The organism is Streptantibioticus silvisoli (assembly GCF_027947535.2).
GTDB classification, from domain to species: domain Bacteria; phylum Actinomycetota; class Actinomycetes; order Streptomycetales; family Streptomycetaceae; genus Streptantibioticus_C; species Streptantibioticus_C silvisoli.
This window is the reverse complement of record NZ_JAAGKO020000020.1, coordinates 55,785-113,455: the sequence shown is the minus strand read 5'-3', so window position 1 is coordinate 113,455 and position 57,671 is coordinate 55,785. Positions and strand designations below refer to the sequence as shown.

At 69.9% G+C, this 57,671-nt stretch carries 37 protein-coding genes (2 of these 37 cut by a window edge); 18 read left to right on the top strand and 19 right to left on the bottom strand.

Annotation, left to right across the window (positions count from 1 at the left end):
* Positions 1-366: the 5' portion of an RNase A-like domain-containing protein gene (locus tag POF43_RS34885; protein ID WP_271323244.1), read on the bottom strand. 1,278 nt of this gene lie to the left of the window's left edge; 366 of the gene's 1,644 nt are visible here — the first part of the coding sequence; its start codon is at positions 364-366; the stop codon falls past the left edge of the window.
* 5 nt (positions 367-371) lie between these two features.
* Complete coding sequence (locus POF43_RS15635) at positions 372-674, bottom strand: WXG100 family type VII secretion target (RefSeq protein WP_271323245.1); 303 nt, start codon at positions 672-674, stop codon at positions 372-374.
* Between the two features lie 121 nt (positions 675-795).
* On the opposite strand from POF43_RS15635, the gene POF43_RS15630 reads away from it, so the two are divergent.
* From POF43_RS15630 to POF43_RS15625, 3 genes are all read left to right on the top strand, one after another.
* Entirely contained in the window at positions 796-1,215 is a 420-nt protein-coding gene (locus POF43_RS15630; protein ID WP_271323246.1) for a WXG100 family type VII secretion target, read from the top strand.
* Between the two features lie 110 nt (positions 1,216-1,325).
* Positions 1,326-1,658, top strand: a complete 333-nt coding sequence (locus POF43_RS35320) for a DUF7919 family protein (RefSeq protein WP_443732102.1) — start codon at positions 1,326-1,328, stop codon at positions 1,656-1,658.
* Between the two features lie 221 nt (positions 1,659-1,879).
* Positions 1,880-3,841 (top strand): S53 family peptidase, encoded by a 1,962-nt coding sequence (locus tag POF43_RS15625; RefSeq protein ID WP_282704604.1) that lies wholly within the window; start codon positions 1,880-1,882, stop codon positions 3,839-3,841.
* Between the two features lie 1,118 nt (positions 3,842-4,959).
* Here POF43_RS15625 and POF43_RS15620 read toward each other — a convergent pair.
* The 4 genes from POF43_RS15620 to POF43_RS35315 form a co-directional block, all read right to left on the bottom strand.
* Entirely contained in the window at positions 4,960-5,316 is a 357-nt protein-coding gene (locus tag POF43_RS15620; RefSeq protein ID WP_271323248.1) for a hypothetical protein, read from the bottom strand.
* Positions 5,317-5,618: 302 nt separating this feature from the next.
* A complete protein-coding gene (locus tag POF43_RS15615) occupies positions 5,619-5,873 on the bottom strand; it encodes a hypothetical protein (RefSeq protein ID WP_271314088.1) in 255 nt (84 codons plus the stop codon).
* 143 nt (positions 5,874-6,016) lie between these two features.
* On the bottom strand, positions 6,017-8,023 hold the full coding sequence (locus POF43_RS15610; protein ID WP_271323249.1) for an RHS repeat-associated core domain-containing protein: 2,007 nt from the start codon (positions 8,021-8,023) through the stop codon (positions 6,017-6,019).
* A 251-nt stretch (positions 8,024-8,274) separates the two neighbouring features.
* Entirely contained in the window at positions 8,275-8,928 is a 654-nt protein-coding gene (locus POF43_RS35315; RefSeq protein ID WP_271323250.1) for a hypothetical protein, read from the bottom strand.
* Between the two features lie 1,183 nt (positions 8,929-10,111).
* Here POF43_RS35315 and POF43_RS15600 point away from each other — a divergent pair.
* The 6 genes from POF43_RS15600 to POF43_RS15575 all read left to right on the top strand — a co-directional run bounded on the left by POF43_RS15600 (position 10,112) and on the right by POF43_RS15575 (position 20,624).
* Entirely contained in the window at positions 10,112-11,263 is a 1,152-nt protein-coding gene (locus POF43_RS15600; RefSeq protein ID WP_271315276.1) for an SLC13 family permease, read from the top strand.
* Between the two features lie 21 nt (positions 11,264-11,284).
* Positions 11,285-11,974, top strand: a complete 690-nt coding sequence (locus tag POF43_RS15595; RefSeq protein WP_271322792.1) for a hypothetical protein — start codon at positions 11,285-11,287, stop codon at positions 11,972-11,974.
* Between the two features lie 30 nt (positions 11,975-12,004).
* Complete coding sequence (locus tag POF43_RS15590; protein WP_271315278.1) at positions 12,005-13,051, top strand: hypothetical protein; 1,047 nt, start codon at positions 12,005-12,007, stop codon at positions 13,049-13,051.
* Positions 13,051-13,713 (top strand): hypothetical protein, encoded by a 663-nt coding sequence (locus POF43_RS15585; RefSeq protein ID WP_271315279.1) that lies wholly within the window; start codon positions 13,051-13,053, stop codon positions 13,711-13,713. The genes POF43_RS15590 and POF43_RS15585 overlap by 1 nt, the downstream gene beginning before the upstream one ends.
* Positions 13,714-13,909: 196 nt before the next feature.
* Positions 13,910-19,498 (top strand): WD40 domain-containing protein, encoded by a 5,589-nt coding sequence (locus POF43_RS15580; protein WP_271322791.1) that lies wholly within the window; start codon positions 13,910-13,912, stop codon positions 19,496-19,498.
* Between the two features lie 256 nt (positions 19,499-19,754).
* Positions 19,755-20,624 (top strand): GNAT family N-acetyltransferase, encoded by an 870-nt coding sequence (locus tag POF43_RS15575; protein ID WP_271322790.1) that lies wholly within the window; start codon positions 19,755-19,757, stop codon positions 20,622-20,624.
* A gap of 54 nt (positions 20,625-20,678) precedes the next feature.
* Here POF43_RS15575 and POF43_RS15570 read toward each other — a convergent pair whose 3' ends face one another.
* The gene (locus POF43_RS15570; protein ID WP_271322789.1) at positions 20,679-21,227 is read right to left on the bottom strand and encodes a TetR/AcrR family transcriptional regulator; all 549 of its coding nucleotides are present in this window, start codon (positions 21,225-21,227) and stop codon (positions 20,679-20,681) included.
* Positions 21,228-21,408: 181 nt separating this feature from the next.
* On the opposite strand from POF43_RS15570, the gene POF43_RS15565 reads away from it, so the two are divergent.
* Positions 21,409-21,822, top strand: a complete 414-nt coding sequence (locus POF43_RS15565) for a hypothetical protein (protein WP_271322788.1) — start codon at positions 21,409-21,411, stop codon at positions 21,820-21,822.
* A gap of 218 nt (positions 21,823-22,040) precedes the next feature.
* On the opposite strand, the gene POF43_RS15560 is transcribed toward POF43_RS15565, so the two are convergent.
* Complete coding sequence (locus POF43_RS15560; protein ID WP_271322787.1) at positions 22,041-23,012, bottom strand: serine/threonine-protein kinase; 972 nt, start codon at positions 23,010-23,012, stop codon at positions 22,041-22,043.
* Between the two features lie 244 nt (positions 23,013-23,256).
* Between POF43_RS15560 and POF43_RS15555 the strand changes: the two genes are divergently transcribed.
* The 3 genes from POF43_RS15555 (at position 23,257) to POF43_RS15545 (ending at position 35,785) form a co-directional block, all read left to right on the top strand.
* Positions 23,257-28,530 carry a DEAD/DEAH box helicase gene (locus POF43_RS15555; protein WP_271322786.1) on the top strand — a complete coding sequence of 1,758 codons (5,274 nt, stop codon included), beginning with the start codon at positions 23,257-23,259 and terminating at the stop codon, positions 28,528-28,530.
* 119 nt (positions 28,531-28,649) lie between these two features.
* A complete protein-coding gene (locus tag POF43_RS15550; RefSeq protein ID WP_271323131.1) occupies positions 28,650-31,634 on the top strand; it encodes a DUF8741 domain-containing protein in 2,985 nt (994 codons plus the stop codon).
* Positions 31,631-35,785 (top strand): Eco57I restriction-modification methylase domain-containing protein, encoded by a 4,155-nt coding sequence (locus POF43_RS15545; RefSeq protein ID WP_271323130.1) that lies wholly within the window; start codon positions 31,631-31,633, stop codon positions 35,783-35,785. Before POF43_RS15550 ends, POF43_RS15545 begins: the two co-directional genes overlap by 4 nt.
* Positions 35,786-35,967: 182 nt before the next feature.
* Here the strand turns inward: POF43_RS15545 and POF43_RS15540 are convergent, their stop codons facing one another.
* The gene (locus tag POF43_RS15540; RefSeq protein WP_271323129.1) at positions 35,968-36,351 is read right to left on the bottom strand and encodes a DUF4357 domain-containing protein; all 384 of its coding nucleotides are present in this window, start codon (positions 36,349-36,351) and stop codon (positions 35,968-35,970) included.
* A gap of 373 nt (positions 36,352-36,724) precedes the next feature.
* On the opposite strand from POF43_RS15540, the gene POF43_RS15535 reads away from it, so the two are divergent.
* Positions 36,725-38,740 carry an N-6 DNA methylase gene (locus POF43_RS15535; protein WP_271323128.1) on the top strand — a complete coding sequence of 672 codons (2,016 nt, stop codon included), beginning with the start codon at positions 36,725-36,727 and terminating at the stop codon, positions 38,738-38,740.
* Positions 38,741-38,831: 91 nt separating this feature from the next.
* Here POF43_RS15535 and POF43_RS15530 read toward each other — a convergent pair whose 3' ends face one another.
* Entirely contained in the window at positions 38,832-40,340 is a 1,509-nt protein-coding gene (locus POF43_RS15530) for a serine/threonine-protein kinase (protein WP_271323127.1), read from the bottom strand.
* 112 nt (positions 40,341-40,452) lie between these two features.
* Between POF43_RS15530 and POF43_RS15525 the strand changes: the two genes are divergently transcribed.
* From POF43_RS15525 to POF43_RS15510, 4 genes are all read left to right on the top strand, one after another.
* Positions 40,453-42,333, top strand: coding sequence for a PD-(D/E)XK nuclease family protein (locus tag POF43_RS15525; protein WP_271323126.1), 1,881 nt, complete (start codon positions 40,453-40,455; stop codon positions 42,331-42,333).
* Positions 42,326-43,594: a pPIWI_RE_Y domain-containing protein gene (locus POF43_RS15520; RefSeq protein WP_271323125.1), complete on the top strand. Its 1,269-nt coding sequence runs from the start codon at positions 42,326-42,328 to the stop codon at positions 43,592-43,594. Before POF43_RS15525 ends, POF43_RS15520 begins: the two co-directional genes overlap by 8 nt.
* Positions 43,587-47,345, top strand: coding sequence for a pPIWI_RE_Z domain-containing protein (locus POF43_RS15515; RefSeq protein ID WP_282704603.1), 3,759 nt, complete (start codon positions 43,587-43,589; stop codon positions 47,343-47,345). The genes POF43_RS15520 and POF43_RS15515 overlap by 8 nt, the downstream gene beginning before the upstream one ends.
* Positions 47,346-47,426: 81 nt before the next feature.
* Positions 47,427-50,495 (top strand): pPIWI_RE module domain-containing protein, encoded by a 3,069-nt coding sequence (locus POF43_RS15510; RefSeq protein WP_271321933.1) that lies wholly within the window; start codon positions 47,427-47,429, stop codon positions 50,493-50,495.
* A gap of 264 nt (positions 50,496-50,759) precedes the next feature.
* On the opposite strand, the gene POF43_RS15505 is transcribed toward POF43_RS15510, so the two are convergent.
* The 9 genes from POF43_RS15505 to POF43_RS15465 all read right to left on the bottom strand — a co-directional run.
* Entirely contained in the window at positions 50,760-51,524 is a 765-nt protein-coding gene (locus POF43_RS15505; RefSeq protein WP_271321937.1) for a 3-deoxy-manno-octulosonate cytidylyltransferase, read from the bottom strand.
* 87 nt (positions 51,525-51,611) lie between these two features.
* Positions 51,612-52,610 (bottom strand): NAD-dependent epimerase/dehydratase family protein, encoded by a 999-nt coding sequence (locus tag POF43_RS15500; RefSeq protein WP_271321932.1) that lies wholly within the window; start codon positions 52,608-52,610, stop codon positions 51,612-51,614.
* Positions 52,611-52,638: 28 nt separating this feature from the next.
* Positions 52,639-53,475: a phosphotransferase gene (locus POF43_RS15495; RefSeq protein WP_271321931.1), complete on the bottom strand. Its 837-nt coding sequence runs from the start codon at positions 53,473-53,475 to the stop codon at positions 52,639-52,641.
* Entirely contained in the window at positions 53,472-54,146 is a 675-nt protein-coding gene (locus POF43_RS15490) for a histidine phosphatase family protein (RefSeq protein WP_271321930.1), read from the bottom strand. Before POF43_RS15490 ends, POF43_RS15495 begins: the two co-directional genes overlap by 4 nt.
* Positions 54,128-54,898, bottom strand: a complete 771-nt coding sequence (locus POF43_RS15485) for a phosphotransferase (RefSeq protein WP_271321929.1) — start codon at positions 54,896-54,898, stop codon at positions 54,128-54,130. The genes POF43_RS15490 and POF43_RS15485 overlap by 19 nt, the downstream gene beginning before the upstream one ends.
* On the bottom strand, positions 54,895-55,740 hold the full coding sequence (locus POF43_RS15480) for a class I SAM-dependent methyltransferase (protein WP_271321928.1): 846 nt from the start codon (positions 55,738-55,740) through the stop codon (positions 54,895-54,897). Before POF43_RS15480 ends, POF43_RS15485 begins: the two co-directional genes overlap by 4 nt.
* A gap of 43 nt (positions 55,741-55,783) precedes the next feature.
* A complete protein-coding gene (locus tag POF43_RS15475) occupies positions 55,784-56,299 on the bottom strand; it encodes a P-loop NTPase family protein (RefSeq protein WP_271321927.1) in 516 nt (171 codons plus the stop codon).
* 45 nt (positions 56,300-56,344) lie between these two features.
* Positions 56,345-57,394, bottom strand: coding sequence for a glycosyltransferase family protein (locus tag POF43_RS15470; protein ID WP_271321926.1), 1,050 nt, complete (start codon positions 57,392-57,394; stop codon positions 56,345-56,347).
* A protein-coding gene (locus tag POF43_RS15465; RefSeq protein WP_271321925.1) for a carbamoyltransferase family protein crosses the window boundary here: on the bottom strand, positions 57,391-57,671 show its final stretch. The gene runs 1,444 nt beyond the window's last position; only the last 281 of its 1,725 coding nucleotides appear in the window; its start codon lies beyond the right edge, outside the window — the gene reads right to left on this strand; the stop codon is at positions 57,391-57,393. Before POF43_RS15465 ends, POF43_RS15470 begins: the two co-directional genes overlap by 4 nt.

Genomic DNA, 57,671 nt, shown 5'->3' with positions numbered 1-57,671 from the left:
GGGAACCGACCCGTAGTGCGGTGGAGTACGGATGACGTGCGGCAGTGGCCTGGGGGTGGCCGACGCCCCCGGGGTCGGGTCGGTCGCGGCGTCCGCCGCGCGGAAGTGGTTGGCGGTCGTGGTGAAACCCACCGCCGCGCCCCCGACACCGACGACGCTGCGCTCCCACACCCGGAAGTAGAGGTCGCCCATCTCGGTGTAGCGCTGGGAAAAGGCCTCGGCGGCGCTGCCGTAGCCGCCGCAGTTGGGGTAGGCCCGGAGCTTGCCGATCAGATCCTTCGCCCCGGAGTCCAAGGTCTGCTGCTGATCGGCGACGCCGTCCGAGACGGTGTACAGCTGGGAGGGGGTGACGTCGAACCCCGACACCGGTCCTACTCACCGCCCCAACCGCGAACCAGGGCAGAGCTGGCGGCTCGGTAGTTGGCGTGCCCGGTGACCACGACGTCGCGCAGGTGTCCCTGAGCCGACTTCAGTTCACCGACCGACGCGTTCCACCGGTCGAGCGCCGTCTTGCAGGCATCTCGCGCCTCGCCGTGCCAGGTGTTGACCACGCGTTCCGCCTCGTAGTGCAGCGTGTCCAGATGAGTGGTCAGTTCCTTGAGCATGTCGCTGATCTCACCGGACACTGTCTCCAACGTCGCGAAGTCCGCGCCTATCGAGTCGTCACCGGTCATTCGTCCCCCCGTCGAACTCCCCATCCCTCTATCCTAGTTCGGGCCAAGAGTCGAGCGGGCGCCAGCGTGCCCCGGCTGAGGGCCTGGTTCCGGATCAGGGTGTCCGGGAAAGGGGGGAGGGGTGGCCGACCAGAACCTGGTCGTGTCCGAGGGCGACCTCGCGGACCTCGCCGCCGCGCTGCACGGCATGCGTGACCACCTCGACAAGCAGGTCGGACGGCTGAACTCCATGGTGGAGTCGATCGGGGACGGCTGGCACGGGCCGGCCGCCGCCGCCTACAAGGCACTGCAACGCCGGCTCAACGACGACATGGCGCGGATCCGCGACGAGATCGACGTCATCGCCGAAGCCGTCAGGTTGAGCAGGGGCGGCTTCAGCGCCGAGGACCTCCACCAAATGGAGACCTTCAAGGGTTTGGACAGCGGTGACGCCTTGCCGCTCCAGGCTCCGGGCTCCAACGCCGACGACGAGATCCTCCGGCGGTTGACCGCACCGGACCGCGCCCCGTCAACGCATCAGCCACCGTCCGGCGGATCTTGACCACTTGTAGGGCCGGCCCGGCGGACGTGCCGACGGCAACGTGTCATCGCCGGGCCCGCTACGTGGGGTATCGGTGACACCCCTGCAATCGACGTCCCTTCCGGTACCTGGTGCGTCTTCTACTGAGCGGACGACGCCCAATCTTTCGACGGGGCCGGACTCGCACGCGAACAGGGCCTCGTTGTGAATCCCTACGAGGTGATGGCTCCACGTACAGCGGTCAGGGGCCTCACCGTTTCTCTCCCGCATTTCGCGGAAATGAGGAACCGGATGATCGTGATATTCTCGGTATGGCGGAAATTCACGTCGAACAAAAAGATGGACAGGCCTTCGCTTCCCCTTCGCTGATCTTGCACTACGTTCTGGAGCATCATTACTTGCCACCTGCGGCGTTCTGTGAGGCTGTTTTGGAGACTGCCAGGTTCTACGGATTTCCTGCTTGATCCGATGGCGTCGAAGGCGATCGCGGAATGGTCAAGTAGCAGACCCGTGATGTCTTCGATGCCTGGTTCAACCAGCCCTTCGGAACTTGACCACGGCCCACGCGCTCCGCCGAACGGGTGGGGTGTGCGTCCGGGCGCAACCGGAGGGTGCGCGGACGGCGTGATACGTGGTGGGAGCGCGGTCGCAGGGGCCGTTGCGCAGGCAGGCGGACGGGCGGGTCATGGGAGGGTTTTTCCACGCGGGGCTCGCGATGACGGTCTGTGCGGCGGTGGCGGTGGCTGCCGGCGGGGTCGCGGGAGCGCCGGGTTCCGCGCGGGCGGCGTCGGTCGTCGCGGTGCCCGGATCGGTCCCCGCGACGGTGGGCAGCGCCGTGCGGGTGGGGGCCGCGTCCGCGTCGCAGCGACTGACGGTCCAGGTGTGGCTCAAGCCGGACGCGGCGCGCGCCGCCGCGTTCGCGGACGCGGTGGCCACGCCGGGCAGTCCCCGGTTCCACCACTACCTGAGCCCGGACGCCTACACGGCCAGGTTCGGCCCCTCCGCCGCGCAGGCCGGGGCGGTGGCCGCGTGGCTCACGGGCGTAGGGCTGACGGGAGTTCAGGTCGACGGTGACCGCGACCGCGTGTCGGCGACCGGGCCTGTCCCAGCGGTCGAGTCGGCCTTCCAGGTGCGGATCGGCCGGTATCGGGCCGTCGATGCCGCGAGCGGGGCCGAGGGCCGGTCGTCGGTGTTCACGTCGAACGACCGCGAGGTGTCGGTGCCCGCCTCACTGGCCTCCGACGTGCTGGGCGTGACGGGCCTGAGCGATGCGCCCGCCGCGTCGCGGAGCACGGCCGCGTCGGCCCCGCCGAGCCACGCGGCGGCGAAGGCGGCGACCTGCTCCCGGTACTGGGCGCAGCACGCGCATGCCCTGCACCCCGCCTACCAGGGGCTTGCCCGGGCCTCGCTGCCGGTGTGCGGGTACTCCGCCGCGCAGCTGCGCGCCGGCTACGGGGCGACGTCGCGGGACACCGGCGGGGGCCAGACGGTGGCGCTGACCGAGGACGAGCCGCCGACCGCGATGTTCCGGACGCTGACGGCGTACGCCCGGAGCAACCACTTGCCGTTGCCGAAGCAGTCCCAGTTCCGGCAGGTCCAGGCCGGGAACGCCTGCCAAGCGCCTTCGGCGGCGGACCGTGCGGCGCAGTCGCCTCGCGTCGACGTCGAGGCGGAGATGGACTCCGAGGCCGTCTACGCGATGGCGCCGGGCGCGGACCAGGTGATGGTGGTGGGCACCGGCTGCGACGAGGACCAGGCGCTGCTGGACGCGGCTTCGGCCGTCCTGGCCGGGGACGGCCACCACCCCCTGGCCTCCATCGTGTCGAACTCGTGGCAGATCCCGCTGGGCGAGGTCTCGCCGCAGACCGTGCACGCCATCGACGTGCGGGCCGCGGCCGAGGGCGTCGGCATGTACTTCGCCTCCGGCGACACCCCCGGCCTGACCGTCACCGACTCCGACCCGTACGCGGTGGCGGTCGGCGGTACGACCCTCGGTGTCGGGGCCGCGGGCAACCGGGTGTTCGAGACCGGCTGGTCCGACGACTTCGGCTCGCTGAGCAGCGGCAAGTGGACCGACCTCGGCGTCAGCGGGGGCGGCGGGGGCGTCAGCGACGTCTACCGGCAACCGTCGTACCAGAAGGGCGTCGTCCCGGCGTCGATGGCGCGGGTCCGGGTGGCGCAGAAGACGGTGCTCGGCCGGACCGTGCCCGACATCGCCGCCGCCGCCGACCCCGACACCGGCATGCTGACCGGCTACACCGCCACCGACGGCCCCGGGAAGTCCGGACGCTACCGCACCGTGTCGAGCGCCGGCACCAGCCTGTCCACCCCGCTGGTCGCGGGCCTGGTCGCCGATGCCCAGCAGGGCCGCACGTCGCCCTACGGCTTCATCAACCCGCTGCTCTACCGCCTGGCCCGCACTCGGGCGTTCCACGACGCCCTGCCGATCAGCACGTCCGCCCCGCAGCAGAACCGAGCCGCGTACGTCGCACCCGACGACACCTTCACCAGCGTGGGCGTTGATGTCTTCGATGCCCAGAAGCACCCCGACACCCAGCAGGTGACCGCCAAGGGCTACGACACCATGACCGGCCTCGGCACCCCGAACGGCGCTGACTTCATCAACGCCTTGCGCCGCGGGCGGTGATGAGCGGGGGGATCTTTCACCGATGTCGTGCCGGTCGGGCGCCGGGGGAGGCAGGACGGGTTCCCTTCCGCCGCTGGGCGCGCAGCGGCAGTGGTCCGCCAGATGCCAGATGCCAGACGCCAGGCGCCAGAGCCGGCCCTGCCCATACAGCGGGCCGCGGAACTTGAACACTACGCCTACGCGTTGGGGCGGCGGACGGTGCCGGCGATGGCATAGCGACGTGCGTCCGCCGCGCTCCTGGTCCGTGCCCAGGTGCTCGTGACCACTCGCCGATGCCGCCCTCATGTGCCGGAGTATTCCGCCGCAGAAGACCCCCGGGTCCTAGCCGCCCGGAACCGCTCGGTTGCCAGGAACTCCGGCCGCTATTGGTCGCGTTGCGCGGGTCCGGGCGTGACGTGGACGACGTCGTGCGATCCGTCCGACATGAAGCAGAGGTCGATCGCGGCCGACGTCAAAGGCGTCGCAGATACGCTGACGCCGACGAGCCCGCGCGTCCTGGGGATGCTCCCAACTTGCCCGCGGACTCGTCGTTTTCGGTGAACGGGTCGCCGTCAGACTTGAGTTGCGGTCTTCGTGCTGCGACTCGCCCGGTGAAGTCGTGCACCGCGCGCTTGCCGAGGAGGCATCGCAGGTAGAGATCCCTGTCCGAACAATCCGCCAGCTCGTTGTGCGTGATGTCCGTTGCCCCAGCCGGAGGTGGCACCCCGAAGGTGCATGAGGTGGACTTCGCCAGCCAGCCGTGATGAAGTGCGGCCGACAACGTGCGCGCGGCCCAGTTCGCGCAGGGAGGACCACAGCGCGATCGCGAGTGAGCGGACGTCGAACCCGCACGCCGCTCGCGGCATCGACCGAGCGGTCATGGCTTCCGGTCCTCCGCCCACGCGTCACTGTTGGCGGACAGCCAACGCTCGTGACAACTGATCACCTCCGACCTCGCCCAGCACACTCCCGCCGGCGTACCGGGCGACGTACTCACAGCCGAGCGCGTACGAGGAGCCTGAGGCGACGGGCGCGGAGAACTCCGCTCGCCGGACGGACCGGAGACCGTGGAGAAACTCGGGAGCCCGCCTCCCTCACCGCCGGGCCGGGTGTCGCCCTGTCGGATCCCGGGACCCGGCTCACCTGCGCAACTCCGGTTCTACCCTGCCACAGCCCCCGTACGGCGGAAGCGCACTCCCACAGACATGGGGGTCGGGGTCGTCGATGACGCACAGGATGACCCGGCCTGCGTCACGACGAGCATCGACGTTGACGGTGACGCAGTCGGGTCCGGCCAAGCGTGAGAAGGCCAGCCCGACCGTTGACCCCGTGCGCGCCGCGTCGGACACCTCGGATTTCGCGAAGAAGCCCATTGTTTCGACGGTACGGCCCGTGGGGCAGCCGCTGATGAGGGCACTTTTGATCCGCGGACGGTCGGAGAGGAGCGAATGGTCGGCGCGAAAGGTGACGACGCCGTCGCCGTTCTGGCCTTCCATGCAGTCGCAGATGTTGGACAGGTGGTAGCAAGGCGGAGTCTGTCGACCGAGAAAACCTGAGCTCTTCCTGGGAAGGAGCCGAGGAACGCGACCGCGCCGTTCTTGGTTCCCATCGCGCCGTCCGTGATCGACCCCAGAGCGTCGTCCACTGCACCGCGAGTAGTGTCCAACAACGTTCCCGGCGCAGGACCATTGTCCCTGTATGCGAAGGAACGGGGCGCCGCTCGGGCGGGCGGTACGGATCGGCCCGAGGCCGACCAGCGTGTTCGCGGACCACGTTCTGACGTCCTCCGCAGGCACGGTCACCGTGCGAGCGAAACGATCAACTCGACGAGAACGACGACTCCGAGCGTGATGAAGACGACCGGTACGACCACGGCGATCAGATTCTTCTGGCGCTGCGATCCCGCGATCCGGCTCGCTCGGCCCCGCGTTATTCCGCCGGTCATGCGCTCCAGGAAAGCGTTGTACCGGTCCGCGGTGACACGGGCGATGCAGCCGACGGAAATCAGCAAAAAGGCGGAAATAATCTGAGCTGCAACATCAAAAGTGCTCATCTGGCCCCCTCGGCAGTGACAAGTCAATTAATGATCCTACCGGCATGCAGGCGGAGCGTTCCGGTCCGTGGATCCCGCAGCGACAGCGTCGCTGCGGGATCCACGGACCATGACGGTATCGGAGCATCATTCGCCAGCGGCCATCAGTAGCCCCAGCTCTTGGAGTAGGGGATGATCTGGTGGCTGTAGTTTATCCCGACAGATGCCCCAAGTCCCGGTGCGAGGGAAATTCCGAACCAGAATTTGGGGCGCATCTCTCCGGAGTGCCCGACTTCCCCTCCCGTCACACAGAGGCCCAGCCCCAGGGCGGCACAAGCATTGTAAGAGGTCGCGGCCTGCCGCTGCGGAGAGACCGATGTCCAGCCCGCGAACCTCCCGAACCCGCCAAAGCCGATCCCGCCGACGGACTGCCATATCGCGTGCTGCGCATACGTGGTGCCCTCGCACAGCACCATGCAATAGGAGATTCCGGTATTGAGATGCTGATCGACGTAGGAGCTGCCGTCCTTCGCTTGTCGGGCGGCAAACGAGTTCGCTTCCCCGCCGAAGGACTGCTCGTAGTTCGTGGAACTCTCGTCGACGCGTTTGCGGACTATTGCCTTGACGACCGGCCTCTGCACACAGGCGCGCATTCCATAGCACTCCGAACCGTCGTTGTAGAACGACCCGGTGGCGTAGCTGTAGGTGTAGCCGAGGGACTTGTAGTGTGCCACCTCGTGATGCCACGTCCTGGCGTTGCGCGCCGCTTGGGCGTCGGTCGTCTCCACTGCGGCGACCGACCCGGTCGCTCCGCCGTCGTAGACCATTTTGCCGGTCGGGTCCGACGCGTTGATCGGGTCGTCGTCGCTGTACGCGTATCCGTTCCACTGCTGGGGGTCCGCCGGGTCCATCAGGGGGTCCGGGTTGAGGAGCCTGCCGAGGGCCGGGTCGTACTCGCGGGCGCCGAGGTTCGTCAGGCCCGTCGTGTCGTCCACCGTGCCGCCGATGAAGCCCTCGTCGCCGGGCCAGACGGCAGGGGTGCCGCCGCGGGTCTCGCCGAAGGGGGTGTACTCGCGGTGGGTGACGGTGAGGTCATCGGCGGAGATGTCGGTGGTGGCGGTGCCGTGCGGGTCGGCGGACTGGTAGTCGAGCGTGGTGCCGCTCTGGCCTGCGTAGGCCGATCGCAGCACGGTGGGCGCGCCCGGCAGGCTGTAGGTGCGGACGGCCGAGGTCGCCGTCCCGGTGGAATCCAGGGTGATCTGGTCGCCGCCGAGGAGCAGCGTGGTGGTGCCGTCACCGGTGCGGGCGACCAGGTTGCCGTCCGGGTCGTAGCCGTAGCCCGTGGTCCGGGAGCCGACGGCCAGAGTGCTCAGCTGTCCGGTTGCCGTCCAGGTCAGCATCTGGTCCTGGGCGGGCTGGTCGGTTCCGTTCTGGTCGGCGGTGACGGACTTCGGATTGCCGTCGCCGTCGTAGGTGTAGGTCTGGGTGGTGTCGCCGGTGGTGACGGTGTGGACGGCGTGGGTGTGGCCGGTGGTGTCGTAGACCTCGTCGGTCTCCACGTTGGGCGTGACGCCTGGCATGAGGCTGTTGTCGGTCTTCGACAGGCGGTTGCCGGTCAGGTCGTAGCCGTAGGACTGCCAGTACGGTTGCGGGCCGGCGCCGTTGATGTTCGACGGGTCGGGGGCGGAGTTCGTGCAGGTGCCGAGGCCGCTGACGGAGGGCGCCGGCTGCGTGGTGGTGCCGCCCTTGTCCGTCCAGGCGTCGGTGAGGCGGCTGAGGTAGTCGTAGCGGTAGCACTGGAGGTCGGTGGCCGAGGTTCCGCCCGTGTCCTGTGTGTCGTCGGTCGAGGTCAGCCGGCCGGACTGGTCGTAGGTGTAGTCGACGGAGTCGACCGCGGTGGTGCCGTCCTCCTTGTCGAGGCTGTAGTTGAGCAGCCGTCCGGTGGCCGGCTCCCAGCTGTCGGTGGCGACCACCTGGTGGGGTACGTCGCCCATGGTGGCGCGCTCGGTCTGTCCGAGCGGGGTGTACTCGATCAGGGCGGCGTAGGTGTCGGTGCCGCCGAGTGTGGAGGGCAGCCCTTGCGTGTCGTAGCCGTAGGTGAGGGTCTCGTCCGGCATGAGGGCGCCGGTGCCTGTGGTGGTGATGCTGGACGTCAGCAGCTGGTCCAGCACCGGCGTGTAGGTGTTGGCGGTGCTGTAGGTGATGTCGGAGGCGTTGGCGTAGGTGCCGGACGGTATGAGGACCGTCGTGTTGGTGGGCTGGTAGTCCGTGCTGTAACCGCTGATCGTGCTGCGGTAGGTCTCGGCACCGGTCGCCGGGTCGAAGGTGGAGGCCTTCGTGGGGTAGCCCTTGGCACCGGATACCTGGTCGTACCCCCAGGAGGCGATCTCGGCGCCGCCGGTGACGCTCCCCTTGTACTCGGTCAGCTTGCGGCCGAGGTCGTCGTAGGTGTGGCTGACGACCTGGCCGTTCTGGTCGGTGGTGCTGGTGAGGTCGCTGTCGTCGTCGTACGCCGAGGTGGTCGTGAGGTGAGCTGGCGGTTATCGGTACGGTCGGTGTCGGTCATCCGCGCGGTCAGCGCGGGCAGGGGTGGGACCTCCGCCGGCGTGGGCGCGGCCTGGGTGGCCGTGGTGGCCGACAGCCAGGGGTGGTTGACGGTCTCGGCCTGCGGTGTGCCGCCGTCGTGGTCGTAGGTGATCGTCTGGTAGGCGTAGCCGGACAGGGCGTTGTCATCGGTGAGGGTGTCGCCCGTCGCGTCCTGGACGCTGACGGACCTGGTGGTGCTGCTGCCGGCCTCGGCGTCGCCGTCCATGCCCTGCAGGTAGTCGGTCTCGGACTCGGTGATCGGGTCCGGGGCGGCACCGGTGCGGGTGATGACCTTGGCATAGCCGCGGAACTGGCTCCAGGTGCGGTCCTTCTGGAGGTTGGTGAAGTCGTCGTCGTAGTGCCAGGCCGGCCCCTGGTAGGTGTACGTGGTGACCTGGGCGGCGGACTGGGTGGTGGAGTTGTCGGTGACGTCCACCTCCTCGACCGGGTAGGTATGGAACCACGCCGGAGCGGCCGACCCCATGATCACCCGGAAGCCGTGCCTGCCTTCGTTCCGGCCCGATCCGCGGACGCCACAGCCACTCCACCCAGATGAGTCGCCAGCAAGTCGGTCAGAGCGGCTGAACGACGCCACCCTGGGGCGCAGGGCGCGGGGGCGCTGCCGCGGGGGTGCGGTGGGGAGGGGCGGCGTCCCGCCTCGGGCGACGGGGCCGGGTCGTGCGCGCCACGGAGGCGGCGCGGTCCTTTCTTCAGAGCAGCCTGTGGGCGGCTGTACCACGACATCGCGTAGCAACTGCTGCCGTCCGAGCCGGTATTCGGCTCCGGTCTGTGACGAGATCGAAAGGATGACGTCGAATAGCAATCAGCTGATTTGACGGTAGAAGCTTGTCGGTGCATTGAGCGTTTTCAGCATTGCCTCTCCAGGGTGAGGACGGCATTGGCGATGACGCCATGCGGGGGGATTTGATGCGGGATCTGTGGGAGGTCTGCCGGGAATTCAATGGTGGCTTGCCGCATTCGAGGGTGCCCGGACCACGGACAGGGCCCGGTTTTCCAATTCCCCCGGCGGGCGTGTGCATCTGGTGGTGACCCGGTCGTCGGCACCGGTACGGGCCGTGCCAGCGAGGAACGGGATGCCCTGGCGGTTGCGCATCCCAAGGCCCCGGTGGGTGCGGGCGGCCGTCGGATCGCGGGCGCGGCCCGGTGGCGCGGGCGACAGCCGCCGATCCTTCAGTCCGGGCCGGTGGCGACTGTACGGTGGCGCCGGGGGCGGGCGCCGCCGACGGACATCCCGAAGCCCGCGGCGATACGGGCGGGCGTGCCGTGGCGCCGCCGGGGCCCGAGTACGCCCGGCGCACGCCGGTGCGGCGGCGCCTCCCGGCGGTGGACGCGCCGCCGTGGTGCTTTCGTCGTCCGGTCCGGATCGGCGGTGCAACTGCTTTTCGCCGTTGCAGGGGAGCGCGCGAGCAGTTCGCATCGGTTTCCTGCCAGCTTTCTCGCCGTGCAGGTGACACGAAAAAGGATTATGTGCAAGATAGGCGGGATCAGGGGCGGCCGCCTTGTACCACCCTGCGGGTGGTTTAATACGCCCCATTGGCGACTATGCTCCGATTGCCGCAGTAACGAAGCGCGACCAGTCGTGACGAATCGCTCCGGAGGTCGGAATGTTGGATGAAACCGCCCCAGCGCAGCCGGGTCGGCGTTTTGATCCGATGGATTGGATTGCCGTCGGCCTGCTGATCTGCGGTGTGTCGGCCGTGGCCAGTGGTCTGCTTCCGGCCTCGGACGCGCGGGCGACCGTGTCCCGCATCCTTCCGTTGCTCATCTTCCTCGGCTCCGTCATCGTTCTGGCCGAACTCGCCGCCAAGGCCGAACTGTTCGACGTGGTCGCCATCCTGGTCACCGCCCTCGGCCGGGGCCGCAACGTCGCGCTGTTCCTGTTGGCGGTCTGCTTCGCGGCGCTCACGACGATGTTCCTCAATCTGGACACCACCGCAGTACTGCTCACGCCTGTCCTGATCGCGACCGCCCGGCGCGCGAGCGTGCCCGTGCTTCCTCTGGCCATGACCGCGGTGTGGCTGGCCAATACGGCCAGCCTGCTGCTGCCGGTGTCCAACCTGACCAATCTGCTGGCCGCCAACCGGATCGGTTTGCAGCCCACTGCCTTCGCCGCCCGGATGGCGCTGCCGCAACTGGCGGTGCTCATCGCCGTCGGCGCCTGTCTGTGGGTCTTCTACTGGCGGCGCAACCCCGCGACGTACGAGGTTCCGCCGCGACACGAACCGCACGACCGGCGGCTGTTCTGGACCGCGGCGGTCTGTGTGCTCGGGTTCGTCGGCTGCATCGTCATCGGGATCAGTATCGCCGTCGCGTCGGTGACGACCGCAGCCGTGCTCGCCGTTGCCGTGGCCGTCCGCGACCGTCGGCAGCTGACGTGGAGCCTCCTGCCGTGGCGGCTGCTCGTCTTCGTGACCGGTCTCTTCCTGGTCGTGGACACCGCCGACCGGCACGGGCTGTCGCATCTCATGGCACGGCTCATCGGCGGCGACGGCGGTGCGTCCGGTGTGGTGCGCGCGGCCGCGGTCGGCGCGGCGTCCTCCAACGCCCTGAACAACCTGCCGAGTTACGTCGCCGGTGAGGCGGTCATTCCGGTCGGCAACCACGAACAGCTGATCGGGTTGCTGATCGGCACCAACGTGGGTCCGCTGGTCGTCCCGTGGGCGTCCCTCGCGACGATGCTGTGGGCCGAGCGGTGCCGCATCGCCGGCGTCTCGTTCGGGTGGGGCCGGTTCCTGGCGACCAGCGCCCTCACCGCGCTGGCCGCGCTGTCCGCGAGCGTCGGCGCCCTCTTGGTGCACGGCTGACGCCGAATCCTAGGATGAACCATGAGTACCTCGACCATCGATGTCGTCACTCTGCTGCCCGGCCCCGTCCGCGAGCAGGCGCTGAGGCTGGGGGAGAATCTGCGCGGCCGAATGGTCGCGGCCGGAATCGAGCCGGCTTTCGCGCTGGGTTCGCCCTTTCCGGGTGCCGGCCGGCACGACGTGTGCGAACCGCACGTTTCCTTGTTGATGTTGGAGGTCGGCACGGCCGATATTCCCGATGCGGTGGCCGCGCTCGCCGACATCGCCCGTGCCCGGGCTCCTTTTGCCGCGATCGGTGAGTACGTCGCCCACAACCCCCAGGGCGCGCCTGAACTCTTCTTCAAGGTGTCGGCCGAATGGCGCGAGTTGCAGCGGGCTGTCATCGACCGGATCGAGCCGCTGCGCCGTGGCCGTCTGCGTCCGGCCGATCCGGCCGGACATTCGGTGGCCGCGCTGATCCGGACGAGCGCGGATCCCGACCAGGTACGCCAACTGTCCCGATTCGGGTACGACGAAGTGTACGAGGAGGCCGCCGACCGGTTCCGGCCGCATGTGACTCTGGCATGGCCGGCGATGCGGCGGGAGTCGGTCGACCTGTCCGACGTGTCCGCCGACGGTCTTGATCATGTCGTGTCGGAGGTGGCCGTCGCCGCGATGCGTCCGTACGGCACCTGTACGAAAATTTTGTCGCGAAAGCAACTGATCGGATGAGATCTGGCGCCGGGTCGGACCGTGAGGGCTATGATTTTTCACATGACCCCGGGGAATGTGCGGGTCACGACCGGTGCTCCGCCAGGGCGGATTTCTCGTGCGGCAACGCTGTCGTGGACCTGGTTACGACGCAATATCGATACGGCAGTCACTCTCGCGGCGGCCGTGATCATCAGCATCTTGGGCCTGGCATCCACCATTGCGCCGGACATGCTGGAGAGCGCGATTCTCGGTGTCCTGGCCCTGCTGGCGATCGTGGCGATCCGGGACCGGGACCGGATCGACGCCCGCGACGAGGCGACCGCCGAGGCCGCCGAGCGGACCAGTCGGTCGATGGCGCGCGTCAGCGAGGATCTGCAGTTCGTCAGAGGCTTCCTTGAGGCGGGCCCGGAGATTCAGGTACTGCACGGCGAGGAGATCGAGCGCGGGCTGGCCGCCGCGCGTGACGGCGCGCCCAACTGGCTGTTCCGCGGCGGCATCGGCACCTACTTCCGGACGGTCACTCTGCCGCAGGTCGTGGAGCAGGCCCGGTCCGGCTCCCGCAGCCTTTCCTTACGCCTGGAAATCCTCGATCCCGCCGACGAAGTGGCCTGCGGCCGGTACCTGCGCCACCGCCAGTCGCAGGCGAACAGCGGGGAGTTATGGAACCGCCGGCAGGTCGAGCGCGAGTGCTTCGCCACCGTTCTCGCATGTTGCTGGTACCGGAAGCGCTATCCGCGACTGCGGGTGGAGATCGGCCTGTCACGGACCGTCCGGGCCATGCAGTACGACCTGTCCGACGACGCGCTGTTCATCACCCAGGAACCCCCTCTCCGGCCGGCGCTCAAGGCGCCCAGCGGCCGTGAGCTGTACGCATACGCGCGCACCGAACTCGACATCAGCTTCGACGAGGCACGGCCCGTCGATCTGGAGCTCGTACGCGACGTCCCCATCGACACCGGCAACGGCGGCCCCACCCACAACGAGGTGCGCCGCTTGTTCACCACGCTGCGCCTGCCGCTGCCGGCAGCCTACGGCGACGCCGACATCGCCGACATCGTCAGGCGCGCGCTGCACCACGAGAACGCGAACCCCTGATGCAGGGCTCCCTCTTCGCCCGCGACGCGTGGTCCGCGTCGTCGCACCAGGGGTTCGTTCGCAGATGCGTGAGCGTCCTGGACGACATCGTGGCGCGGAGGTGCGAACTGGCGGCCGTCCTGCATCCGCTCGGTTTCCTCTGCCTGCCGCTCGTGCGCGAGCCCGGCTGGGGGGTCTGCATCCATGTGTGGACCAGCCGGTTCCCGGCTCGCCGTCCGACCACTTCCGGTATCCACGCCCACTCGTGGGACCTGGAGAGTTTCGTCCTCTACGGCGTGCTCGGCAACGCGGTCTTCGACGTCGCACCGGCCGGGACGGCCGGGACGTACCAACTGCTGGAAGTCGTCAGCAGATCGGACGGCGACGAGATCCTGCCGACCGGTCGGCGGGTCTCGTGCACGGAGGTGTCGCGGGATCTGATCAGCAGCGGCGAGGTCTACCGTCTGCCGACCGGGGTCCTGCACGAGACGTTCCTCGGGGCCGACCCCGAGGCCGCGACGCTCGTGCTCGCGCAGACCCAGGACCTGCCGGACCGCGTGCTGGGCCCGGTCGACCTGTGCGCGCACGTTGTGACCAGGCAGCGGTGTACCGCCGACGACACCCGCGCAGTCGCGCGGATGGTCCGCGACCGGCTGGTCGACGGTGGCGGGGTGGTGCGATGACGACCGGACCCGTGCCGGTGACAGATCTGGTCGGACGGTGGCGGATCGCGGTCCCCGGGACGACCGGCCGACAGTGGGAGGCGGATGTGTACAACCATCTGATGCTGTGCCCGGAGGGCCTCGAACGGAGAGACGGAACCCGTGGCGGTGGCAGCGGCTCTTCCGGCCGTACCGCCCGGAGCCGGGGCGTAAGGGCGTGAGTGGCCCCCCGGATTTCTTCATCAGCTACACCCCCACCGATGAGAAGTGGGCGGTGTGGATCGCCGCCACCCTGGAGAACGCCGGCTTCCGGACGATGCTCCAGGCATGGGACTTCGTGCCCAGCGACAACTTCATCGAACGCATCGACAGCGGCATCACCGAGTCGTCCGTGATCATCGCCGTGCTGTCGCCGCGTTACCTGCAGTCCCGCTACGGCCGGATGGAGTGGCAGTCCGCATTCCGTTCGTCGCCGGACGACCCGCAGCGGCGGCTCCTGCCGATCCTGGTGGAGGACTGCGAGCTGGACGGCCTCCTCGCCCAGATCACCTACCTGGACCTCGTCGGCGTCCTCGATCGGCGGGACGCCGAGGAACTCCTGCTGAAGCGCGTGCGCGCGGCCCTCGCCGGCCGGATCAGACCCGAGGCGCCGCCCGCCTTCCCCCGCACGCCCGCGTCGGCGTCAGGACGCCAACCCCGAAGGATCCCGATGACCATGCCGATGTTTCCGCTCGACCGGGCACCTCGCGTCGAGGGCCCGGTGAGCATCCTGCACGTGGCCGGTCCGTCCTTCGGACGGGACGTCGCCGTCACCCCGACCCGGATCGTCGGCCAGGTCCGCAGGATGGAGGACGCCGGAGCCCCCCCGCCCGTCCTGCTGGTCATTCCGGGCGGGCTGACCGCGGACGCCGCCAAGCACGACTTCAAACGGGCCGCCGAGTTCATCCACGAACTCCGGACCGGACTGGACCTGCGGCCCGACCGGGTCGTCATCGTGCCCGGTCCCGGCGACGTGAGTATGAAGCAGTTGGAAACGTACTTCATCGAGTGCGAGGACGAAGGCGTACCGACGATCCCTCCCTACCACCGCAAGTGGAAACGCTTCGAGGCGCTGTTCAACGCCTTCTACGAGGGCATGAACGGCACCTACTTCGGAGCCGGCGCGCCGTGGACGAAGTTCACCGTCCCCGATCTGCGGATCGCGGTGGCCGGCTTCAACACCACGTACGCCATGACCACCCGCGAGAACGGCCGGCGCGGCTGCATCGGCGACGAGCAGACCAACGCGTTCAGCCCGTGGCTGCGCGACCAGGAGCGGCTCGGCTGGCTGCGGATCGGCGTGATGGCCCACGCGCCGGTCGTCGATCAGCTCGACAACGCCGAGGACTTCCGGACGGACCTCACCGGGCACCTGAACCTGCTGCTCCACGGCGGCCGCATCGACGTGGAGTCCCCCCAGGTCCCGGCCTTGTCCCTGCCGGACGCCGGCCGGGCGGAGATCGTCACGGTGACCCCGGACGGGTACACCCGCTGGGGACCGTCGCAGCCCCCGTTCCGGGTCCGGTGCGGCTGGCAGGACGCGGACGCGGCCTTCGGCGAGGACCGGGAGGCGCGGCTGGCCGACGATCCCCGGATCACGACCGATCCCACGACAAGCCTCCTCCAGCGTCTGCGGGAGGCGTGCGAGGTCCGCTACACGAACCCCCGCATCCGGTTGATCGACCAGAGCCCGCCCTACCTCAACATCACCTACGCGGTCGACCGGGTGGTCGTCCGGACGTGTCTGGTACCGCACGCCGGTACGCCTGCGCTCGACGACGTCGACCACGCGCTGCGGATCGCAGCGGAGCAGGAGGGGCAGGTCGAGCTGATCTACACCGGTGACCGCCCCCCGGACGACGTGTTCGCCCGTGCGCGGTCCGGGATGGTCGAGGTACGCAGCCTCATCGAGTTCCAGGGGCTGCTCGACCTGCGGGACTACGTCGCGAAGCAGACCGCCGGCCTCCTCGACAACAGGGTGTACCCGCCCGGGCTCTACGTGCCCCAGCGGTTCTCGGTGGTGGGCCGGGCCGACCAGCCGGCCGGCGACGACCTCGTCGCCGAAGTCCTGGAGACCCTCAGGAGCGACGAGGGGCAGTTCGTCCTGCTGCTGGCCGACTTCGGCAGCGGCAAGACGTTCTCGATGCGCGAGCTGGCCCGGCGGGCGCCCGACGAACTGCCCGACGTGATCCCGATGCTGATCGAGATGCGCAAACTCGAAAAGGACCACTCGATCGAGGAGCTCATCGCCAGTCACCTGGCGGAGCGGGGGGAGCGCAAGGTCGACCTCGCCGCCTTCGACTACATGCTGCGCGAAGGGCGCATCCTGCTGCTGTTCGACGGCTTCGACGAGTTGCTGACCCGTACCACCTACGAGCGGGCGGCCGACCGACTCGACATGGTGCTGAACGCCGCCGTCGGCAAGGCGAAGATCGTGCTCACCAGCCGGAGCCAGCACTTCCAGTCCCAGGAGCAGGTGTTCACCGCCCTGGGCGAACGGGTCGGCCGGCTGCCGCAACAGCGGGTCTTCAGCATCCAGCGGTTCACCGACGCGGACATCCGGACCTACCTGTTCAACCACTTCGGCCACGACGCCCAGAAGGCCGACGAACGGCTGCGGCTCCTGCGAGGCGTCGACAACCTCACGACCCTCGCCCAGAACCCCCGGATGCTCAGCTTCATCGCCCAGCTGGACCTGGGGCGGCTGCGCGAGGTGGCGGACGAAGGCCGGGTACTTTCGGCCGCCGGACTCTACAAGGAGATCCTCACCGCATGGCTGGCCCATGAAGAACAGCGACAGGCCAACAACAACACCACCCGCACCCGCGGCCTCACCATCGACCAGATGTGGTTCGCCGTGACCCAGTTGGCGATCCGTCTGTGGGAGTCGGGCGAGGAACTGCTGAGCCCGCCCGACATCGCGGAGATCGCCGCCACCCTGGACAGCATCGCCGAGGCCGCGATGAGCACCGACGAGGCCACCCAGGCGATCGGATCCGGGACCCTGCTCGTCCGCACCGAGGCCGACCTGTTCGGCTTCATCCACACATCGGTGATGGAGTGGCTGATCGCACAGGAGATCGCGCGGCGACTCGACGGCGGTGAGGACAACCCGGCGCTGCTCGCGCAACGGCTACTCACCCAGCTGACCATAGACTTCCTGTGCGATCTCGCGCAGAGCGACAAGTGCACGGCGTGGGCGGAGGGGAACGTCGGCAACGACACTTTGGCGCAGGACAACGCCAAACGGATGCTCGGCCGGCTGAACGCACCGTCCACCCGGGTGCTGGAACGCACGGACCTGAGCGGTGTCGACTGGTCGAACCGCGAACTTCCGGCCATCAAACTCGCCGGCGCGCGGATCGTCGACGCCTTACTGCAGGACTCGAATCTCACCGGCGCGGACCTGAGTGGCGCGTCGCTCGACGGCAGCCGACTCGACCGTTCCCTGCTCAACGGCGCGAACCTGCGCCGTGCGTCGATGCGGCGCACGCGGCTGGTCGGAGCCGACCTCACCGACGTGATGATCGAGCACGGCGACTGGTACAGGGCCGCCGTCGTGGCCGCAGTCGGCGACGAACCTCTGCGGACGGCACCGGAGTTGCGTCAGGCATCGGTCATTCCCCGCGACCCGATCGACGTCCAGCTGATGCCGTCCGTGGTGAGCGTCCCGTACGGGTTCGACATCAAGTTCGGCCGGCTGCCGCAGAACCTCGCCTACAGCGAAGAGGGGGACCTGCTCGCGATCGGCTGCGACGACGGAGGCGTGCTGGTCCACGACGTGGTCGGCGTCCGGATCATCCGTACGCTGGTCGGACACCGGGACCGCGTCTACGGCGTCGCCGCGCTGTCGGACGCGCGCTTCGTGTCGGTTTCGGCCGACCGGACGGTCCGTTGCTGGAACGCCTTGACCGGCGCGGAGATCTGGCAGTACGGGGGGCTGACCGACTGGGCGTGGCCGCTGACGGTCGATCACCGGAGCAACGCGGTGGTGGTCGGCGACCGGACCGGCGCCGTTTTCCTCCTCGACGCCGCCACCGGCGAGTTGACGTGGAAGATCGAGGATCTGCCGGGGACGGTGTGGACGGCGGCGTTCAGCTCCGACGACCAGTTGCTCGCCGTCGGCGGTTCGGACGCCATGGTGCGCGTGTTCGACGTCTCGACCGGGCGACTGCTGTGGAAGCACCCGGCCGACCGGAACGTCTACCGCGTCGCGATCTCCGCCAGAGGCGGACTGCTCGCGGCCAGCGACGATGCCGGGGTCATCCAGGTGTGGCGGGTCTCGGACGGCACGCCCGTGTCGACCCTCACCGGACATGAGCAGGCGGTCTACACGATCGACCTGCACTCGAACGGATGGCTGCTCGCCTCGGGTGACACCTCCGGCCTGATCAACCTGTGGGACGTCCGCAGCGGACGCCTCCTGAAGTCGCTTCCCCACCACCAGAAGAAGGTGGTCTACCAGGTGCGGTTCAGCCACAAGGGCAAGCTGATGGTGAGCAGCGACAGCGACGGGGGCTGCCAGGTCTGGTCGCTGGACGCGGCCGACGGTGCGGCGTCGATCCGCCCCCTGGTGGGCCTCGCCGGGCACGTGTCATCGGTCTGGCCGCCGGTCTTCCGCAACGACGACCAGGAGATCGCCACGGCGAGCAACGACGAGAGCGTCCGCCTGTGGAACGTGGGCACCGGCCAGTGCACCGCCGAGATCCGCGGCCACGGCCGGCAGATCAGCACGCTCAGCTTCAACGGGACGGGCGGCATGGTGGCCGTGGCCGGCAAGGACGGTCTCGTCCGGATCTGGAACTCCAGGACCGGGAAACAGCTCCACTGCCTGTCCGGCCGGGCGAACCAACTGGTGTCCGCGGTCTTCAGCCCGGTCGCCGACACGGTGGTGACGGGCACCAACGACGGCGGCGCCCAGCGGTTCAACGCCGAGACCGGGCAGATCGAGCGCGAACTCAAACTCAAGACGGTCAGCGTCTGGGCCGAGGCGTTCAGCCCGAACGGTGAGGTCGTCGCGACCGCCAACGACGACGACTCCGTCAGCCTTTGGAACCACCGCACCGGCGCCCAGAACCACAACCTCCAACCGCACAAGGGCCGGGTCAGGTCGATTGCGTTCGCTCCCCAGAACGATCTGCTGGCCACCGGCTGCGACGACGGGAAGGTGCGTATCTGGTCGGTGGGCGAGGGAGTCTGCACGCAGACGCTCGAAGGACACACCGACCGGGTGTACGGCGTCGGGTTCAACCACGACGGGACGCTGCTGGCCAGCGGGGGCTGGGACGGTACCCTCCGGATCTGGTCCCGGGACGGCTGGCGCCTGCTCCGGACGCTCACCGGCCACGGCGGCCGGCTCTGGGCCGTCGCACACCATCCGACGCTCGACGTCGTCGCCTGCGCCGGTGACGACGCCCGGATCCACGTGTGGGACTCCGTGGCGGGTCGCAAGCTGACCGCCCTCGACGCGCACCTGGGCAAGGTCTCCGCGATCACGTTCAGCCCCGACGGCGGCCTGCTGGCCAGCGGCGGCTACGACGGAGTCGTCCGGATCTGGGACACGACGGACCCGTCCGCACCCATCCTGAAGGTGACCCTGATCGGCCAGGGGAAAGGCTGGGCCGCTGTGTCACCGCAGGGCCGCTACAAAGTCCATGACCTCCAGGGCGCATTCTGGTACGCGGTGGGCGGCTGCCGCTTCGAGGCCGGAGAGCTCGACGCCCTGGTTCCCGACGTCGCCCGGATGTTCATGTCACAGGAGTTCTAGCCCCGCGCTCTGCTGGAGCGGGCTGCGCGACGGGAGTGTCCGGCGGCCCGCGCAGGCCCGGTCCTCCGAGTGGACCGGGCCGTGGCCGCGGGCTGCGGTGGACGGCGACGCGGCCGCCGTTCACCGCAGGCCCGGGCCCGCCCACCCGGGAGGCGGCCGCGACACCCCCAGGTCGTCGAACCGGTCGTACCGGCCGCGGAGCGCGGGCCCGCGGAAAACCGGGGGTGGGCGCCCGCCGCATGAGGAATCCTGAAGCATGCGCCCGAACGACTGGCACCTCACGGACGACGTCGACACCTTCCTCGCCCGCGCCGGGGACTTCCTGCGCTCGCGCCCCGCCCTGCACACCGTCCCCCTGACGGTGACCGAGGCCCTGCGGGCGGAAGGCCCGGGCGTCTACGGGCCCGAAGCCCCCGTCTTCGGCTGGCTGGAGCGGGCTGGCGAGGTCCGCGCGGCTCTCTTCCGCACCCTGCCCTTCCCCCTCGTCGTCACCCCGCTCACCCCCGGCGACGCCGACGCGCTCGCCGCCCGGCTCGTCGGCCTCGGCCGCGCCGTCCCCGGCGTCAACGCGGACCGCGAGACCGCCGACGCCTTCGCCGCGGCGTGGCAGCGGCACTCCGGCGCGGCCCCGGCGCTGCGGGAGCAGTTGCGCCTGTACCGCCTCGGCACGCTCACCCCGCCGGCGCCGGCGCCGGCGGGCCGGGCCCGGGTCGCGGGGGAGCGGGACGAGGAGCACCTCATGGCCTGGGCCGGCGAGTTCGCCGCCGCCACCGGCGAGCCCGCCCCCGCGGACGCCCGCTCCTGGGCCGCCTCGCGGATCGCCTCCGGGCGCGTCACCTACTGGGAGGCGCCGGACGGCACCCCCGTCTCCATGGCGGGCACGACCCCCCTCGTCGCCGGCCAGATCCGGGTGGCTCCCGTCTACACCCCGGCCCCCCTGCGCGGGCGCGGGTACGCGGGCGCCGCGACGGCCGAGGTGAGCCGGGCCGCGCTGGCCGCGGGCGCCCGGGAGGTCCTGCTCTTCGCCGACCTGGCCAACCCCACCAGCAACGGCCTCTACCTGCGCATCGGTTACGTCCCCGTCGCCGACTTCGCGGTGTACGCGTTCGGCGCCCCGACGCCGTAGCCGGCGCCTCGCCGCGGCGGCGCGCGGCCGGCCCCGGGGAGGCCCGCGCCCGCGTCAGGCCGGACGGTGCGACGGGGAGCCGAGCCCGGCCGCGCGCGCCTGCGCCTCGTCCAGCGCCGCCGCGGCGTGCACCGGGAAGGGCTCGGCGCCGTCCGACCCCATCCAGCGCTCGACGGCGACGGAGAACGCGAGCATCGCCAGCTGCGCCCCCAGCCGGGCGGTCAGTTCGCCCGCGCCGCGCTCCCGCAGGGCGGCGTCGATCGCCGCGGCGATCCGGGCGTGCTTGAGCAGCCCCCGCTCCTGGACCTCGCTGTTCGCCGCGGCCACCCGCACGCGCCGGGCGGCCTTGGCCCGCTGCTGCGGCGTCATCACGTTCCCGGCGGCCGCGAACGCCGCCCGGAGGCACCCGTCCGGCGCCGTGCCCGGCGCGGCGGCGCGGATGCCGTCGGCGAAGAGCCCGGCCAGCACGTCCTCACCGCCGAACAGGACTTCCCGCTTGTCGGCGAAGTGCCGGAAGAACGTGGCGCGGGTCAGGCCGGCGCGGTCCGCGATCTGCGCGACGGTCGTCTCCTCGTACCCGTTCTCCGCGAACAGCTCCAGCACGGCGGTCTCCAGGCGGTCACGTGCGTCCGGCGCCCATCTGCTCGCCCCCGGCCATAAGCGCGGCGACCGGACGGGAGGGCGGGGACGCCCAGTGATGCGACGTAGTCGCATAGTGGGTGTGGTGAACAGGGTCCGGCCGAGCAGGTCGAGCAGGGGGTTGAGGGCGTCGGAGACAACGCCCTTGAAGAACGAGTTGATCGCGTCGGCGATCCAGCCGGAGATCCCGCCGCCGGAAGCGCTGGACGTGTCGCCAGCCGGTTCGGCTGTCGGGGCCGTCGGGGGTGCGGTGGATGCGGGAGCTGGTGAACGGCGCCTCGGCGGACCGGTCGGTGAGGGACGGCGGATGAGCCGCGACGAGATCCGCGAAGTTGTCGAAGCCCTTGGCGGCCTACTCAAGGTGTTGCGCTCCGCAGACGCGGCCGACGTCGCCGAGGTCTACCGGCAGCTCGGACTCACGCTCACCTACGACCACGAAACGCAAAAGGTGCTGGCCGAGACTCAGCCAGCACCCATGTGCCTAATGGTCGTGTCCGAGGACCGACACGCCCACTACGCCCATGCCCTCAACCAGCGGACGACACTAGTCGTAGCCTAGGTTGGAGTGCGGCAGTCGGCAATGGAGCGATCTACCTCCAGGCCGTCACCGAAATGCTGGAGATCTCCTGGGCAGGGCTGCATGCAGAAGGTGGTAGGTCTGGATTCCCCTTCCGGCAGTCGTATGGGCGGTGGCTCGGCAACCACTCAGGGAAGCTCGGAATCCTCACACTTAGCGTGAGAAGTCCATCGCTCAGCAGGTGTGGGCAGACGCATACGTCAGCCCGGCCGGCCTGGCTGCGGAGTCCTTGCCCAGGAGCGCACTGGGCGGGCTTCCGGCCCCATGGGGTGTCGGAAGGGGCGCAGTGGATCGACCTCGGCCCAAGGAGTGAGCGCGGCCGCTGGGTCGCCGCGTTCGGGGAGCCAAGAAGCGAGCCGTAGCCAGACCTCGCCGGCGTGGGACGGGCGATCTTCCGGTGCCTTGGCGAGGAGCCCGAGTACGAGGGCTTCCAGATCCTTGGGGGCATCGGGGCGCAGGTCGCGCAGGGGGATCGGCGGGTGGTCGAGGATCAGGCCGGGAAGCATGAGGTCCGAGCGGTGCTCGAAGACGGGTTCGCCGGTGAGCATCTTGTGGAGCAGGCAGCCGAGCGCGTACAGGTCGGTACGGTGGTCGACCGGTTTGCCCAGGATCTGTTCGGGCGCCATGCACTCCAGGCTGCCCGGCCGCTCGCCCGTGGTGGTGAGCCTGCGGGTGCCGGGTTCGAGGAAGGCGGCGACGCCGAAGTCGAGGACCTTGACCACGCCGTCGGTGCGGATGATGACGTTACGGCCCTTGAGGTCGCGGTGGACGACGTCGCGGGCGTGCACGGAGCCGAGGACGGAGGCGATCTGCACCCCGACCGAAGCTGTCTCCTCAATGCTCAGCCGTTCCAGTTCGGCGATCCGGTCTTCAAGGTCGACGCCGGTCACGTACTGCATGACCAGGAACCGTGTGCCCCGTTCCTCGCCGAGGTCGTAGACGGTGGCGATGCCGGTGTGGTCGAGGCGTGCTGCGGCGCGGGCCTCGCGCCGGAAGCGTTCGGCATCCCGGGTGCGCTGGTCCTGTGTCAGGCCCGCGGCCATGTTCATGGTCTTGAGCGCGACGTCGCGGCCGAGGTGTTCGTCGTGGGCGAGCCAGACGACACCCATGCCGCCGGATCCGATCTCCCGCTTGATCCGGTAGCGCTTGGCGATCACAGGTCCGATGTCCATGTGCGGGGCGACTCCGTCCGCGTCCGTCTTCGTGGCCCGACGCGTCCGCCGGGCGGGCACCTCGGACAGAGTGTGGCATGAGCACGTTGCTTGGCGAAACCGCCCGCATGAGCCGACTGTCGATTGACTGAGTTCACAATTGCATGTTGTGATGTACGACGTACGATCAAGGGGAGTGTGGCGCACCGCGGCTGGCGAGTGGCTACCGTTGCTCCGGACCGCGTCGGGAACAAGTGGGGAACACGTGGACGTCTTCAAGGTGCACCAGCGGCTCATCCGGGACTACAAGGAGTACACGTCCGGGTCGGTGGTGATCGACGACCGGCGCATCGACGCCAAGGTGTCGAAGTCGCTCGCCGACGGAGACCAGTGGCCCAACCCCTACCTTTCCCTCAACCCGAGCTTCGCGCCCGGCGGTTCGGTTGAGGATCTCGCGCGGCCGGAAGGACTGCTTCACCCGGCGTGTGCGGACATCTTCCGTACGGGCAAGGACGAGCGGGGCGGCACCGTCCGCCCGATCCACTTCCACCAGCACCAGCTGGAGGCGATCAAGGCGGCCGACTCCAGGGACTCGTACGTCCTGACCACCGGCACCGGCTCCGGCAAGAGCCTCGGCTACATCGTGCCGATCGTCGACCGGGTGCTGCGCGAGAAGGAGGCCGGCGCCGCGCCCGGCATCAAGGCGATCATCGTCTACCCCATGAACGCCCTCGCCAACAGCCAGGAGCGGGAGCTGGCGAAGTTCCTCACCGCCGGATACGGCGAGGGGAACGAGCCGGTCACCTATGCCCGTTACACCGGTCAGGAGAAGGAGGACGAGAAGGAGGCCATCCGCGAGTCCAAGCCCGACATCCTGCTGACCAACTACGTGATGCTGGAGCTGATGCTCACCCGGCCCAAGGAGCGAGAGAAGCTCATCGGGGCGGCCAAGGGGCTGCGCTTTCTCGTCCTCGACGAGCTGCACACCTACCGGGGGCGGCAGGGCGCCGATGTCGCCATGCTGGTGCGGCGCGTACGCGAGGCCTGCCAGTCGCCCGGCCTGCAATGCGTGGGTACGTCCGCGACGATGGCCACCGGGGGCACGCCCGCCGCGCGCCGCCGTGAGGTCGCCCGCGTCGCCTCGACCCTCTTCGACACGGAGATCTCCCCGGAGCGGGTGGTCGGCGAGACCTTGGTGCGGGCGACCCGGAACGCAGTGCCCACGCCGTCCGAGCTCGCCGCGCGGGTACGGGAGAACAACCCTCCGGCTGAGTACGGGCGGCTGGCCGCCGATCCGCTGGCTCACTGGATCGAGACCACCTTCGGCCTGGTCGAGACCAAGGACGAGGACGGCAGCACGCTCCTGGTCCGCGCCAAACCGGTCACCGTGGAGGCCGCCGCTCTGCGCCTGCGCTCCGAGGCGTTCGGCATTGAGGAGGGCGAGCCGGAGGAGCGCTGGTACGAGGCCTGCGCGGAGGCCATCCGTGCCACCCTCCAGGCGGGGGCGGCCGCCCGCAGCGAGGAGGGCAACCGCCCGCTGTTCGCCTTCAGGCTGCACCAGTTCCTGTCCAAGGGCGGATCTGTCTACGTCTCCCTGGAGGGAGAGGCCGACCGCCACATCACCCGCACATACCAACAGCGCGTCCCGAACGCCCCCGAGAAGCTGTTGCTGCCGCTGTCCTTCTGCCGCGAATGCGGACAGGAGTATGTGATGGTGGCCCGCGACCAGGAGGGCGACGGCAGCGTCGCCTTCCGTACGCGCGAGGACGAGGACGACGAGCAGGGATATCTGTACATCTCGGCCGCCAACCCGTGGCCGGAGCAGGTCGGCGACGCCATCGAGCAGCGGCGTTTCCCCGACAGCTGGCTCACCTTCGACGAGCGCAAGGGCACCCCGGTGCTCACCGCGAGCCGCAGGAAGCGGGCGCCGCAGCCGGTGTGGGTGCGCCCGGACGGCGCCGGTGGGGGAAGAGCGAACGGTGGCATCTACGCGGCGTACCTGCCTGCACCGTTCCTCTTCTGCCTGGAGTGCGGTGTCGGGTATGAGCAGGTCAAGGAGCGCGACTTCGCCAAGCTGATGACCCTCGACCAGGAGGGCCGCTCGACCGCCACCTCCGTCATCAGCGCCTCGATCGTGCGTCACCTCAAGAGCATTCCCGAGGGAGAACTCAAGCAGGACGCCCGGAAGTTGCTCACCTTCGTCGACAACCGACAGGACGCGAGCCTGCAGTCGGGCCACTTCAACGACTTCGTCATGGTCACGCAGCTGCGCGGCGCCCTCTACCGGGCGATGGCCGCGGCCGGCGACAAGGGGTTGCGCTGGAAGCGGCTCGGCGAAGAGGTAGTGGTGGCGATGGGGCTCTCCCCGCACGAGTATGCGGCCAAGCCCACTGAGATCGAGGAACTCGCCGAGAGCACGCTCGAGTCACTGGCCGCGGTCGCCGAGTACCGCCTCTTCCTGGACCTGGAACGCGGCTGGCGCGTCACCATGCCCAACCTGGAGCAGACCGGGCTGCTCGGCCTTGAGTACGCGGGTCTGGAGGCGATCGCCGGCGAGGAGGACCGGTGGCAGGACACTGCGGGCCCGCTGCGTACGGCCACCCCAGAGGTGCGCCACCGGCTGTCCACGGTCCTCATGGATGAGCTGCGCCGCCAGCGCGCCGTGGACACGCCCTACTTCACCGAGGCCAAGTTCGCCGAACTGCGCAAGGAGTCGGCCCGGCTCAACGACGCGTGGGGGATCGCCGACACGGAGGCGGCGCCCCCTCCGGCCAAGTTCGCCGTGGCACGGGCCGGACGCCCCGGCCGCACCGGGCGCGACCGCAGCGAGCTGAACCTCACGGGACGCACCGCGTTCGGCCGCCATGTCCGAAAGGACACCACCTTTCCCGACTGGGGGCAGGGACTCTCCCTCGACGAGGCCCAGGACATCATCCGCGGCCTGCTCTGGGTCCTGGCGGACGGCGGAGTCCTGACCGAGGTCTCCCAGGGGCGGGGTGAGGAGCCCGGCTACCGAATCAACCACACGGTCATCCGCTGGCACGCCCGCGACGACGACCACGGCGCCGTGGACCGCCTGCGCCGCACCTACCGCGACGAGCGCGGGCCCCGCGTCAACGCCTTCTTCAAGCGGCTCTACCAGGACATCGCCGCCACCTTCGCCGGTCTGCACGCCGCCGAGCACACGGCCCAGGTCCACCCCGACGTCCGCCAGGAGCGCGAGGATCTGTTCGGCGAGGGCACCCGGCTCCCACTCCTGTACTGCTCGCCGACGATGGAACTCGGCGTCGACATCAAGAGCCTCAACGCGGTCAACCTGCGCAACGTGCCGCCGACACCCGCCAACTACGCACAGCGTTCGGGCCGTGCCGGCCGCAGTGGACAGCCCGCGCTCGTCACCACGTACTGCGCGACCGGTAACAGCCACGACCAGTACTACTTCACCCGGCGCGCGCAGATGGTGTCCGGTGTTGTCGCCCCGCCCCGGCTCGACCTGGCGAACGAGGATCTGCTCGCCTCCCATGTGCACGCGATCTGGCTCGCCGAGACCCGGCTCGATCTCGGCGCCAGCATGGCCAGGCTGATCGAGTCCGACGGCGACAACCCGTCGCTGGAACTTGCGTCATCGGTGGCCGGGGCCATCGACGAGCCGGCCGCCCGGCGCCGCGCTTTGGCGCGGGCCCGTACCGTCCTGGACGGTTGTGGCGACCTGCTGCGTGCCACGTCCTGGTGGCACGAGCGGTGGCTGGAGCAGACCGTCGAGGGCGCGCCGGGCAGCTTCCGCAAGGCGTGCGGGCGCTGGAAGAACCTCTTCAGGCAGGCCCTCGAAGAGCGCGAGATCCAGCACCGCAACATTCTCAACCGCACCGCCACGGGCCGCTCCAAGGACCAGGCCAAGCGCCGCCGCGCCCAGGCTGAGAGCCAGCTCGCGCTGCTGCGCAACGAGCAGGGCGGCGAGCGGACCGTGATGTCGGATTTCTTCCCGTACCGCTACTTCGCCTCCGAGGGCTTCCTGCCGGGCTACTCCTTCCCCAGGCTGCCGCTCGCCGCCTACATCCCGGGCACCGGCCGCACCAGCCGCGGCGGCTACGACGGCGACTACCTGCAGCGCTCCAGGTTCATCGCGATCCGCGAGTTCGGGCCCGGCGCGCTCATCTACCACGAGGGCAGCCGCTACAAGGTGGACCGGGTGCAGCTGCCGCCGGACACCGCGGGTGAGCTGACCACCGAGAGCGCGAAGGTCTGCGGGGCCTGCGGCTATCTGTCCCCGGAGGAGCAGCACGAGGACGTTTGCATGGGCTGCGGCAGCGGCCTCGGTGACGCGCGGACCGGTCTGCTGCACCTGCACACCGTCTTCACCCACCGCCGCGACCGGATCTCCTCCGACGAGGAGGAGCGCCAGCGCACCGGCTACAAGGTGGAGATCTCCTACCGCTTCAAGAAACACGAGGACGGCCGCGACGGATCACTGCGCGCCATGGCGCAGACCTCCTCCGGCCGCGCCCTCGCCGAGCTGGCGTACGGCGACAGCGCCACCGTCCGGCTCACCAACCTCGGCTACCGCCGCTCCGTCGCCAAGGGCGAGATCGGCTTCTGGATGGACCCGGTGACGGGCGAGTGGCTCGCGGGCGGCGCGGCCAAGAAGGGCGGTCGGGAGACCCCCCAGGAGCAGGAAGGGCTCGCGGACGCCGAGAAGGCGAACCGCAAGATGCCGGTGATCCCGTACGTGCAGGACACCCGGAACATCCTCGTCCTCCAGCTGGCCGAGCCGGTCGACCGGGACACCGCCGTCACCCTCCAGTACGCCCTGGAGCGGGGCATCGAGGCGGAGTTCCAGCTGGAGGACGCCGAACTCGACACCGAAGAGCTGCCGCCGTACGACGGGCCGCGTGAGCGGTTGCTGTTCATCGAGAGCGCGGAGGGCGGCGCGGGCGTGCTCCGGCGTCTGCAGGCCGAGCCCGGAGCTCTGGCCCGCGCCGCGCGCAAGGCCTTGGAAATCGCCCACTTCGACCAGCTGGGCCGGGACCGGGGAGACGAGAAGAGCAACGGCGACCCGTGCGAGAGGGGCTGCTACGACTGTCTGCTCTCCTTCGGCAACCAGCGCCACCACCGCGTCATCAACCGGCAGCTGGTACGCGAACTCCTCGGAGCCTTCGCGGACGGCACCGTTGGCGCCAGCACCCCGGGCCGTTCACGCGACGAACACGCCGACGCGCTGCGGCAGGGAGCCGACTCCAGCCTGGAGGAGCGCTTCGTCGAATACCTGAGGTCGCACGGGCACCGGCTCCCGGATCACCAGCAGATCACGGTGCGCGAGGCCCTGTCCAAGCCGGACTTCGTGTACGACACCGGATTCGGCCCGATCGCGGTCTTCATCGACGGCCCGCACCACGACCACGACGACATCGTGCTGCGCGACGAGGAGGCGGAGGAACGGCTGAAGGACTTCGGCTGGGAAGTGGTCCGCGTCCGCTACGACGACGACTGGTCCAAGAAGGTCGGTGAGTACCCTCAGGTGTTCGGCGAACCTCGTCGCTGACCTGTGGTCGGACACCCCTCCAAGAAGCGTCGGCCAACGGGTCCAACGACCCGTCGGCTGCCCTCCACACTCCATACGTATGTCACGTCTGCCCGCCCGCACCCACCCGGAAGGCTCGTATGACCACCGCCGCCGCGTCGGCCCCGAAGTACGCCGTCGGCTCCCTCGTCCACGCCCGGGGCCGTGAATGGGTGGTGCTGCCGGATTCCACCGCGGACCTCCTCGTGCTGCGCCCGCTGGGCGGCGCCGATGTCGACATCGCGGGGGTGCTGCCGGGTCTGGAGACCGTGGTGCCCGCCACGTTCGCCCCGCCCACGCCCGGTGATCTCGGCGACCAGCACACCGCCGGTCTGCTGCGCGCTGCCCTGCGGATCGGGTTCCGGGCCGGGGCCGGTCCCTTCCGGTCCCTCGCCTCGATCGCCGTGGACCCGCGCCCGTACCAGCTGGTGCCGCTGATGATGGCGCTGCGCCAGGACACGGTGCGGCTGCTGATCGCCGACGACGTGGGGATCGGCAAGACCGTCGAGGCGGGCCTCATCGCAGCCGAATTGCTCGCCCAGGGCGACGCCCGCGGTGTGGTCGTGCTGTGCTCCCCGGCGCTCGCCGAGCAGTGGCGGACCGAGCTGCGGGGCAAGTTCGGTGTCGACGCGCGTCTGGTGCTGCCCGCCACGATCGGCAGGCTTGAACGCGAGACGCCGTACGGGCAGTCGGTGTTCCGCCCGGACGGCGCCTACGTCGTGTCGACGGACTTCATCAAGTCGCCCCGCCATCGCGAGGACTTCCTGCGCGACTGCCCCGACCTGGTGATCGTCGACGAGGCGCACACCTGTGTCGCGGACTCCACGGCCCAGGTCTCGGCGCGCACCTCGCAGCAGCGCTACGGGTTGCTGCACGCGCTCGCCGACGACCCCGCCCGACACCTGATCCTGGTCACCGCGACCCCGCACAGCGGCAAGGAGGAGCCCTTCCGGCGGCTGCTCGGGCTCCTCGACGGCCGCCTGGCCACGGTGGGCTTCGAGTCCCGCGCGGGCCGTGAGCTGCTCGCCCAGTTCTTGGTGCAGCGCCGCCGCGCCGACATCCGTGAGGACTTCCAGGACGGCGCGCACTTCCCCTCCAGCCGGGACAGCGCCGAGGTCTCCTACAACCTGCACCGCGACTACCGCGCCTTGCTCGCCGAGGTCCTCGCGTACGCTCGCGAGACGGTGCGCTCCGCCGACGGAGCATTGCAACAGCGGCAGCGCTGGTGGTCGACGCTGGCGCTGTTGCGCACCCTGTCCTCCTCGCCCGCCGCCGCCGTCCGGTCCCTGAACACCAGGGCCGGCGTCCAGGAGGCCGACACCGCCGAAGAGGCAGACCGCACCGGGCAGTCGACCGTGTCAGACCCCGCCGACAGTGACAGTGCGCACTCCGCCGACGAGGTCCCGGGCAGTCTGCTTCCCACCGCCACGTCCGGGGCCTACGAAAGCGCCGGTCACGTGAACGCGAACGTGGCAGACAGGCTCGACGCCAAGGAGAAGGCCCGCCTTGTCGCCATGGCCGAGGCCGCGGGCAAACTCGCCGGGCCCACCCGGGACATCAAGCTGAAGAAGCTGGTGGCGATGGTCACCGACCTCCTCGACTCCGGCTACCGGCCGATCGTGTTCTGCCGCTACATCGCCACGTCCGACTACGTCGCAGACCACCTGAAGAAGGTGCTCAACAAGAGGGGTACCGAGCACCCGGTGGCGGTCGCCTCCGTCACCGGCGAGCTCTCGCCCGACATGCGCCTGAACCGGATCGCCGAACTCACCGGCACGGACGAGAACGGCGAGCCGGCCCCCGAACGGCGCGTGCTGGTGGCCACCGACTGCCTTTCCGAGGGGGTCAACCTCCAGGAGTCCTTCGACGCCGTCATCCACTACGACCTGGCGTGGAACCCGACCCGCCACGAGCAGCGCGAAGGCCGCGTCGACCGCTTCGGGCAGCGCACCGACACCGTGAAGGCCCTCACCCTGTACGGGGCGGACAATCCGGTCGACGACATCGTCCTGAAGGTTCTACTGCGCAAGCACGAACGCATCCGCCGCGCCACCGGCATCTCCGTTCCGGTGCCGCAGCAGGCGGAGAGCGCCATGCAGGCGGTCTTCGAAGAGCTGATCCTGCGCAGCGAGACCCCTTCCTTCGAGCAGGAGGGGCTGTTCGAGCGCGAACAGCTTCCCGCCGCCGAGCAGTTGGAGCTCGCCTGGGAATCCTCCGCCGAGCGTGAGAAGGCGTCCCGGTCCCTCTACGCCCAGAACCGGATCAAGAAGGAGGACGTGGCCGCCGAGGTCGCCGAGATCCGTGCCGCGCTCGGCACCGGCGAGGAGGTCAGGGAGTTCACCCGCCGCGCGCTCGGCGCGCTGCGTGGGGCGCCCGCCGACCGCAAGCAGGGCGGGTTCACCGCGCACACCGACGCCCTTCCGCAGGGCCTGCGTGACGCCGTGACCGCGGCGCTCGGCCCTCGCCATCCGCGTCCGGTCGTCTTCCATGACGCGCCGAGCGCCCCGCGCGGGGAGGTGGCGCTCACCCGCACCGACCCGGTGGTGGCCGCGACCGCCCGCTTCGTACTGGACACCGCCCTGGACGAGAGGTTCCCCGCCTGGCAGCGCCCGGCCCGCCGCTGCGGCGTGATCCGTACGAGCGCCGTGCGACGGCCCACGACGATGCTCCTCGTACGGCACCGCTTCCAGCTGAGCCTGCCCACCCGCGACGGCGGCGTACGCACCCAACTCGCGGAAGACGCGAGGGTGGTTGCCTTCCACGGCAGACCCGAGGCGCCCCAGTGGCTGCCCGACGAGGAGGCTCTGGCCCTCTTGGAGGCCCGCGCCACCGGCAACTCCGATCCAGGCTTCGCCGCCGACCACATCGCGTCGATCCTCACCGCCCTCGACACCAGCCTGACGGACGAACTGCGACTGCGCTCCAAGGCGGCCGCGAAGGAACTGGAGGCTTCGCACCACCGGGTCCGCACCGCCGCCCGGGCCCGCCTCGCCGGTCTGAAGGCCGTCCCGCAGGGCGACCCGGACGTCCTCGGTGTCTTCCTCTACCGCCCGGCCGCCACGATCCAGCTGGGAGCCGACGCATGAGCACCGCGAGGACTCTGGTCACCGACACCGTCGCCACCGCCGGCGGACTGCTGCCGTACGACCTCCTCGTACGCATCAAGGAGGGCAAGGAGCAGTCCTGCGCGAAGCCCGCCGACTACCGGCTGTTCGCCAAGGGCGAGTTCGTACGGGACGCCGCCGAGCGCTCCTGGGGTTATCTGCGCGGCGTCTGGGCTGCCTACCAGGACGCGCTCGCCCGCGACGGAGCGGACGACGACACGGGTGTGCACGCAGTGGGGCTCACCACCGAACGCTGGCTGCTGCCCCTGTTCGAGCAGCTCGGCTTCGGCGCGTTGCCCGTTGTGCCGGCGCCTGGCCTGCCCGCCCACGACCACACGAAGGACTTCCCAGTCAGCCACATGTGGGCGCACGTGCCCGTGCACCTCACCGGCTGGAACGTCCCACTGGACACCCGCACCCCCCACGTGGCGACGCAGGCACCGCAGTCCATGGTCCAGGAGTACCTCAACCGCTCCGGCGACAAGGCCCTGTGGGGTGTTCTGTCCAACGGCCGCCAGCTGCGGCTGCTGCGCGAGTCCGCATCGCTGATCGGCTCCGCGTTCATCGAGTTCGATCTCCAAGCGATCTTCGAGGGCAAGCGCTCCGACGACTTCGTCCTCCTGTGGCGCCTGCTGCACCGCACCCGCTTCGAGGGTGACCCCGCCGCGTCCTGCCCGCTGGAGAAGTGGCGCACCGAGGCCATCGACTCCGGCACCCGCGCCCTCAAGGAGCTCCGCAAGGGCGTCGAGACGGCTCTCACGGTGATCGGCTCCGGGCTGATCACTCACCCCGACAACGTGGAGCTGCGCGACGCCCTGCACACTCGCGCCCTCAGCGTTCGCGACCTCCACCCCGCCCTGCTGCGGCTCGTCTACCGGCTGCTCTTCCTCTTCGTCACCGAGGACCGCGGACTCCTCCTCCACCCGGGCGCCGGCGACATCGCCCGCGACCGTTACGAGAAGTACTTCTCCACGGACCGCCTTCGCCGCCTCGCCCGCCGTGCGGGCAGCCCGCACAGCGACCAGTGGGAGGCCCTCACCCTCGTCATCAAGGGCCTCGGTGAGCCCGGCGGGCGTCCCGAACTGGGTCTGCCCGCACTCGGCGGCCTCTTCGAACCCACCTCTGCGGACGGGATGCTGGACGGTCTCGCCCTCACCAATGAGTCCCTGTACGAGGCGGTGCGCGCCCTCGCCGTCATCTTCGACGCCAAGCTCAGCCGGCCCCGCAAGGTCGATTACCGGCATCTGGGCGCGGACGAACTCGGCTCGGTCTACGAGTCGCTCCTCGAGCTCGAACCCCGCCAGGACGACGACGGCTCGTACGTCCTGAAGAAGCTGGACGGCAACGATCGCAAGACCTCCGGCTCGTACTACACGCCCTCGCCGCTCATCGACTGCCTCCTGGACTCGGCTCTCGACCCCGTCATCGAGCGGGCTGTACGCTCGGGCACGACGAGGGAGGAGCGGAAGGCGGCGCTGCTGGCCCTGACCGTGTGCGACCCGGCCTGCGGCAGCGGCCATTTCCTGGTCGCGGCGGCCCGCCGCATCGCCCGCCGGCTCGCGGAGATCGAGACCGACGATCCGGAGCCGGGCGCCGAGGACGTACGCAGCGCCCTGCGCGAGGTCATCTCCCGCTGCGTGTACGGCGTCGACCTCAACCCGATGGCCGTGGAACTCGCCAAGGTCTCCCTGTGGATCGAGGCCATGAAGCCGGGCCGCCCGCTCACGTTCCTCGACGCGCACATCAAGCACGGCAACGGGCTGCTCGGCACGACACCGAAGCTCCTCGCGGGCGGTCTGCCCGACGAGGCGTTCAAGGTCCTTGAGGGCGACGAGTCCAAGGCCGTCAGAAACCTGAAGGCCCGCAACGCGAGCGAGCGGGAGCGGTGGCTGGCGGCGCTGCGGCGCGGCGCCAGCCAGGACGCTCTGTTCTCGGAGCAGCACGCGCTGGAGATCTCCAACGCGGCGATCACCAGAGCGACTTTGGGCATCACGACTTCACCGTCGGAGGAACTGGAGGACGTCCAGAACCAAGCCCGCGCGTACCACGAGCTCACCACCTCCAACGACTACCTGCGAGCCCTGCGACTGGCCGACGCGTGGTGCGCGGCGTTCGTCTGGGAGAAGACCGAGCGGACCGACGGGACCAGGAGAGCGGACGAAGCCCTACCGCCCGCGCTCACTACGGACTCCCTGCTCGCGCTGCACTCCGCCGACGGGGGAGCGAGCCTGTCGGCGGGCACGGTGGAGAAGGTGGCGCGGCTGCGCGAGGAGTACCACTTCTTCCACTGGCACCTGGAGTTCCCGGAGGTGTTCCGGGTGCCGGCCGATCCTGAGGCGCCGGGGGTGGATGAACGTACCGGGTGGAAGGGCGGATTCAGCTGTGTGCTGGGTAACCCGCCGTGGGAGACCCTTGAGTTCAAGACAGAGGAGTACTTCGCCACCAGCGCGCCTGAGATTGCGAAGGCGTCGAACCAGGCTGCGCGGCAGAGACTGATTGACCAGCTTGTCGACAGCGCAGAGGAGGCGGACCGCCTGCTGCACCGGCAGTACGTCGCCGATAGGCGGCTTTCCGACGGATACTCGCATCTGGCTCGGTGGTCTGGCCGGAATCCCTTGGCTGCGCGAGGGAAGCTGAACACATACCCGCTGTTCGCTGAGGCGGCATCTCATGGGATCGCCTCCACCGGACGCTTCGGCCTCGTCCTGCCGACCGGAATCGCCACCGACGCGACGACCGCGCCGTTCTTCTCCGACCTGGTGCGCACCTCACGGCTCGCCTCGTTCCTGGACTTCGAGAACGAGGCGTTCATCCTCAGCCGGGACGTGCACCACTCAGTCCGGTTCTCGCTGCTGACCGTCGCTGGCCGGGGTGAGCGGGTGGATTCGGCGTCCTTCGCGTTCGGCACCCGGTACATGGAGGACCTCGACGAGCGGCGCTTCGCGATGCCGCCCGAGGAGATCCTCCTGGTCAACCCCAACACCGGCACGCTGCCGGTGTTCCGCACCCGCCGCGACGCGGAGATCACCCTCGGGATCTACCGGCGTATCCCCGTGCTCCTCAAGGAGCCTGACGCGGAGGGAAGGGGCGGCTCGAATCCATGGGGTCTCACGTTCCGACAGGGCTTGTTCAACATGGCTTCAGACTCCCACTTGTTCCGAGGAAGGAAGGAACTGGAGGGCGAGGGTTGGAAGCTCAAGGGCAACATCTTCACGCACCCGTCCGACGGGCGGCGCTATCTGCCGCTGTACGAGGCGAAGATGCTCCACCACTTCGACCACCGGCTGGGTACGTTTGAGGGACAGACGCAGGCGCAGGCGAATGTGGGGACGCTGCCGAGGGTTACGGCGGAGCAGCAGGATGATCCGGAGTTCGCGCCGATGCCCCGGTACTGGGTGCCGGAGTTCGATGTGTATTCCGGGAATCGGGACAAGAAGGGCAACCGGATCATGTGGCCGGGGGTGGCCTCTCGGCTCGCTGAGCGGGAGTGGTGGAACGGGTGGTTGGTGGGGTGGCGGGACATCGCCCGGTCCACTGATACGCGGACAACGATTGCCACCGTTCTACCTCCGTACGGAGTCGGTCACACGAGCCCGCTCATGTTCCCGGCGAACGCAAAGGCGGCAGCTCTCCTGCAGGCGTGCATGTCGTCGTACGTCTTCGACTATGTGATCCGCCAGAAGATCGCAGGCACACACCTGACATACGGCTATCTTTACCAGTTGCCCGTTCCTGAGCTGTCGGACTTCGCCGAAGTGCCCGGTGGGGCCAAGTGGTTCATCGATCGAGTTGCCGAATTGGCGTGGACCAGCAGGGACCTGACGGACTTTGCAAATGATCTTGGCTACTCCGGAATGCCGTTCCGCTGGAGCGACGACCGCCGCGCCCTGCTGCGCGCGGAGTTGGATGCAGCGTTGTTCCATATGTACGGGATCAGCCGTGCCGACGTGGACTACGTGATGGAGACGTTTCCGACGGTAAAGAAGCGGGAGGAGACCTTGTGCGGCACCTATCGCACCAAGGACCTCATCCTCGACATCTACGACCGCATGGCGAAAGCCCGCGAGGCCGGCCGCGCGTACCAGACGGTACTGGACCCGCCGCCGGGCCAGGGCCCCCGCCACGAGAGCTGAACCAGGAAGCCGCAGGCGCAGCCGGCCAGTTGGACCGGCTGCGCCGGGAGTCGGTGACGAATCCGGCCCACGTCGTACTCGCGAACGCGAATTGCCGGCATGTCGGTGCGCTGCCGGCGCAGGGTGAGCTGCGCGGACATGCGCTGAGTGAAGTCCACGGGTCGATCCCCCGTCGAAGTGCTTCAGACCCTGCCGCGAAGAGCACTCAAGGACGTGCCGTCGTCCGTGTGCCAGGCGTCCCAGCCGTTGGCCTTGGCTCCGGTCACCGCCTCGCACGCGCCGGACGGCGATGGGCAGATCCGGCCGCCCTCCAGGCGAAGGCTTCCCTCGGCGGTGACGTGCGCGCGGTGCTCCTGGCCGAGGTTGCGGCGGCGCCAGGTCAACTGCTGCCCTGGCCGCAGCAGTCCTGCGGCCAGCAACTTGGCGAGGGCACCGGGCTGGACCGTCGCCTCATCCAGGGCCAGCAGGCGCCGCAGCACGCTGTTAGGTGTGTCAATGAGGGGCTTGGCCTCGCGCTGCAGGCGGGCGAAGACCTCCGCGTCGACGATGATGGTGTGCTCGGGCACCGCGCTCCTTCTTCGGACTATTTTTTCTCTCTTGTGCAGGTGCAAGAAAAAAATAATGCGGGTGTCCCCTCCTGTCAATCCATCTCGTGCCAGCGGAGCGCCACCGTTCGCCTGCTGGTCGGTCCCGGCATCGGAGTGCCGGTAGGTGTGTCTGTGTGACCCGGGGGCAGGAGTTTCGCCGCGTTCCGTGGCCAGGGTGACCCGGGACGGGGTGGCGATGAGAGGCGATGTCCGTGGTTGGCCTGTGAACAAAGTCAATACTCGCGCCCGGTCGTAGTAGTCTGCCGAGGTGCGGGAGGGGGAAGTGGCTTGATCGCGCGCCCATAGATGGGGGAAAGATCCGCTTTGGTTGAGAAAAGTCCAGGGAGTTCAGATGTCCACGCCCCGTGCCGTACCCGTGTCTCTGGCGGAAATCGCTCGTCTCGCGGGCGTCGGGCGGGCCGCCGTCAGCAACTGGCGGCGGCGTCATCCGTCGTTCCCCGCCCGGATCGCCGGCACGGACGTCAACCCCCAGTTCTCCCTCGCTGACATCGAGGACTGGCTGCGCGACAACAAGAAGCTCAAGAAGTCCGCCGAGCGAGAATGGCTCTGGCCCCGCTTCGAGTCGCTCGGTGGACGCGACGAGACGGGGACTGCGGTCGCGGAGGTGGGCAGGAGGCTCGCACATCGGGGCGCGGAAGGGGAGTCCACGTTCACGGATGAGGCGGCAGCGCTGATCGAGCGGGCGGTGGACCTCGGGCGGCGTGAAGGAGGCCCGGAGATCTTCGCCTTCTTGCTGCGCCGCTGGCTCGACGTCCATGTACGCCAGATCCCCACGACACCCGAGCCGCTGGCCGTGCTCATGGCGGAGCTCGCCACCCGCGTCGCGGCCGTCGGCGGCGGCATCACGGTGATGGACCCCGCCTGCGGTACCGGCCACCTCCTGATGGCCGCGACCGAGGTGGCCAGCGGGACAGGTGGTGGGGCGCTGAGTTTGCTGGGCGGTGACCGTGATCCCGTACTCGCGGCACTCGCCGAAGCCCGCCTGAGCCTCGCCGAGGACACCCAGGCGAAAGAGCCCGCGCGCATCGACGTACGCGATGGGGACTCTCTGCGCGACGACCCGTTCGCCGACGTCCCCGCCGACATCGTCCTGTGCAATCCGCCGTTCAACGAACGGGACTGGGGATATGAGGAGTTGGCCACGGATGCCCGTTGGAGCCACGGGCTGCCGCCGCGTACCGAACCCGAACTCGCCTGGGTCCAGCACTGTCTGGCCGGGCTGCGGCCCGGCGGCGCGGCCGTGCTGCTGCTGCCTCCCGCCGTGGCGGCGCGAAAAGCGGGCCGGCGCATCCGCGGATCGCTGTTGCGCACCGGCCAGCTGAAGGCCGTCGTCGCGCTGCCGCCGGGATGCGCCGCGCCCCACAGCGTATCCCTGCACCTGTGGGTACTGCGGGCGCCCGTACCAGGTGAAGAGCCACACGCGGGAGGCCACCTGCTGGTGGCCGACGGCGTGTCCCGCTTTCCCCGGGACCCGGGCCGCGAGTGGGCACCCCAATGGGCGGCGATCGGTGACTTCCTGCGCGAGGCCGTCGGGCAGACCGATCGGGCCGAGGTCTCTCCCTTCGTGCGACGCGTACCCGTCATCGAGCTCCTCGACGACGAGGTCGATCTCACTCCGGGACGCCACATCACCCCGTCGCCGGCGAACACGGCGCCGCGACTAGCGGCATCCTGGCGGGACTTCAAAGATCTCGCCGCCAGGATGACCAAGTTGGCCCGGCTGCTCGCGGCGCTCGAACTGACCTCCGCCGCACAGCTGACGGCGACCACCGTCGCCGAACTGGCGCGGGCGGGGGCGCTCTCCCTGCGCGGTGGCCAGCAACCACCGGAGGCGGCGGTCCGCACCGGGGCGCCGTCGGCCGAGGATATTCCGTTCCTGACGGTTCCCGACCTTCTTTCGGGCGGCGAACCTCGGGCGCGCCTCGCCGCCGACGACCCTGCGGCGCGCGAGGCCGTGATCGCCGAACCCGGGGACATCGTGGTGGTGGGGGTGGCGCGGGCGTTCTCCGCCTGGGTTCATGAGGGGCCGCCGACCGCCCTGGGCCCCCAGCTGCACGCCGTGCGGGTGCAGTCCGAGCAGCTCGACGCCTGGTTCCTCGCCGGTTCGCTGCGCGCTCCGGCCAACGTCCGGCAGGCCGGGACGCACGCGACGAGCTCCTCCCGTATCGATGTCCGGCGCCTCCAGGTCCGCCAGGTGCCGCTCGGTGAACAGCGGCGCTACGGCGAGGCGTTCCGCGAGCTCGCGGCCTTCGAACAGATGGCGCGGCGCACCGCCGAGCTCGGTGCGGAACTCGTCCACGACCTCGGTGACGAACTGGCGGCTGGGCGGCTCGCGGGCGGGATGTAGTGCGCTCGGGTGGCCGCGCGCGGCGGCGGGGGCCACTGGGGCGCGGCGCGGTGTGGCATGGTGACGCGCATCACGTCTCCTTGCCGTGCGGTCAGGTCCCCGGCCCGCCCCGGTCGTTCGTGTCCGCGAACCGAGCCGAGAGTTGGACATCGACCTCGTGCCGTACGGACTCGACCTGTATGGCCAGCTCTCGCGGCAGACCCGCGGCCGTGTGTCCCGCGGCGTCTACCGTGGCGACAGCGGTCTCCAGCTCACCGAAGGCGAGTCGGCATTCGGCCAGTCGCAGCCGGACCACCGCGCGCTCCGCCCGCTCGGCCGGACCATCCCCGTGCAGGAGACCATCGTCGATGCCCTGGTAGAGACGGGCCGCGGAACCGAAGTCTCCGGCCAGCCGGAGCCCGTCCGCCGCTCCCCGCCACACACGGCGCACCAGCGGGCGGCGCTCTCCCCATTCCCCGCGCGCACGCTCCGCCAGTTCGCGCAGACGGCCGGTCGCCTCCCCTGATTCGCCGGCGGCGATCTCCGACTCGGCCCGCGTGCAGAGTAGTTCCACCGCGCGGGCGTCCAGCCACTCCTCCTCGCCTGCCGCCGAAGCCGTGGCAGGCGGCTCGCAGGGAGCGCGGAACGCGCACGGAGTCCGGTCCGCGGGCCGGCGGAGCGGGGCCGTCGGATCGGGGTGGGTGCGCGGCCGGGGTTCGGGGTCGCCAGGTTGCGGGCCGAGCGGGGCGAGGACCTCCAGGACCTCGTCGACGGGCGGTCGCCGCCCAGGCTGCTTGGCGAGCATGCGGATCACCAGGTCGTCGATCGCCTCGGGGATGCCCGCGGCGTACAAACTCGGCGGCAATGGCTCCTCGTACAGATGCCTCTCGGTCAGACCGGCGTCCGCGCCGAGCGGGAACGGCGGGCGTCCGGTGAGCAGTTCGTAGAAGACGCAGCCGAAGCAGTACACGTCCGTGCGCGCTGTGGGCTCGCGCTCCAGGAGCTGTTCGGGTGCCAGGTAGCCGCGGGTGCCCAGCGTGGAACCGTGCGCCGTGTACCGGGTGGCGTCGGCCCGCAGCGGCTTGGCGATGCCGAAGTCAATGAGGACGGCCGCCCCTTCGTCGTCGATCATGATGTTGGGGGGCTTGAGATCCCGGTGCACGACAGGCAACGTGTGCGCGCAGGCCAATGCTCCTGCCACCTGTACGGCGACGGCGATCGCCGTCGCCGGCGGCAGCGGTGTGTGCTCGTCGAGGAAGGTCCGCAGACTCACCCCGGTCACCAGGCGCATGGCGATGTACGGCACACCCCGGTGCGATCCGCTGCCGTACAGCGCCGTGATGCCCGGGTGGTCGAGCGTGCCCAGAAGCGTGGCCTCGCGCCGGAACCGGGCGTGTCTGACCGCGAGTTCGGCCGCCCTCTCGTGCGGGTCCAGAGCGTATAGGGCCTCGGAGTCGTGACGCAGGAACTTCACTGCGACCTCGCGACCCGCGGAGGCCTCGCGGGCACGCCAGACGTGGGCCATCCCGCCCTTGCCGAGCGACTCCGTCAACTCGTAGCGCTCGTCGATCAGATCACCCGTTCCGGGTCTGTACATCTCCGCGTACGAATCCGCGTCCACGCCGCGCCGCTCCTTCGCCTCCCGCACCCTTCGGCGCAACAGAGTAGCGTGAAGAAACCCTCTTGCGAGATGCGCATGGACTCAGTTTACAGATGTGTGCCATGCTGAAGTCGTGTCTGGGACTTCGTACGGCGACGTGCGGAGCTCGACGGTCCTGGACGTCCTCCTGCCCATGCCGCCCTCCACGGGGGTCACCATGCAGAATCCACCGGGCGTCGCCGGAGACGACTGGCTGATCAGAGCGAGTCCCCGGATGGCCCGGCCCGACGCCGCGGCCTGCCCCACGCACCGCCGTATCGCGATGCGGCCCCAGCTCGTGGCCGGACCGGCCGTGCCGTTCCTGTCCACGCCGTACGAGGAGTTCGGGTTCGGCCCCCTCTTCACGGCGCTCGACCTCGTGGAGCACCATGGCTGGTCCGTCGAGCGAGTGCGTACGGAACTGCGCGGCACTCGCGGGCCGTTCCGTGGCCGGGGCGCGCCGGTCCACCCCGTACACCTCGCGTGGACCGCCCACGCTCTGGAGCGGTACGTCGCGGCCCGTGCCCGGGAGCAGTCCGCCGCAGAGAAGTCGGGCCTGCCGCCGACCGCGGCGGTCAAGCACCCGTGGACTTGGCGCACACGCCGCACGGACGCACCCGGCCCGCGCGGCGCCCGGCAGTACGAGCACACCGTGTGGGGCCGCATGTACGCCTCCGCCGACGGGACCGTGCGCGACCTGTGGCTGCCCTCGCTGGGCCGGGCCAAGAGCAGTCGTCCCGAGGCCGAAATCGGGGCCATGGCACAGGTGATGGCGTACGGGGCGCCCACGCCCCGACGCAGGGCGCGGGACGAACCCCCTGCCGAGGCGACCAACACCACCCTTCCCCCTGCCCTAGTGCGCGTCTTCGACGTGGGATGCGCCGATGGTTCGGTGGAACCGCTGCTCGGCGTGGCACCACGGTTCGGCGAAGGGCCCGGCGAGGCAAGGAAGCGGTTCGAGGGCGACGCCGTACCGGCGTTCGTCGCCGTCGCGACCGCGACCGGCACTCATCCCGGCGAGAGCTGCGTCGACTGCAAGGCCATCGCCGGCTGTACGGACCTGAAACGCGCCCCGAGCCTGTGGGGAGGGCGACCCCCGTCCGTCGCACGCAAGCGCCGCTCCGTCTCCGCATGGGATCTGCGCCTGTACGCCGAATGCCCCGCCCAGTACCACCTGGTGCGGCGCCTGCATCTCAACGATCTGTCCACCGAGAACGAAGGAGCGCGGCGAGGCAGGGCCGTCGACTCCTGGCTGGACGCACGACACGGCGAACAGCCGGTGCGCGGCTGCCGGGACCGCGCGGCCCCCGACCCGGCCACGCCAGGCTTCGGGATCGGTCTGGACGACGCGTCCGCGCGTGAGGCCTCCGCAATGCTGGCCGAGCACCGGCTGCTGTGCCCGCTCAACGGACTCGGCGCCGACGAGCGTGTACTCGTACAGCACCGTGTGACGGCCTACGTGCCGGAACTTGATGTCGTCGTCCTCGCCGTACCCGACCTGGTGTACACCCATCGCGGCCGGTGGATCTGGCGCGAGACCAAGACCTCCGCCCGTCCGCTGTGGGAGCGGGAGCCGCTGCTGCGCACGTACCCGCAACTGGCCCTCGGGGTCCTGCTGTTCCACGCGAGGGTGCTGGGCGACGATCCGCGCCGTTCCTGGGTCGAACTGGAGCATCTGCGCGAGGGCCACGGAGAGAGCAGGCTCGAACGCGTCGATCCCGGCCGTGCCGAGATCGTCGACGAAGCCCGGGGCGTCATAGCCGGCCTCGCCCAGCCGCTCCTGGACGACACCACGTACGAACCGAGGACAGGGCGCCACTGCCACGGCTGCCAGGCACGGACCTGGTGCCGGCCCGGCACCGCCTACGTCACCGACCATCCGCTGCCGCACGGACCCAACGAGCCCACGCACGCCGACAACCCGAAACCGAGCGCCCCGCTGCTGTCGCGAGGAGGTACCCCGTCCGATGACTGACCAACAGCTCGTCCCGGACTGGCTGTTCAACCCGGACGTCGTCCTGCTGCGGGACGTGGCCACCGCCGTCCTGCATCTGGCGGCCGTCGGGGACCTCGACGCCTTCACCCTGCCCTACCCGCCCAGTGCGCAGCGCGCCCTGGACGCCCTGGTCCTCCAGTGCCTGCGCAACGGGGCCACGCCCCCGGTCGGCGTACCCGAGATGATGCGCTGGGCCCGCGCCCGGCCCCTCAGCAGCTGGCCCCTCGACCGGCTGCCCCCCGACCTGTTCGACGCCGCGGACCGGCTGATCGACGAGGGCTCGGGGGAACCCGCACAGCTCTGCCACGAACTCGCCGTAGGCGGATACGGCGACAGCACCGGGCGACAGTACGACCGCCTGGTCATCCACGGAGCCCTACGGGCCTGCCGCGCGATGTCGTCGCCCGAGTCGTACACGGCTTTCCGCCGCCTCCTGGTCACCCAACCCGTGCTAACCGAGGACGACTGGGCCGAGATCAGCTGCGACCTCTTCCTCGACCCGGTCCGGTTCCTCGTCGAGGAGATCTACGCGCCTGTCCCCGCCGGGTTCCGGCGGGACGGCTTGTATCTGTGCTGCCACCGCTGCCTGACCCTGCTGCACCCGGTGTCCGACACCGAGTGGTGGTGCGAGCGGGATCAATGCCGGCACCGGGGTCCCGCGCCGCACGGCCGGGAACTGGTGGCGGCAGAGGTCGGAGAGCTGCGCCAACTGCGCAAACCGCTGCGGTTGTTCGTCACCGGGCCCGGACAGGCGGAGACCGACCTGGAGGGTGAGCTGCGGGCGCTGGGGCTCACCGTCGAGATGTGGCCCAACTTCGACTCGTACGACGTGCGCGTCACGTTCCCCGACGGCCATGTTTGGGCCGTGGACGTCAAGGACTGGGCCCACCCCGCCTTTCTCGGCCGCAGCGCGACCGCGGTGCGCGCCGAACCTCCCTATGACGAGGCCTGTTGGGTCGTTCCGGAATTCAGGGTCCGCGCACGCCGCGACTACCTCGACAGCTATGTCAGGGAGCGGGGCGCTCAGGCGGGCGGACTGCGGCTGCTGACGGACAGGCAGCTGGTGCGGGCCGCACGGCTGCGGTTGTCAGGTGACCGCGGGCCGGACGCCTTCATCGGCCCGCTTCCCACCGGAGCGGAGGAACCGTCGGGACCCGGTCGGCGAGCCACCGCGAATCGCCCCGCGGACGACATGACGCCGGCCAGGGACGCCGGGCAGGACGGAGTGGACGATGCGTGACCGCAGCAGCTGGTACCAGCCGGTCATAGCCGCGTTGGGCCCCTGGCCCGAAGAGCACGCCAGGACCCGGCCCGCCCTGCTGTGCCAAGTCGAACTCGGCCTGCGACTGATGGAGATCGTGGCGCCCGGCCACGCCGCCGACGGAGCGTGGACGCTCCTGGGCGGCTACGGCCTGGCTTTCGCACGCGCCGCGAAACTGTCCATCGGCGCCGCGGAACAGGTCGCGCTGGCCGCGGCCCGGCACCTGCTCTGGCCCATGCGCCGCGGCCGGATGTGGCGGCAGTCTCTGGACGCCTACCTGCAACTGCCGGAACGGCTGCGCGCGTACCGTGTCCCGGCGGAGGGGAAACCGGCGTACCGGCTTCCCCTCATGGTCGCCGCCGACCGCTTTGCCGCGTACGACGAAGCGCTCGCGGACCTGCCAGCCTTCACCGTCAAACCGATGGAGCAGGCGGAGGCGGGCGAGCACCGCTTCATGGACCGCCGCCACCGGCGCACCTCCGTCACCATCCCGGCCGACCTCGTACGAGACCCCCTCCCGGGCCACCCCCTCACCACCGAACGCCCGGCCACCGCGGGCCCCCTGGACGTACCGCTCGACGAACTCGCCGATGTGGCACGGTGGATGGACGAGGAGGAACGGCGTCGCGGCCGAAAGACGGGCAACTGGGCCCAGCGCCTCGACGACCTCGACCTCGACACCCGCACCCCGGACGGGACCGCCTTCGCGTCGGCGTCCGCGCTGCCGCTTGACCAGCTCACCCACCTCGTCGGAATGGTCGGCGCCGGCAAGTCGACCCTGATGACCCTGCTCGCCGTCTGGGCGCACCACAACGGCCTGCGCACCACACTCGTCGTAGGTGACGTGGCCGAACAGCTCACCCTGACCGAGCTGTTCCGCGGACTTGGCCTGAGTGCTGCCCTGATCCAGGGCGGCACCACACGGCCTCAGCACACCCAGCGGCTGCACCGCAGGCTCGCCGCGCGAGGAGCGCACTCGCTCCTTGCCCACACCGATGCGAGCTTCCGGCATCTCAGCACCGCTTGCCCGCTGGACGCGCTGCGCGCACTCGACACATCAGAGCCGCTGCGCTACAACGACGCACCGTGCGGCGGCCTGCATCCTGTGCGCCGGGACAGGGCCGCTGAGGAGATGGCGACCGAACATGCCCTACGCGAACTCGAACGTGCCCGTGGCGCCGCCGGGCGGCATGCCCACGAGGACGACAGCGACGATGAGGAGGAGTGGGGCACCCCGCATGCCTGCCCGCTGTGGAGCGCTTGCCCTCGGCACTCTGCCACGCGCGACCTCGTGGACGCGCTGATCTGGGTGGCGAACCCCGCCAGCCTTGTCCAGACGGCCGTTCCGCGCCAGCTCAACGCCGAACGCCTGCGCTACCTGGAACTGGCGTGCCTTCGCAGCGACATCGTGGTCGTCGATGAGGCCGACCGCGTACAGATGCAGCTGGACCAGATGTTCGCGCCGTCGGCCACCCTCGTCACCACCGGTGTCTCCGAATCCTGGCTCGACCAGTTGCAGACCCACGAGATCGCCGAACTCGCCCGGCAGGGACGACTGCAGCTCTCCGACCAGGACGTGGAGCGTTGGTCGGCCGCCTTGGACATCGTCGGCTCCGCGGCGGACAGGCTGTACGCCATGCTCATCGACGATGAAGGACTGCGGAACTGGGCGCAAATCGACTACTTCAGCGCATGGACCCTTCAGGAGAAGCTGCTGAACGCCTGGTATCCGCTGACGCCCCGCCGGTCCGTGTGGCCTCCGGACGGCACGGAGGCGGTGGACGTCGAGGACGAGAACGCGCTGTATGAGGATGAGGACGAGGACGAGGGGGACGGCGGGGATGCGCCGGGAGAGCGCAAGCTCCCTGAGCCGGAGGCACCTTGGGCGCACCGTCGCAGCGAGATCACCGGGTTCTTCGACACCTTCCGGGACGATCCGCTCGGCGGGCGGGGTCCTTATCTGACGCCCGCCGACGAGCTCACCGCCCTTGCCCACGACGTTCTGCATACCCTCGACGAGAAGCGGACACGCAGCCGGGTCCGCGCGCTCCTCGACTCTCTGCTCATCGGAGCGCCGGATCCGCAGCAGCGCCCGCCATCCGCTTCCCGAGATGGCAAGGAGACGGCACGCGAGGACGTACCCCTCACCGAGGAGTGGCGCGAACTGAACGCGCGTCGGCTGGAATTCACTCTCGTGCTCGCCGCCCTGCACCAGCGCTTGGACCGAGTGACGTTCCTGTGGCCCCAAGTGGAGGCGGCGCTGCGCCTCGACGCGGCGAGCCACGAACTGACCCGCCGGCCGCCCCTCGACTATGCGCCGCTCCTGCCCGAAGCACCCATGGGCAACGTCCTCGGCTTCCAGTACCTGATCGACGAACGGGCCGCCGCCCGCGACAAGGACGGTCGCCGCACCGGAACCCTGCGCTTCTTCCGCTGCGCGGGCGTGGGCCGCGAGTTGCTCCTGGGCCTACCCCAGCTCGGCGCCGATCCCGGCCGGGAGGAAGCAGGCCCTCACGTCCTGCTGATGTCGGGCACCAGCTGGGCCGGCACGTCCACCCGCGCGCATGTCCTCGCTCCCGTCCGGGCGGTCCTCAAACCACACAGCAAGGCGCTGCGGTCGATCCGGGAGACCGTGTTCCGCACCGAGTTCCTCTACGACGCGGCCGGGCAGCCGATCCGCCTCTCCGGGCAGGACCCCGACAAACGAGAGGACGTCCTGCGCCTGATGATCGACCGTCTGGCCCGTCCCCGCAGAGACGGAACAACCTCCCCGCTACAGAGCGAACTAGCTCAGATCCCCGATCAGCGCCGCAGGCGCGCGCTGCTTCTGGTGGGCAGCTACGCGGAGGCCAATGTGGCCGCCATGGCCCTGGACGAGATCCCGCGCTGGCGCGGCCGAGTACGCGTGCTGGCCGCCGACGACGCGGAACTGGAAGCTGCGGTCGACGGCACGGCGCCGGCGGGAAGCCGGACACGGAGCACCGGGGCGGTGCGGCGTGGAGACCTCGCCGCCTTCGCCGAGGACCCGGACGCCGAACTGCTCGTCGCGCCTCTGCTCGCCGTCGAACGAGGGCACAACATTCTCACCACCCCCCAGCGTCCCGGTGAGGAGAGGGTGGCGGCGTTCGGGACGGTGTTCTTCCTGGTCCGTCCCCACCCTCGTCCCGATGACCTGTCCCTGGCGGTGTTCGCCATCAACGACTGGGCGAGCCGGTTCGTGCGCGGGCAACTGAAAAGCCGGGACGTGACGTTCGGCGATCTGGTGACGGAAGCCGGTGGTCTTGACGCGGCGGGCGGCACCTTTCGGACCGTCGCCCGTCGTGTCTGGCGGCACGTGTTGTCCCGCCCCTACATCTACTCCTCGCTCTCCGACGACGAGAAGGAGTCCTTCGTCTGGGACCAGCTTGTCACCATCTGGCAGGTCATCGGCCGCCTCGTCCGCGGTGGTGTACCGGCCCGCGTCGTGTTTGTCGACGCGGCCTTCGCACCCCGACTGGCCGCGGCGCAGGCACCCGTCGCCGACAAGAGCAGGCGGTCCCGTACCAGCGATCCGGGACTGCTGGTACGCCTGCGGGACGTTCTCGCCCCTTACTTCAACGTCACCGGCATCGAGAACGCGTCCGATGGGCCCAACCCCGCCGACATCGAACTCGTCACGTTGCTCTACCAGCCGCTTTACGAAGCGCTGTGCGACCTGGGCGCTTCGCCCGGACCCCGGCGCGCCGACTGACACATCGAGCCCCGCCGCTTCCAGGGCCGCCGAAGACACGGCGCGCGACCGACCACGTACGAGAACGTATGGAGAACGGACATGTACCAGCACATCCGCCGATCCGCGTACCACCTCGCCAAGGGCGGCGAGCCCTGGACCGAGGACTTCCGCGCACTCGCCTTCCCCGAACACTGGCACGCGGAACTCCTCGAACTGCACAATCACGGGCGCGACGAGGAGAAACGGCAGCTGACTCTGCCCACTCGCCGGCTCGACGGCGTACTGCAGACCCTCGCCCCCGACGTGATCGTCCGCCCCCGTCCTCGTATCCCCGTCGAGCCGAGGCCTGAGCAGAGCCATCGGATCGCCGAGGACTTCTGGATGTACGTCCCCGCCTCGGCGACCGATCCCCTCCCGGACCGCTCCATGCGGCAGCTCCTGGACGCCTGGCTGCGCACACTCGGTCCCAAGGGCGCGGGGCAGGATCCGGGGTTTCGCTCGCTGCTGCTCGCGAGCAGCGCCGACCTCAAGCGGAACCTGCCCGAGTGGCAGCCGGTCACCGGCGTCGAACTGCTCACCGCCCCCGTCGCCGCCGGCGGTACCGCCGCCCCCGAATCCCGGCAGTTCCAGCTCGCCACCGACGCGTTGGCCCGTCGCATCCTGTGCCTCGATCCCTACCGCTTCGAAGGCGGCGAGCTGCGCTTCCGAGCTGTACCTCGTGGGCCTCGCGACCAGGGCGCCGAACTCATGTCGCAGCCCCTGTGCCGAACGGTCAAGCGCAAGGAGTGGTGGTTCTCCGTCGTACTCAACATCTCCCTGCACACCACGCCGTTCGACACCAGGCCGCGTCTCCATCTGCACTGGGGCGTACGCCGATGGGCGACGCACCCGCGGACCGCCACCAAACGCCTCAACTTGTCCTACCGGGAGTCCACCACGGTCTACTTGCGGCCCACCATCCCGTGGCTGCCCGGAGCGCCGGCCACCGAGCGCTACGCACTCGCCCGACTGCGCCGGGACCGGGCAGCCGACACCTTCGCCTGGTCGGAGAACGACACCGCCGGCATCCTGCGCGGACTCAGCCTCGCGGGCAACTTCCCCAACCCCGAGCAGCTTCTCGCCGAACCGGGCTCCTGGATCGGTGAAGGCCGCGGCGTGCGCGCCGCCGTCGTCCACAGCACGAGGATGGGGAGACACGACATCGGTACCGGCTTCATGCCCAACCAGCGTGCCCAACTGACCGAGTGGGCCGAACAGGCTCTTCCCGAGACGGTGGTGCGGGTACCCGATCTGACGCGGGGACGCGGCAAGGGCATCGGCGCACCGGACAACCGGCGGCCTAAACCCAGGACCGACGACGCCAAGAAGACCGAGCTGCTGCGCGAAACCCAGGCGCGCAGGGCGAACCTCGCGGCGCAGCTGCGGATCGCCGGCCAGCAACCGCGCCACAGCGGCCCGCCGCTGGTGGAGGTCCGGTTGCTGTGGCAGTCACCGGAGGTGCGGAAGGAAGCAGTGGCCCAATTCGCACACGCCCTGGGCCTGGACGGTGACGGCGGTGCCTCTGCCGCCGCGATCACGGACCGGGATTTCGACGAAGCCAGGCCCGGAGCACCGGTCGTCCTCGAGTGGCGGACGGAGGAACTCACCCTACGACTGCGGTGCCTGCCCCTGGCCAACGGACTCGGAGACCGGCTGGTGCCCGACCCGGCCGTCAACGCCAAGGGCGCGGCCATCGCGACCGCCATCGGCGATCGCCGCCGTGCCCTGCGCTCATGGCTGTGCGCGGATGGCGCGGACCCCGGTCACCCTGAACTAGCCTTGGTGGAGATCGCCCACCGCAGCACGTTCCGCCCGTCGGCGACCGACCCCAAGTTCGCCGTCCGCCTGGGGTGTGCCGACGCAGGGGTACTGACCCAGTTCGTCGTGACCCCGTCCACCGACCGGCAGATCGACAACGCGGACAGCACCGAGCATCGCACCCACAGCTCCTGGCTCGACGGACTGCGCCAGCTCGGTGTCCGTGTACTGCCGCAGCACACGCTCGGGGACGACCTGCCCGACGGACTTCAGTACGCCGCCGTCTGGATGGTGAAGCGCCGCAAGGACGGCCCGACCCGGCTGCCCAAGCACCTGCCGGTGGCCGTCTTGGCCAGCCCGCTGCCGGACGCGGCGGGACTGGCGGCCGTGCGAGGCTGGGACGATGCCGCGGGGGAGTGGGTGCCGTATCCGCGCTTTCTCCTCGGCCTGGTGAAGCAGGCCGAGATCGACCCTGAGGCATGCGCGGAGCCCGACCTACAGGACGGTGCCCCGCGCTCCAAGACACCGCGAGTGACCGGCAAGCAGTGGCGTACCAACCTCGCCCAGCAGCGCAGGGAGACCTCGGCGTTCCTGCAGCGCGTACTGCACTCCCTGCGCGGTCAGCCCACCGCGCTGATCACCCACGCGCAGAACAGCAGGCTGCACTGGCCGTGGCTGCAGGACGGCCGGACCGAGCGGGACTTGATCCAGACGGGCCACGCCCCCGAGGGCCGGCTCGACGACGAACTCCGCCTTGTGCGCGTCCGCGGGTGTGGCGGACGGGAGACCGCGCAGTGGTGGGGCCTGGCGGAACCCGGTAAGCCGCACGGACAGCCGGCTGGCTTCTGGGCCCAGACCGTCCCGCCGCAGGGTGAGGCCCCCTCACGTGACCGGATCTTCTACAGCACCACGGAACGCCCCGGTACCCATGCGGTCTCGCCCGCCCTCGACCGCCTGGCCACCCGAGTCAACGCCGCGGGCAACCTCACCTCACAGGCAGGTACCAACGCCTGGAACCCGACCTTGGTCGAGATCGCGGTTCTTGGCTGTCACGTGGAGGACGACCCGGCCGCCCCCACACTGGGCAAGCCCGACGAGCCTGAGGCACTGGCTCTCGCCGTACACCAGCTGCGCCAGGCACCGGACTATGCCGCGGCGCTGTCCCTGCCGCTCCCCCTTCACCTGGCGGGACTGGCCCAGGCGTACGTCTTGCCGATGCTCGCAGAGAGTGATGTGAGTCCAGGAGGGGAGATGGTGGAGTCCACTGAAGAGCTGGGGCAGTGGAGCATGACGGGGGACGACCTGGACCCGGATCTGATGGACGCCGCCGGGCTGGCCACGGAGCCCGAGAGGGAAGACGACGATGGGTGAACTTCTTCTGCGACGATGAGCTCAGCAGGACGCCATGGCTGTCGCGGTCCTCCGGCTGTTCGTCGCGGAGGCAGAGGCCGCGTCCGTCGGCCGCACACGGAGCACTGTCTGTCGAGTGTCCTGACGTCGCGCAGTGCGAAACGGCCGTCAGGCGGCGGTGCTGGGTTGGGGCCGGCGGCATGTGCTGCGCGTCCCCACCCGCACCGGGCCGGGCGCACTGTGGACGAGCCGACCGAGGTCAACCGACATGTAGGGCAGAGTACTTCACGGAAGCAGTGCGGCCGAACGCCGCTCCTTTTCCAACCGGCTCGCTCGCCGAAGGTCTTCAGGGGTATCCACGGCCATGCCGTCGTCGGCGACGAGCACCGTGCGGACCTGGTGGCCGTGCTCGATGAAGCGCAGCATTTCGATGCCTTCGGCTTGCTCCAGCGGGCCTTGCGGTAGAGAGCTGAACGTTCGCAGGGCTTCCGGGGTGAAGCCGTAGAGGCCGAGTTGCCGGAGGTACGTCGGATGGGCGTCGCGGGGATAGGGGATGGGCTGCCGGGAGAACAGCAGGGCGTTGCCGGACGTGGCGGTGACCGCCTTGACGACGTTGTGGTCGATGGCGGCTGCCGGCGATCGCAACTCCGCGCAGGCGTTGACGACGACGAGCGCGTCGGCAGGTGATTCGGCCAGGGCGAGGGACACCGCGTCGATGGCGTCGGGGTCGATAAACGGTTCGTCGCCCTGGACGTTGATGATCGCGTCGGCATCCAGGTGGCGGGCGCACTCGGCCACGCGGTCCGTTCCGGTGGCGTGTTCACCAGTCATCAGGCAGCGGATGCCCAGGTCCTCGCAGGCTGCGCGGATGCGGTCGTCGTCGGTGGCCACGACGGCCTCCGTGATCCTGTCGGCTTCGAGACAACGCTGGTGCACGTGCCACAACAAGGGGTGTCCGTCGAGGAGCGCGAGGGGCTTCCCCGGAAATCTGGAGGAACCCCAGCGGCAGGGGATCACCGCGACGTGGTTCGGTCCGGAGGTGTTTCGCATCGTTGTGGGCATGGTGCTGCTCCGATCGATCAGGCCGCCGGAAAGCTGATGGTGGTGCGGTTCGCATGAACACGCGGACGGCGCCGTTCAGGCGGCCTGCCGTGCCGTGCTCCGGATGAGGTGCTGCAACTGCGCGGCCATGCCGGACGTCAGATCCACCTTGGGCTTCCAGCCGAGGTGGGTGAGGGCCCGGGAGCCGTCGGCCCGGGTCAGCGGGACGTCTCCGTTGCGGGTGGTGAAGTACTCGACCGGGACGGTGCGGCCGGTCAGCTGTTCGGCGAGTTGGATCACCTCGGTGAGCGAGGCGTTCGTTCCGCCGCCGACGTTGACGACGCCGGTGTCGTTCGACGCGGTGGCCGCGGCCAGGGTGGCGGCCACGGTGTCGTCGATGTAGGTGAAGTCGCGCCTTTGGCGGCCGTCGCCGTAGACGCGGAGTGTGGTGCCGGTGAGAGCCGCGGACAGCGCGCGCTGGATGAACATGTCCGCCCGTTGACGTGGCCCGTAGACGGTGAAGTACCGAAGTGCCGCGACGCCGGTGCGGCAGTCCGGACGGCCGGCGTGCGCCAGGCAGAGTTGCTCCTCGGCGAGCTTGGTGACCGCGTACGGTGACGCCGGGTGCGGGTGATCCGTTTCCAGGCTTGCCTGGGAGGTCGTGGGGCCGTAGACGCTGGAGGAGGAAGCGACCACGACGCGCGGGACGCCGAGCCGGGTCGCGGCGTCCATGACGCGCTGGGCGGCGAGGATGTTGCACTGCACGTAGGCGCCGAACTGGGTTCCCCAAGAGGGGCGTACGCCCGGCATGCCCGCGAGGTGGAAGACCACGTCCGCGTCGAGCAGCACGGGTTCCAGCGCGCAGTTCAGCAGGTCGGCCGTCACCGCGATGAAGCCGGGCTGCCCGATGAGCGGTGCCAGGTTCGCGGCGGCGGACTGGTCGCTGGTCTCGTGGCGGCGGTCGACTCCGATGACGGTGGTACCTTCCCGCAGCAGGGCGTGCGCGAGGTGGGAGCCGATGAATCCCGCCGAGCCGGTGACCACGGCTCGCCGGATGTGCGGTGCCTGCGGTACGGGCTGGGTCGTTCCGGTCATGGCGTTCTCCAGGTCGGTGAGACGAAGGTCAGGCGAGGCGCCGCAGGAGCGCTCGGCCGTGCGTGAACAGTTCGGTGTCCCCGTTCTCGTGGCCGCGGACGAGCGCTGTGACGGCTTCGAGGGCGCCGAAGAGGTGCAGGAGGTCCTGTTCGGAGGTGGACAACGCCTGGCCGTAGCCGGCGAAGAAGGCGCTGCGCAACGCCGGATGTCCGGTCCAGTGTCGGTGTTCGAGCCGTGCGAAGTCGCGGACGCGGGCATCTGGGCGGGTGTGCTCGAAGTCGACGATGAACAACTCGTCGTAATGGACGCGCCAGTTGCGGGGCTGGTAGTCGAGGTGGCAGATGGTGCCTTCCATCGCGGTGGTGGACAGGCGCAGCGCGTGGGCGCGCAGCCGACGGTGGTCGTCCGGGGAGAGGATGCCGGCGTGGTCGGCCCGCGCGATCCACTCGCGCATGCGCCCGGCGAGGCGGGGGCCGGCCGGGCTTGTTCGGTTCTCCGGGGAGCTGTCGTGAAGCCGGCGTAGGGCGGCACCGGCTCGACGGTGGACGAGTGCCGCGTCTTCGGACGAGACGCTGATGCCGTCGCAGTCACGGCCGGGGAGGTGGGAAAGCAGCAGCGTCCGGCTTTCGGCGTCGTGGGCCACGAGCGTGGCGGTGATGTCGCGCATGTGTCGGAGGTGCGTGGTGTAGGCGCGTATCTCCTGGGCGAAGCGGTCGGCGTCCTGGTGCTCCTTGACGACGTAGGCGTGACCGCGCGGGTCGACGACCTTCAGTAACCGAGGAGGAAGACCGGGCTCGTCGGTGACGTCGATCTCTCCCAGCGCCCTTCGAGCCAGTCGCAGGCGGGGATCGTCGCAAGCGGTCATCCCCCGCACCCCCGCTTCGGGAGGTTGTCCAGATGCGCTGTGTCGTTGTGGCGGTCGAGGAGCCAGCGGCGCTGACCGAGCCGGTTGACGTGGTGCTGCCACCGGGTGATCGAGCCGTGGTCGACCGTGAATCCGGCTTGAAGCCCCGGCCGGAGGGCCAGGAGCAGCGTGTGCAGCGCGAGAATCGTCTCGCCGTGCGCGGCGAACACCAGGCGCCCTCCCTCGTGTTCCTTGATGAGGTCCCGCAGGAAGCCGCCGGCCCGCTGCAAGTAGCCGTTCCAGGTGTCCGAGCCACGAGCCCAGGGCTGGTCGGGGTGGGCGTGCGGGCCACCGTCGGCGGCGGTCTTCACCTCGTGCCACGGCCTGCCGTCGGCATCACCGTGGACAGGGCCGTCCAGTCCCGCCGCCACGGAGGTCGTCAGGCGGAGCGCCGCCGACAGGATGTCGCCGGTCTCGACGAGCCGCAGCCGCGGCCCGGTATAGAGGGCGGTGAAGGGCGCTACCGCGTGCTCGATCGCCAAGCGATCGGCGGCGGCCTGGACCTGCGCACGGCCGAGGTCCGTCAGCCCGGTACAGGTCCGGGGGCCGCCGACCACGCCTTCGACGTTGCACCGCGCTTGACCGTGCCGTACGAGGACGAATTCTGTGATGATCACCCGCTGTCCCCGCATCTCGCGTCCGTGAACTGAGGGTCCGAGGCCCTGTGCTGGTAGCCGCCCCGGCCGACGTACGGTGCGGTGAGGATGTCGTGCAGGCGCATGCAGGCGGTGAGGTGCCCCATGTCCGTGCGGCCGAGGGTTTCGTGGTGCCCTGCGGCGGTTCGGTTGTACTGGTCGAGGGCCTCGCGCACGGTTCGTGCGGGGAGGGGGCCGTAGGTCATCGTCAGGGTGACGATCAGCTTCGCGAGGTCGTAGCCGAAGGGGGCGAGGGTGAGGTCGTCGACGTCGATCGTGACGATGCTGTCCGCCGTGATGAGGAAGTTGCGCGGGTTGGCGTCCTTGTAGAAGGCGACCGGTCCGCTCGCCGTCCGCGCCAGGAGCGCCTGGGCGGCGTCGAGGTCGGCGGCCGTCGGGAGGAATCCGGCCGCGTGCCGTGCTGCCAGGGCTCTCCGCCGGGATGAGCAGTAGTCCGCGAGCTCCAGGCCCTGACCCGGCACGTGGGCAGCGTCGAGGCGGGCGCGGTGCAGAGTGTTCAGCCACGTGGCTCCGTGTACGTCGCCCAGGTGGGCAGCGAGTCGGAGCAGGTCCGACGGCTCAACGTGCCGCCCCTCGACGAATTCGAAGACGAGGCTGTTGAAGCCGATCGCCTGGAGGGCGGGTAGGCGTATCGGCGTGGCGTGGCGCGTCAGCCACAGGTAGTTGCGCACGGCCTGCTGACAGCGTTCGGCACTGGTGTAGTGCTTGGTGTACGAGGCCGGCGTCATCGGTGGCCCCCGCGGGGGCGGGCCACGACGTACGTGACGATCGAGGTGGCGGTCACCGGGGTGTCGGGACGGCCGCGCCGGAGCGCCTGAGCGATGGCCTCCGGATCACCCTTCAGGTCCGGCGGGAACCGGTATTTGGGGTTGGTCGCCAGATAGAGGGCCACGTGCACCAGGTCCGTGAACCGGAAACGGTGTTCCTCATGTTCGACAAGCAGCACGTCGAGAGGGCCAGCCGTCACCGTGGCGATGTTGCCGCTGTGCGCCGCCGCGTAGAGGCTTCCCCGGCGGGGCGCGTCCTGGTCGAGCCCGGCGGCGGCCACGAGGTGGTCCAGCTCGCGGTAGCTGTCCGCGCTCTTCGTCACCAGGATCGCGACGCCTCGCCGAGCGAGGATACGTGCGAATTCCGCGACCACCTCCGCAGGACGGGGCGAGTGGTACAAGCAGAAGGCCGCGCTGACCAGGTCGTACGTACCGGCTCTCAGGGGGAGGTTGTGGAAGTCGGCCTGGATGAAGTCGGTGACGGTGCCGGGCGTGACGCCCACGCGTCGCCGAGCCGCCGCGATCATCGCCCGTGAGGCGTCGACGGCGACCAGCCGGCGAGGGGCGAGCTGCTCGGTGAGGACACGGCTGCTCGTTCCCCGGCCGCAACCGATGTCCGCCACCCTGGACAGCGGAACGTCCGCGGCCGAGTGTGCGACGGCCAGACGCGCGATGGTCAGGGGCACCGGAGGCCCGGAGACCTTCGCGCGCCCCAGCGCCGACGTGCGGGCGGCCAGGCGGTCGGCGCCGCCGTACAGCTGCTCGAGGGACGGGGACAGGAAGGGGTTGTCGGAGCGCTTCACCGGCTCGCCCCCGCACAGTAAGGCGCGCCGGTGCCGGGGGCCGTCAGCCCGTGGGGTCGGCCGTGATCTCGCGCAGCCAGCGGCGTGTCTGTCGGCGGCTGCTGAGCAGCACCACGTCGGCGTGCCGGGAGGCGAGTTCCTCGATCTTCGCCAGCACGCGGGGCCGCATCTTGCGCCGGTAGGTGGCCACGTACTTGATGACGCCCCAGGTGATCCGGTTGTGGACGCCGTTGCCCTGGTGGCCGGCGCCATGCCGGAGCTGCCGCGCGACGATCCCCCACAGCGCGGCGGGCGTGGACACGTCCATGAGCACGACGGTGTCGCAGGCTTCCAGCCGGATCGACAGGGTGGAGTTGTAGTTCCCGTCGATCACCCATCGGGCCTCGGCCACGAGGGTGCGCTGGGCGGCGGCGAACTTCTCCATCGGCAGCGTGTTCCACTCGTCGTCGAAGTAGACCGCGTCCAGGTGCGTCACTGGGGCATCCAGCGCTGCTCCGAGCTGACGGGCCAGGTGAGATTTGCCGCTGCCGCCGCAGCCGACGATGGTGACTTTCCGCATTGCGCTCCGCTGTAGAGGGGATGGACAGGCTGGGCAGGCAGGATCTCACCGCGCTGCTCCTTCCATACGGTCAACGGCCCCGGCCATCAGCGACTCAAGTGCCTCGACCTGGCGGCTGAGCCTGAAGAGGTCGAGATGCTGGAGGCACGCGGCGATGAGGCCGGCGTGCTCCGCGCTCCCGGTGATGGCTCGCAGCATGGTGATCCGACGGGCCACGTCGTCGCTGTCGAACACGATGAGCGAGGGCGGGACGAACGCTTCGATGCCGGTGATACTCGCCGGGGCCAGCGGCAGGCATCCGGCCAGGGCTGCCTCGAAGATCCGCTGCGTCATCTGCCCGGCCGCGGCGTACCGCTCGGGCAGCAGCAGGAGCGTTGCGAGCGACCGCCCGTAGAGCCGGTGCACCTCGGTGAAGGGAATACGCTCCAGGAACGTGACGTGCGGCCACGCCGACGTGCGGGGCCACTTGCCGACGACCTGGTGGGGAACGTGCCGGGCCGCCGGCGCGAAGAACGTGTCGAAGGCGTTGTCCCGGTCGTACTGGTTGCCCACGTAGGCGAGGCTGATCGGCCGCGGCTGCTCGGCCAGCCGCACCGGGTCGGCGGCGTCGAGCAGCGCGTCGTCGACCGGGAACAGGAGGCGGTGGGCACCGGGGCTGGGGGTGAGGGCGGCCTCGCACACGTGGACCCCGAGGGTGTGGCGCCAGGGGTCTTCCGGGCTCAGTTGGCGGTCCTTGTCCCAGATGAGGGTCGGTGTCCCGTCCGGTCGGGCGTAGTGCCGGAGCAGATCGTCCTGGCGGTGCAGGTCGCAGCTGTGCCCCGGGCTGTCGCACGGGGTGGTGTTGCGCCCCTGGATCGGCCACCGCCATTCGAGGAACAGCACGTCGATGTCCGGGAAGCCGTGGGCGTCGAAGGAGTACGCGCCGCCGAGGTGGTCGCCGGCCTCGACACGGTCGCGGTCCGTTTGCAGGAACACGATTTCGTGGCCGCGGGCGAGCAGGGCGTCGACCAGGGGGCGGCGGTGGCTGCGACCGCCGTCGGGGGTGTCGGTGATCCCCGGGCCGAGGAAGCCCCAGAAGCTGTATCCGATCCTCACTTGGTGATCCACCGCCCTTCGATCAGCAGAGCGTCCAGGCCGGAGCCGGCGAGGCAGGCGAGTGCCATGTCAGGGGTGCCGCACATCGGCCGGCCCTTGACGTTGAGCGAGGTGTTGATCAGCACCGGGACCCCCGTCCGACGGCCGAACTCCTCCAGCACCCGGTGGACGAACGGGTTCTGGGTGCGGCTGACCGTCTGGAGCCGGGCGGTCCCGTTGGCGTGCACGACCGCCGGCACCCGCTGCCGCGCCGCATCGGTGACGCCGGACGCCATCG

Excerpts from the sequence above, each read along its gene's own strand:
- POF43_RS15590 (WP_271315278.1), top strand. The coding sequence starts at position 12,005 with ATGATTTTTCACATGACCCCGGGGAATGTGCGGGTCACGACCGGTGCT.
- POF43_RS15500 (WP_271321932.1), bottom strand. The coding sequence starts at position 52,610 with ATGACCGGAACGACCCAGCCCGTACCGCAGGCACCGCACATCCGGCGA.
- POF43_RS15510 (WP_271321933.1), top strand. The coding sequence starts at position 47,427 with ATGTACCAGCACATCCGCCGATCCGCGTACCACCTCGCCAAGGGCGGC.
- POF43_RS15485 (WP_271321929.1), bottom strand. The coding sequence starts at position 54,898 with ATGACGCCGGCCTCGTACACCAAGCACTACACCAGTGCCGAACGCTGT.
- POF43_RS15575 (WP_271322790.1), top strand. The coding sequence starts at position 19,755 with ATGCGCCCGAACGACTGGCACCTCACGGACGACGTCGACACCTTCCTC.
- POF43_RS15560 (WP_271322787.1), bottom strand. The coding sequence starts at position 23,012 with ATGGACATCGGACCTGTGATCGCCAAGCGCTACCGGATCAAGCGGGAG.
- POF43_RS15475 (WP_271321927.1), bottom strand. The coding sequence starts at position 56,299 with ATGCGGAAAGTCACCATCGTCGGCTGCGGCGGCAGCGGCAAATCTCAC.
- POF43_RS15625 (WP_282704604.1), top strand. The coding sequence starts at position 1,880 with ATGGGAGGGTTTTTCCACGCGGGGCTCGCGATGACGGTCTGTGCGGCG.
- POF43_RS15505 (WP_271321937.1), bottom strand. The coding sequence starts at position 51,524 with ATGCGAAACACCTCCGGACCGAACCACGTCGCGGTGATCCCCTGCCGC.
- POF43_RS15535 (WP_271323128.1), top strand. The coding sequence starts at position 36,725 with ATGTCCACGCCCCGTGCCGTACCCGTGTCTCTGGCGGAAATCGCTCGT.
- POF43_RS15595 (WP_271322792.1), top strand. The coding sequence starts at position 11,285 with ATGAGTACCTCGACCATCGATGTCGTCACTCTGCTGCCCGGCCCCGTC.
- POF43_RS15635 (WP_271323245.1), bottom strand. The coding sequence starts at position 674 with ATGACCGGTGACGACTCGATAGGCGCGGACTTCGCGACGTTGGAGACA.
- POF43_RS15550 (WP_271323131.1), top strand. The coding sequence starts at position 28,650 with ATGACCACCGCCGCCGCGTCGGCCCCGAAGTACGCCGTCGGCTCCCTC.
- POF43_RS15490 (WP_271321930.1), bottom strand. The coding sequence starts at position 54,146 with ATGCGGGGACAGCGGGTGATCATCACAGAATTCGTCCTCGTACGGCAC.
- POF43_RS15495 (WP_271321931.1), bottom strand. The coding sequence starts at position 53,475 with ATGACCGCTTGCGACGATCCCCGCCTGCGACTGGCTCGAAGGGCGCTG.
- POF43_RS15585 (WP_271315279.1), top strand. The coding sequence starts at position 13,051 with ATGCAGGGCTCCCTCTTCGCCCGCGACGCGTGGTCCGCGTCGTCGCAC.
- POF43_RS15520 (WP_271323125.1), top strand. The coding sequence starts at position 42,326 with ATGACTGACCAACAGCTCGTCCCGGACTGGCTGTTCAACCCGGACGTC.
- POF43_RS15515 (WP_282704603.1), top strand. The coding sequence starts at position 43,587 with ATGCGTGACCGCAGCAGCTGGTACCAGCCGGTCATAGCCGCGTTGGGC.
- POF43_RS15615 (WP_271314088.1), bottom strand. The coding sequence starts at position 5,873 with ATGAGCACTTTTGATGTTGCAGCTCAGATTATTTCCGCCTTTTTGCTG.
- POF43_RS15545 (WP_271323130.1), top strand. The coding sequence starts at position 31,631 with ATGAGCACCGCGAGGACTCTGGTCACCGACACCGTCGCCACCGCCGGC.
- POF43_RS15620 (WP_271323248.1), bottom strand. The coding sequence starts at position 5,316 with ATGGAAGGCCAGAACGGCGACGGCGTCGTCACCTTTCGCGCCGACCAT.
- POF43_RS15600 (WP_271315276.1), top strand. The coding sequence starts at position 10,112 with ATGGATTGGATTGCCGTCGGCCTGCTGATCTGCGGTGTGTCGGCCGTG.